We start from the raw sequence: 57,671 nt of genomic DNA on the forward strand, positions 1-57,671 counted from the left end.
CTCTACCCCGAGCGCCCCGACAGCGCCCCCGCACTACCCAACACCACCAACACGACGACCGATTGATCGGCTACACCATCACCCGGGACACGATCTACATCGGAGCCAGCCCGTGGGTGACGACGCCCCTCAGACGGCCGCCGGGCGGCGACCTCACACCAACCCAGCGAACCGTCAACCGCGCGCTCTCCGCTGCACGCGCACCGGTCGAGCGCGGCGTCGCACGACTGAAGTCCTGGCGGATCTTCCGCAAGGCCCGATGCAGCCCGAATCGAATGTCGTCAATCTCCGCCGCCGTCCTCACCCTGGAGCGGCACCGCTGAAAGAGCTCAGTCACTCGTCCGGCCTGTCTGCGATCGCCGGACGGTGGGCGACCGCCACCATCGACCGCTGACCTGGGATCCCGGCCAGCCCGGCGTACGGCTGCGCCTGTACGCCGACCTGGAGCAGGATCTCGTCGGTGGTGGCGCGACGGGGTGGCTGACCGAGGTGACGGCGGGACCCTGGCCTCGGGCGTGAGGCGGTCGGTTGCCCGGAGAGGCCTGCCGAGGCTCAGCAGTTGGGCGAGGGCAGGGATTGAGGCGCTTGCTGCCTGCCGTCCGGCCATCGGGTTGTGTCACTGGTTCTCGATAGGGTCGTGTACAGCTTGTTCGCTGTCGGCGGCGTACAGGCGTCGCATCTCCGCATCCTCTTCGAGGTACCGGTCGTACAGGGCCGAATCCGCTTCGCGCAGTGCTCTGAGGTACGCCGTCATGAGGCGGGTGTTTGCCTCCACCGACAGCTGTCGCTGTCGGCCTACCAGTTTTATGACGGCCTCCATGGTTCTGGGGCCCGGCATGTAGTCGCCCTCAGAAACGCGCCTCAGCGTTGCGTAGGAGATGTTCTGGTCCATTGCAGCGCTGATGCGTTCGTTGGTCCATCCTGCATCGAACAGTGGTTTGATCAGTTGCTCGGTTACTTCATCTACGAAAGCTTGTCTGGCGGGTGGCAGAGGCGTATCCCCGTGCCCGAGTTTGTCCTCACCTGCACTTCCCGCACGTCTCGCCGGGCTCCGACTACGGGCGCACCTTCCTCTTCCGCATCAGTGTCAAATGCCCTGTCACCGCGCAGGCCGGGGAGTGGCTCTTCAGACCTTGGCGCGTTAAGAAGGCCCTGTCGTCCATGATCGACACCTGCACCGGCTGACCGGACGGCTCCAGGCCGGACCGGGAGCCGACCGGCGGCCGGGCAGCGCTTCCGGCAGCGGCCCGTCCTGCCCGTCGAAGTTGGCTTGCAGCCGCTCGACGACCGCGGTGAGCTCCGGCCGGGAGCGCTCGACGGCCGCCGTATCCTTGGCCTCGTACTCGTCCAGCAGGTGATCCCAGCTCTTGGCGTTCGCCCCGTAGTGCTCGGGGAAGGGCGAGCCACCAGGCCGACGCCCGCCAGTCCGGCCGCAGGTAGCGCACCTGTCGCTCCTCGGCGTCCAGGCCGGTGTGTGGTCGCGATAGGCGCACACACGTTAGTCCAGCACAACGCTCCGCCCAGCTTCGGCCTGCAGGGTGCGCCCCTCACCGTAGCGGGCACGGCAGGGGTGCGTCAGCGAGAGCTCGCGGTTCAGATGGACATCGCACCAGGTCGATGCTGCTCGCAGCGCCACCCTCCCGGGTACAGGCGCGCGACCTGGCCGCACCTTGGTCTGCCGATCTCGCATACCCCGGGCGTCGGCAACGGAAAAGATGGGGCTGCCCTCCGCGCGGGCCTGGGAGGCTCGTCCGTCCGCTGAGGCGGGATGGACAGCCCCACCAAAGGCCGACCAGGGCCATCAACGGTGATCGTGAGCTCCACGCTGTCGATGCCCCGCTTCTTCAGCGGTGCGCTCGGCTTCCAAGTCGTCTCGCCAAACTGGCACGTCGTGTCTGCGTCCCGGCCCGAGAAGTGGACTTCGTCGTCCGGCTCGGCTGCCTCCTCGAACGTAGGCGGCTCCACACCCCGGTAGTCCGCCCACTTCTCCCGGTCCTTGGTCGGAACCCAGAGGTGACTGCCACACCGCCGGTCCTTGCGGGAGGGCACGAACAGCGGGGCCACACCGCCAGTGGCAGCACCGACCAGGGTCTGACCGACAGTGACCCGCTTCCCGTCACCCATGAAGCTGGTCCACCCGGTGCCTTCATCGCTTGAGCGCTGAGGCGTGTCCCACTGCAGGTGCACCTTGCCGCAGCCGGTCTTCTCCTTAAGCCCTCCTTCCGGGCACCGGCGCTCAGAGGTCGCAGTACACAGCCACTCGACGAGAACGCGGTAGCCACCGACCAGAGGCAGATCAGCCGCGTCCGCGATCTGCCGCCAGGTCACCTTGTTGATCAACATCCAGTTGGCGCGATCGATCAGGTGGAACCGGTCGTCGTGGGTCACCCAGTTGGCCGTCAGTGCGGCTTCGGCATGGGCTCTCGACCGGCGAAGCACGGTACCGGGACTGGCGTTGTAGAACTGCGCCTCACACCCGAGACTCACCCCGCCGGCGCCCACGATCGTCACATCCGGACGGGAGGCCCGGAATTTGGACGCCTTTTCGACGAGCACCTCAAGCCCAGCGGCCTGCGCGGTACGGGCCAGGAAGTCCTTCGTGGCCTTGTGCACGTCGCGTTCCTCGGCTGTCATCTCGTACGCGGTGGGCAGGTGCGCCGCGCGATATCGCAGCAGGCCGTCCGGACCACGGTGCTTCCGCACGTACATGAACGAGCTCCGAACTCCGCTCATCTCGGCCTTGCACACTCGGCCCAGCCTGCTCTCCACACACATGAGAAGGTGCCGGTCCCGCTCCATGACAGGACGGAGGATCTCGGCCTTGAGGCCTTCTACGTTCACTTTGGCGTCACGCCCGAGCCCGAGATCTTCCTTGTCCAACTCGAGGACTCTGTCCAAGCCGGCATGCCACACACCATTCGCCACAGACGTCCCCTATCCAGCAGCAATGCGAACAAGGCCCTGGGATGAAGGTACGACCTGGCACTGACAACCGGTATGGGGCCAAATACCCGTACCGGCGGAGGGCGATCGGTACACCGGATCTTTGGGCAGTCAGGCGCCGCAGGGTGTGTCGTTGTTGCGGAGGCTGTGAGTGGTGTCGTTGAGCTGGTACGAGCGCAGGTCGTTGATGGTGCCGCCCTCGCGGCCGACGCAGACGTGGCGGCCGAAGTAGTTGTCCTTCTGGTAGACACGGGCGGTGCGGCTGCTGTTGTTGATGATGGAACTGCCTCTGCCGCGGATGTAGTCCGGCAGGTGTCGCACCGACCCGTCGACGGCGCGTTTGACGTAGGGCTGGCCGTTGAAGTTGATGTCGGGGTAGATGCATACGAACCCGCGCGGGCACGCGATTTGGTCCCGAGCCGTGGCGGGGGCGCCTGCAGCGGTTGTGGCGTGGGCGGGGGCGAGGCAGTTCAGTGATGCGGCCAGGACCGTCGGGAGGGCGGCGGCGAGCAGCGCGGTCGTGCCCGTGCGGGGCCGCCGCGTACGCGAAAGTTTCATGACGTCCGCCTGTCCTGGCGGAACGGTTCGCCATTCCGCCTCCCGCCCACGTTCATTCAGATGAGCGAATCGACACCGGCTGGCAGACTCCCTGCGGCGCCGCGATGGTCACGAAGGACAGCTGCAGATCTCCCGTGGTGATTGTCGCGCCCGACGCATCGCAGTTTGGACCGGGGAAGCGAACGACTGGTTCTGGTGCCGGATCGGCGAGCATGGCTATATGCCCAACGTCCGGATCACGCTGACCGACGTCGAGGCTGGTCACGTGCTGAACACTGGTCCGTCGGCCGCCCCGACCGAGTTGCACGCCGAGTCCTGCCGGGATCGGCTTCCTCATCCCGTAGGGCCGGAAGCCGGTATGCCGGGTGTTCAGCAATTGCAGGTATGGAATCAGAGAGATAGCTGGCACTCTGATACACCGCAGGTCACGGGGTGTTTCGCCGGGGCACGGGGGCCATCCACCCTCCGGGTGGAAGGCTCGCTCGGGTGTGACCGACCGGGTTCAGGTCCCGATGCAGCTTCTCTGTTGGTGATCCGTACGGTGATGCATCCAGAGCACCACGTCGCAGACCCGCAACGCGCTAACTGTCGCGGGGAGGTCGGCGGATTGCCGTAGGGCCGTCAGGTTGTGGTGCAGCGCTTGGTTGTCGGCACGCAGCGCGCCGTGCAGGTCAAGCCAGAATGACTTTGGGCGACCGAGAACGCAGCGAACGACTTGATCGTAGACGGGCAGCAGCCGCGGCCGCTTCCGGGCAAGGAGCTTGCCTGCCGTCACCCACCCGATTCCGGGCTGGTCGCAGAGAACGCGCCAGGCAGTGTGGGCCGGCGACCCTTCGGCCAGGTCGGCAGCCTCGGCTTCGACCATGTCGATGTCGAAGCGAATGCTGCTCAGTAGCTCGGACAACCGGACTCCAAGGTCCCCTTCAAGGAGGTCGACGGCGACCTGCGCAGGAATGCTGACCGACAGGGTCTGCACAGCAATCAGGTCGTCGGCGGTCGTTACGTTCGCGACTGCCTGGCGGTCTCCTCCACCGGCCAGATGCTCGAAACGACTACCCGTGAACGGCACTGCCGCATCGTGCAGGACGGTGCCGAAGTAGCATCGGAGATCGGATACAGCCTGATCAGAGTTGATGAGGCTGTTCAGTCGGTGAGTGAGCGGCGGTCGACTCAATGCCGCAACCATGTGGCGAAGGCGTCGACGAGGCCGGCGTAGAACCGCTCGTCGGGCACCGACCCCGGGTTCTTGCTCGCGTCGTAGAAGGCGACGTTGGTGAAGGTGGCGGAGGCGGATGCGTTGAGGTTCTTGTAGAACGCGAGGTTGCCGAGCCCGAATCCGACGAACAGCCAGAAGACGCCAAGTGATGCGGTGTTCTGCAGCAAGGAGCGGACCTCGGCCTTGTCCCAGGGTTCGTCACCGACCTGGGTCACGATGAAGGCGGGATCAGCGGCTTCGGATTCCTGGTAGTGCCCTACTGCACGACGCATGGCGTCGCCGACATTGCCCCACCCCCAGTCGACGTGGGTATGCAGCTGCCCGATACGGCCACGGTAGTTGTCCAGCCGGATCTCCTCCAGGAAGGGTTCCCGTCCGCTGGAGAAGACCACGGGCACGGTGCCGTCGTCATCGAGGTTGGCCGACAGCGCCAAGACGCGCTCGGCGAAAGCTTGCACAGCGAATGACTCGTACAGCTCTTCCATGTGCCTGTCGTGATCCAGGATCAGGTACACCGCCGCCCGCTGGTCGATGTCCCGGTCCACAAGAGCCTGGCTGGCCTGGCGTGCCGGAGACAGCAGTCCAGGGGCCAGCCGTTCGACCTTCGACAGGTCCACCGCGGGCCCCGCAGAACTCGGATTCCGGCGTCCCTGGGCGGGGAGTGGCGCAGGGGTTGCGGCAGGCTCGGATTCGACATCGACGCCGTAGTCGGTCGCGAGACCAGCCAGACCGGAGGCGTACCCCTGTCCCACTGCACGGATCTTCCATCCGCCGTCCCGTCGGTAGAGCTCCGCCAGAACCACGACCGTCTCCCCGGACATGAAGTCCGGGGCTGTGAACGACCTGGCCGACAAGCCTGTCTGGGTGATCGACAGAAGCGGTGCACGGGTGAAGACCGCGCCCGGCTGCAGCGGATCGGCACTCACCACGATAACCAGTCGGTCCACGTCATCAGGCACTCGTACAAGATCGGCCGTGACCACCGGGCCGGCGATTGACACGCCGTCTTGGGCCGGGTGGTTGTAGAAGACCAAGTCGTCGTCGCTCCGAACCCTCCCGTCCGTTCCGAGCAACAACGCCGAGACGTCCGCAGCCAAGCCGTGAACCGACACCGCCAGCACCACCGGCGCCATCGACAGCCCGATGTTCTCCCCTTTTACGCAACGACGTCGTCTGCATCCTCGCCCCCTTGATTGCCGAGAGGGAAACGGTAGACCCCTGATGCCCGACCGTCCCGGCTTTGGACAGAATTCGCCACGCACCTCGCGCGCACGGGCGGTGGCCGAAGGCTACTGGGAACAGCTCACTGTCCCACGGGCCTGCGGCCTTGGGACTGCTGCTGGCTCGGAGCGGAGTAGTTCTTGCTGGCGGGTGGAATGCTCGAATGCCGGGGCCCTGGATTCAGTATCCGGGGCCCCGGCATTCGGGGATTCTAGGTGTTGGGGTAGGTCGTGGGTTTAGCTACAGACCGAGGCGATGCAGACATTGATCTTCTTGATCGTGACGCTGGGGTTGAAGGACTTGTAGGTGTCGACCGTTACGTTCTTCAGAGCTGTCACGTTGACGGTGGCGTTGTTGAGGTTGTTCTCCAGCACGCTGAGTTCGTTGCCGGTCAGCGTCCGGTTTCCCGTGATCTTCACGATGACCGGGCCGACGTCCGTGGCGTTGCAGGTGACCACGTTGGCGAGGCCGTTGCTGCAGCTGTAGTGGCCTGTAGCGGACGCGGTGGAGGCACCGCCCAGCAGAAGGGCCGGGATCAGGCCCATGACCGCGGCGGCGGGGACAAGCAGCTTCTTCATGATGGGTGTCTTTCTCTCGTATACCCCCTCCCCTGGAGGTCCCCATCCTTGCCTGCACTCCCTCTCAGGCGGGATGTAAGAGAACCTCAGGGGCTTCCAGTGCCTTGGCCTTGCCGACCGGCACGCCATTCACACCTCGGCCGGGAAGGCGGCACCCAGATAGGCGACTTTGATTCGCCCTGTTCGAAAAAGGATTGGCGGCGTTTCGTGATCCTGTTCGTAGAACCTGAGGTCTCTCCCGGTTGAGCCGGCTCCCGGGCTCCGCACGGCACTACCGGCCCGGGGCCCGACCGCCTGTCCACTGTGCGTGCTCGGGGTGAGCGGAGGTCTGTGATGCCCCGGAGCGTGTGGTCAGGAGCGATCAGTTTCGGTCTCGTGACGGTTCTTAAGTGCTGCGGCTCCCTGCCCGGTTCGGGTCACTCGATTGCCGCACTCACACGGAGCCGTGCCAGCGACCGGAATTCCATGAAATATTTCAGCGTCAACTTTTCTGCCGCAGCAGAGAACTCGCCTGCCTGCTGCAGTTTGCCGCCAAGGCGAGGAGGGGGGAACTGATGAATAGGAGCGAAATCCTCCCCGGTTGATTTCACTGACGCTCAAAAGTGGGAGGAGCCTTGGTCCATCTTGCTCGCATTGCTCTGGAGGACGGCGGCTCCATCCTGGTCGAAGCCCCCGCTGTGGGAGACGGACCGGTGAAGGCAGGACGGATCGGCGATGCCGTGCACGATCTGCCGGAGAGTCTGCAAGGTGCTCTGAGCTCGGTCAGCCGGGCATCGCGCGCCGCACTCGACGAGCTGCGCAAGGCAGCCCCTGACGAGATCAAGGTCGAATTCGGCGTCGATCTCGCAGTGGAGGTCGGGGCCGTGATCACCAAGAGCAGCGCCAACAGTCATCTGAAGGTCACCATGATCTGGAAGAGCGATCCCGGCCATTCCGTCGAGAGTGAGTGCGCGGAGTGATCCCATGGATGTCGACGACACGAGCGAGGGCCGGGCCCCCTTGTCGAGACTGCGGAACGCCGTGGCCCAGATCCTGGGGTCCGACGAGCAGATCACCGGGGCCGGGTTTCTGGTCGCCGAGGACCTCCTGGTCACCTGCGCACACGTGGTGGAGGCCGCCGGAGCCGGCCCCGGGCGGCAGGTGTCACTGAGCTTTCCCCATGTGGACGGCGGCCGCCGGGCCGAGGGCCTCGTTCTGGACGGCCCTTGGCGGCCTCCCGGGGACGAAGACGTGGCCATGATCCGGCTGAGCGGCAGCCCCGCCGGTGTGCAGCCGCTGCCACTGGGCTCCGCGGGCGGCTGCCGCGGCCACCGAGTGCGCTCGTTCGGTTTCCCCGCCCAGGCCCCGCCCGGCGGCCACTTTGGTTACGGCACCGCCGGCGATCTGCTGCCGACCACGCAGAGCAGGCACGGCCATCTGCAGCTGACGGCCGCGAACGACCTGACCACCGGATTCAGCGGCGGCCCCGTCGTGGACGAGCTCACCAGCCTGGTGGTCGGCATGCTGACCGAGATCACCGCCCCGGACGCCTACGAACGCGGCCAGGACATCGCGTACGTCACCCCGACGCAGACCCTGCGTGAGATCTGCCCGGAACTGACCCTGCACGACGTGTGCCCCTACCGAGGACTGGAGCCGTTCACCGCTGAACACGCCCAGTGGTACAAAGGCCGCACCGACGCGGTACGCCAGGGGTCTCCCTGCACAACCAAAGCGACACGGCGCGGAGCGACTGGCAGGACCTCTCCGTATACGACTGCCGCTTCGCGGTCCTCCCCGGAGACGGCATCAGCATTGTGCCTCAGCGCTTCCACCTCGCCCCACGCGACTACCGGCTGGAGGCGCTGGCGGAGGTGATCGGTCGCGGCACCGGCTGCGCAGCAGTTCCCCATGGCACCGGCCTGCGGACCGAGACCCTGCCCGTCCATGTCCAACGCACCGTCGTGCCCCGCCAAGCCGGGGTGCGACACCCGCGGTGGCGTGAGCTCGCCGACGACCCAGCCCCGATCCTGGACTCCGTCGAAGTCGCGATGGCCCGCTACTCCCGGGAGTTCGCCACCGCCTGCCGTGCCGCTCAGCAACTGCCGCACCACAAGGCCATCGAAGCCGACCGCGCCCAGTTCGACGACAAGGCCAGGCGGTTCGGCCTCGGCCGCGAGTGCCTGGACCTGGACCCAGACCTCAAACACGCCTTCCGGCTCGCCAACGAGGTCTTCGCCCGCGTCAACGACGGTCGCACGTACGACAGTTGGCGGCTCTTCCAACTGGTCTACATCGTCTCCCACCTGCCGGCCCTCGCCGTGCGCGAACACCCGCAGCGGGCGGACCTACGCGCTGAACTCGACCACACCGACGTACTGTGGTTCCCCGCAGGCGGCGGGAAAACAGAGGCATACCTGGGACTGATCCTCACGGCCCTGTTCTACGACCGGCTGCGAGGCAAGCACGCAGGGGTAACCGCCTGGCTGCGCTTCCCGCTGCGCATGCTCAGCGTGCAGCAACTCGACCGCACCCTGCGCATGCTGATCGCCGCCGAAGAACTTCGCGTCGAACGCCGGATCGGATCCCCCCACGACGACCCCTTCGCGCTCGGCTACCTGGCGGGCGGCGCGGGCAGCCCCAACGACCTCCACTGGGAGCGGGGCTGGTGGCGCGGCTGGGAGACCGAGGCCGCCGCCACCCGGTCGGGGACCTTCGCCGAAGACCACCTGCGCGACCGGCTCGTGATCACCTGCCCCTACTGCGAACGCGACAGCGTACGCCTGCGCCTGGACACCGACGCGGTCCGCCTGCATCACGAGTGCACCGCCTGCAAGCGGATCCTGCCCCTGTACGTGAGCGACGTGGAGGTCTACCGCACACTGCCGGCGATCGTCATCTCCACCGTCGACAAACTCACCGGGCACAGCTGGTTCCCCGAATTCACCTCATTCCAGCACGGACCGAAGCACCGCTGTGCCGAGCACGGCTACTTCTCCTTCCCGCGTTTTGGAGCCTGCCTGGCCGGACCGAGCCACTGCACCGCGCCGAGCCGGGGCTACCCGGCGGCCCGCCCGATCAAGGACCCGGTACCGGCACTGACGGTGCAGGACGAGATGCACCTCCTCAAGGAGGAGCTCGGCGCGTTCAACGCACACTACGAAGGCATGATCGCCGAACTCCAGTCAGGAGCAGGCAGCGGCCTGCCCAGCAAAGTACTGGGCGCCTCCGCCACCATCGAGCAGTACCAGGACCAGCTCCGCCAGCTCTACGGCCGCCGTCCCCGCGCCTTCCCCGCACCGGGATGGACACTCGGCGAGAGCTTCTACACCACGACTCAGCCCGACTTCCGGCGCGTTCACATCGGAGTGCTCCCGCACAAGCGCCGCAAAGCCGACGTCGCTGCGATCGTGCAGGGCGAACTCCTCACGGAGATCGCCCGGCTCCAGGAGGAGCCCAAGACCCTGCGCGAGCGCCTCACCCTGCACGGGCTACCCGACTCGGACCTCCAACGACTCCTCTTCCCGTACGAGGTCTCCTTGGCCTATGTGAACAGCAAGCAGCACGGCACCCAACTCGACGAGGAGCTCGGCCAGCTCTCCGACGACCTGCAGCACGCCGGACTCGACCGCGTCGAGCACGCGGTGCTCACCGGCGAAGTCCCGGTCCCCGACCTCGCGGCGGCTATCGCCCGGGTCCAACGCGAGCGCCTGGACACCCCGCGAGGAGAGCGGCTGCGTGCGCTGGTCGGTACCAGCGTGCTCAGCCACGGGGTGGACCTCGAGCGCCTCAACCTCCTGGTTGTGGCCGGCATGCCGCCGACCGCCGCTGACTACATCCAGGTCACCGCCCGGGCCGGACGAACTCACGCAGGCCTCGTCGTCACCGTCTACGACCCCGTCTCACGCCGCGAACGCTCCATGTTCTCCAACTTCCTGAGCTACCACCGCCTGCTCGACCGCATGGTCACCCCCGTGCCCGTCAACAAGTACGCCTACTTCGCAGCCCGACGCACCCTGCCCGGCATCGTGCTGGCCCTGCTCCACGACGCTGCCCGTGACCCAGCGCTGAAGCCACCACCGGAAGGAGCCGAGTACTCCAAAGACTTCAAGCGCTGGTGGAGCGCCCAACGACCACTCCTCGACCCCTGGCTGGAACGACGCATCCCAGCCTGCTACCGCGAGCGCGTGGAGGGCGTCAACGGGCGCGGACTGGAGAACGACCTCGTTGAGAGGATCATGGAAACCTGGCGGCAGGAGGAACGCCCCAACCTCAACAAGGGCGCAGAGGAGAAGCGCACCGCCTACCTCTTCCTCCAACAGCCGCTCACCAGCTTCCGCGACATCGACAAAAGCACATCGTTCCAGTCACTGACCAGCAGCCAGGACGCCTTCAAAGCACTCGCCACCAACACCGCCGACAGCAAGGGGGGCGAGGATGAACCGCAGCCGTAGCCAGGCCATGACCGCCTTCCTGCCCGGCGCCGTCTTCCGCCATGAACAGCGGCTACGAGGCAGAGTCCAGGCAGTCGACGGAGACGTGGTCAAGAAGCTCAACGAAGACGTCATCTACGACGAGATCTCCCGCTACCTGGAGCGCTGGAGTGAAGACGCCAGAGCCGCCCTGCCCTTGCCGCAGGGCCGACTGCGGCAGAACTTCGTCCTGGTCAGTCCTGACCTCGTCCGCTTCGAGGTGTTTCCGCTCGTCCTCGAGTGCGTCCGCCGCTCCTGCCGCCGCGTGCGCACCTACGTGAAGGCCCAGCAACTGGCGGCCGACCCCCGGTGCCGCACCTGCGGCGGACAGTTGCGGCAACTTCCGTACTTCAACGCGCACAACTGCGGACGCGTGCGTCCCATGTACGTACCCAAGTGCCGTGTTCCCGCGCACGGTTACGACCACATCGTGTTCGAGAACACGGGAAGCTTCGTCACCGCCCTCTGGCGCTGTGTCGGTCCAGGATGCGGCGGTGCGAAGCTCCAGGGCACCTCGCAGTCCCCCTGCGGCTGCGAATGGAAGGACGCCGCTGGCCGTGCCATGATGCGGGCAAGGACGTTCAACGACACCCGCGCCTACCAGGTCCACGCCCTCCAACTTGTCAACATCGACAACTCCGAGTTCCGGCAGTACCAGCGCCACCCCCACTGCGGCCGGATCGCGGCCGCCCACTACCTGAACCTCATCGACTCCCTGGCCCAGGGCATCGGCGACGCCTCCCAGGGCATCACGGTAACGCGCCTGTCCCCGCAGGAATGGCAGCAGAGAGAACAGCAACTGCGCCAGATCTACATGGGGGAGGAGGAGATTGAGCAGATCCGGAGACTGATAGGTCCCGAGGAGAGCGGCCTGGCTGCTCTGCCGAATACGGATGCCGATAATGTGCGGTGGGAACTGCTCGGTGCAGACCGCCCTTTCGTGGAACGCGCAGCAGTATTCGACCCCGCTCAGATACAGCGCATCACCCTCGACGACCAGTGTGCACGCTTCGCCGAGCTCCAGGACCGGCTGGCCCAGCAGACCGCGGAACGCGCCCGCGAGCAGGCTCGCACCCTGGGGATTGCAGAGATCGCGGTTACCTGGGAGTTCCCCGCAGCCAGAGTCGCCTTCGGCTACACCAGAGAGGAGCACGAGCCCGAGCGGGGCGTCCTGACCGGGTTCCACAACAAGTACCACCACGAGGGGAAATACCCGGTCTACGTCGCGGCGTCAGACACTGAAGCCCTCCTGGTCACCTTCTCTGCATGTTCCGTCCTGTCGTTCCTGAGAGCCAAAGGATTCATCGTCAGGGCGGCCGAAGACGAATCGGCGGCCCGCCAGCGGCTATTGGAACTGTTCACGGATCAGGATGATCCGGAAGCCGTCCGGGCGGCAGCAACCGTACACACGGTCATCCACACCCTCGGCCATCTCCTGCTTCGCTCCCTGGACGATGGCCAAGTAGGACTGGCCGAGAACACGCTCGCCGAATGGGTCGTCACGAAGGCGCTCACCGTCGCCATCTACGCCGACAACGTTCGTGAATTCACCCTCGGATCACTATGGACCCTGCTCAGTAATCGCGTGCTCAGCTGGCTGGAAAGCACCGCCGACTCGGTGCTCAGCTGCGAGAACGACCCGCTGTGCCATCAGTCCTCACCACGTTGCTGCGAACGCTGCGTCTACCTCACGTTCGGCTGCCGGTTGTTCAACGACGATCTTGATCGGAGCCTTGCCGCAGAGTTCCTCCGTCACACAGCCGCTTCGAGCCACACATGACTGACGAACTGCGACCGCTGGTCCTGCTTGCCCAGCTATTGGAGCGCCTCGCGGGCAGCTACGCGGCAGCCGCCGAATGGACACGGGAGATCGCTAGAGCCGAAACCCTTGACGCCCTACGTGTGCACGGGGTCGCAGACGATCACGCTACCGCAGTACGCCAGCTCGCCGCCGAGTGCGGCCTACTGGACTCAGGCCGGCACGCGGGGCTTGCCCCTGCCCGCCTTTCCCAACTTCAGGTGCTCCTGGACGTCCTGGACAGCCTTGATCCACCGTCCGCAGCACCACCATCCGAGCGCCCCCTGGTGTTCACCACCCCCCGAGCCGCCGCCCACCTGGTAGCGCCCCCTGTCCGACGCCTGGACCTGTTACTGAGCTCTTCGGATTGTTGTCGGCTGGTGGGTGAGCGTGAGTCCGGTGCCTGCAAGGCAGCCGTCGATCAGGTCGGGGCGGAGCTGGATGTGGCGCAGGCCCCGGCGGAGGGTGCGTTCGAGGTGCTCATCGTCGGTGAAGGCTGTGTTGGCCAGTGGGCCGCGCCGTAACAGTGACCAGACGCCCTCGACCGGGTTCAAGTCCGGTGCGTATGAGGGCAGTTGGATGATGGTGAGCCAGTCGTGTGCGGCCGCGTAGTCGCGCATTCCGGGGGCCCGGTGGGTGTTGAGATTGTCCCAGATCAGCACGATGGGTGCCTGGAGCTGGATGTGGGCGCGGACGACCAGGTCGCGGTAGTCGCTCCAGGCGAAGGTGTCGCGTCCTTTGCCCTTGTGCTTGCGGTGACGGCGCGGCCGGTAGATGAGCCGGGAGGTCTCGCCCGGCTTGTAGCAGCACATCGCGGCGATCGACCAGCGGCGCCAGGAGCGGCCGCGCACCCGCACCACCGGCGTGTGTCCACGCCGGCCCCAGGTGCGGGCGCGTGGCGGCGTCATCGAGAATCCGGCCTCGTCCTCGAAGACGATGTACGCCCCCAGCGCCGCCGCAGTCATTCCGCCTGCGGCCACACATCTTTCTTCCACAAGCCCACGGCGGCCTCGTCGCGTTCCAGGGCCCGGCGGGCGGGACACTGCCAGGACCAGCCGTGCCGGTGCAACAGCCGCCACACCGCCGCCGACGAGCAATCCAGGGAGAACTTCCAGGCGATCAACGCTCTGATCCGGGCCAGGGTCCAACGCTGGTCCTCCCAGCCATGCACGGCTGGTCCCAACGCCAGTTCCTTCTCCAACTCGGCGAACTGGTCGTCGGGCAGCTTGGGCAGTTTCGGCGGCCCCGCGGAGGCGAGCGCGGCTGTCCCGCCCTCCCGCCAGGCACGGCGCCAGCGTTCCACTGACCGCTCACTCACCCGCAGATCCTTCGCGATTACCGCGGTTCTCTCACCGCGGCCGAACCGCTCGCCTGCCTCGTACCGGATCCGCTCGCGAAACCGCCGCCGCTCAGCGGTCAGTCCACCACCCTGCGCGTACCGCATACCACCGACCTACCGCAGGGATCACCACACGTCACCACCCCCGACAACAACCCGAAGAGATCAGTAGTCCAGGACGTTGGTTCTGTCGACGATCTTGTGATCCGGACGGCTGAGTACGTTGCTCCGCCTGTTCGCGATCATGCATCGCGTGCTCTCGTGATGTGCTCCTGGAGCTGTTTCCGTACCTGACCGCATTGGTGATCGAGGAGGTGGAGAGACGACCGGACCAGGTAGTGCTGAGAGCGCGGGTGCGGGCGACGACTGGCTCCTGTCGGTGCGGACAGAGCTCGGCCCGGGTGCACGGTCGGTACGTACGCAGGCTGCGTGATGTCGCCGTGGGCGGGCTCGGTGTCGTGATCGAGTTATGTGTGCGCCGTTTCCGCTGCGAGAACCCTGCCTGCACGGTGGTGACGTTCGCCGAACAGATCTCAGGACTGACCACCCCGCACAGCCGGCATACCCCGCTGCTGCGCGAGGTGTTGACGCAGATCGGGCTGGCCCTGGCTGGCCGGGCAGGAGCCCGACTGGCGTCCGCAGTCGGCCTCACCATAGGTAGGGACACGCTGTTGCGGCTGGTCAGGGCCCTGCCTGAGCCGGAGATCGGCAAGGTGGAAATCCTCGGCGTCGACGACTTCGCCTTCCGCAAAGGCCGCCATTACGGCACGGTATTGATCGACATGGCCACCCACCGGCCGCTGCACCTCTACGACGGCCGCGAAGGCGAGGAGCTGGCCGCCTGGCTCCGCGATCACCCCGAGGTGACGGTCATTTGCCGGGACCGTTCCAGCGGATACGCAGAGGGCGCTCGGGTCGGGGCGCCGCAGGCCGAACAGGTCGCGGATCGCTACCACCTGTGGGCCAACCTCGGCCAGGCGGTCGAGAAGACGGTCAACGCCCATCGCTCCCGATTGGCCGAACCGTCTCCCGGCTCGAAATCCACCCCCGACCAGGTGGAGGTGGAGCCCGAGGTGGTCCAGCCGGTGAAAGACCTGAAGATCGTGATCCGGCTGCGTGAGCAGCACGCTGCGGCCCATGAGCTGTGGCAGCAGGGGATGTCGAAGGCGGCGATCGGCCGGAAGCTCGGGCTGCACCAGGCCACCGTCCGTAAACTGGTCAACGCCCGTTCCGCCGACGATGTCGTGGCCAAGAGCCTCCAACGAACGCATGTCGTCGACCCGTACGTCGGCTACTTGCACCGGCGTTGGAACGAGGGCGTCAGGAACGCCGCCCAGCTCTACCGCGAGATCAAGGAACTCGGCTATCCGGGTGGCGAGTTGGCCGTTCAGCGGCATCTGCGGCGCTACCGGACCGGGCGCGGACACGCACCCGATCCGGGACCGAAGCCTCCCTCGGTCCGCGAGGTCACCTCCTGGATGATGACCCACCCCGAGCACCTGCGGGACGAGGACGCCGACAAGCTGCACCGGCTGCGTGAGCGCGATCCCGAACTCGACCGGCTCACTCTTCACATCAGGAAGTTCGCCGCGATGATGACCGGCCGCCACGGCGACCGCCTCGAAGAGTGGATCACCAACGTCGAACGGGACAGTCTGACTCCGCTTGCGGGCTTCGCCCGCAACCTCCGCCGCGACTTCGATGCGGTCCGCAACGGGCTGTCTCTGCCGCACAGTTCCGGCGCCGTCGAGGGCAACATCAACCGGCTGAAGATGCTGAAACGCCAGATGTTCGGCAGGGCCAGCCTCGATCTCCTTCGCAAACGCGTCCTGCTCACACGGTGAGCCTCGACCGTCCGGATCACAAGATCGTCGACAGAACCAGGACGTTATCGCCGGGGCCAACAGTGAACTTCACATTGGTGGCCCCTTCTGGAACCGCCACGGCTGCGACCTGCTGCGCGAGGTTCTGCTGCCTGCCGTCGCTGAGCGCCAGGTCGCCGTCCACTTCTACGCCCACGATCCAAGCAGCCGTGCCCAACCGCTGAACGACCTCGTCAAAGACTGTGCTGAATACGGAAGAACCTCTTTGTACTGGTGGACCGGAGCCAACCCCGGCATCATGCACGCCAAGTTTGTGGTAGCCGACCGCGTCACCGGCTACTTCGGCAGCGCGAACCTGTCCTCTCTCGGTCTTCAAGAGCACTTCGAGATCGGCATGGAACCGGGAAGCACCCAGGCATCCTCACTGGTGGACTTGTGTACCCAGCTACGCGAGGAAGGCTTCTTCGCTCAGGTCACCGAAGGGCCGGGACGCGTACCGGACCCGCCCGTGCTCGTTGAGACTGCCGACGGGAAACGTCGCTTCGGCCAGTTGCGATCCTGGTACACCACCAGGGACGGCCGTCGTGAAGCGGAGGTGCTGTGCCACCTCTCGGACGACGCTCCGCGGCCAGCCAGAGTCCGCGTCGATGAGAGCCGCATCCGGCTCTTTCCTGGGGTCAACTACGTCAACGTGCCGGCCAACGACACCTGTGCAGGCGACGGCGAAACCGGATCCACCGGGTAGGCCCTGTGATACGAGGCGAACGGCCCGCTGCCCGCTGCGGCTCGTTTCAGGGGCCGAGCTGGGCTGTCGCGGCGTCGATCTCTTTCATGGTGATGTTCTCGCTGCCGCTGCGGATCGCGATGACGGCGGCGGCGGAGATGACATAGGTGAGGGCTTTGAAATAGCCGGCGGTGCGCCGGTGCAGTTCGGCGGCGTGCTGGCTCAGGGCGTGTTCTTCCAGCCGGTACAGGCTCAGGTCGGCCTCGAAGCCCGCCAGCACGCGCCGGAACACCTCCTGTTCCTTGGCCTCGGTGCCCAGGGGCAACGGGTGCAGCCAGGTCACAGAGTGCGTTGCAGAGGACGAGCGCTTCCGCAAGACACCGCCGCCCCTTGTTGACGACGGCCTCAACGACGCCGACTGGCAACGCCAGCAGCAGGAGGCCGCCATTGTCCACCGGCTCCTAGGCCTGATCGGCTACGACGCCAACCCAAGGAACATCGAGCTGACCGACCTGCCCGAGCTGGCCGACGCCGTATTCGACCTGTGCACCGACTCACAGCAGGCAGCGATGAGCCGGCCTTGAGCTGCACCTTCGGCGGGGCGCGGAATGCGACGGGTGCCCCGCACTCGAAGAGCCAGCAACGGCTTCACGGCGGTCGTGGCGACTTACGCGGCGCTGCTCATGTCTCAGGGGGCCGGGCGTCTTGTAGGGGTGTCCGGGGACCGGGGCGTGGTCGCCGTGCTGGACCAGCGGCTGGCGATCGCGCGGTACGGCGGCTATCTGAAGGCGACACTGCCCGACATCTGGTACACCACGGACGCAACGAGGTGCGGAAGTCGAGCGCGGCGGGCACGATGTCGCCGTTCTCGGCGACCGGCTGGCGGCGGACGGTGACCCAGTCGCCGTCGCAGATCTCGGCTTCGATCATGGAGCCGCCGACGACCTGAAACCGACGGGTTCGCCGAATCTTGGAGGGCTCACGCCGGGAACCGGTGGCACACTGCATCCGATCACGCGCGGTGTGGCGTGGGTTCGCGTGCTTTGGGCTATGCACCGGTTCAGCGGAACCCCCGGCTGTGCCAGTTGGTCGAGACGATCATCGCGGACGCCGACATCCGGGACCTGCTTTCCCCGGTTAGGCGTCCGGGTTCCACGTGTGATGCACGTGCGAGGTGTCGCACAGGGCATAGAGATACATGTCCAGGTAGGTCGGCGCCGGCCACGGATAGGTGCTGGGCAGGCCCTGCACGCTCTTGTCGAACGCCTCGCGGAAGGCCCGGGCGAGCTTGACGTCGAGTGCGAACTTCGTGGCGGCGCCCGGGCCCATCAGCTGTCCGTCGGAGAGCGGCTCGTCGGCGCCGGCGCTTCGCAGCACGTACAACCGCTCGCCTTTGGTATTGACGTTTTCGTTGATGGTGCCGCCGATCTTGTCGGCGAGGAACAGGCCGACGCACTCCTCGCGGCGGCTGTTCTCCAGCAGGCACTCGGTGAGGAAGCCGCCCTGGTATAGGTTCTGGGCGACCTCGTGGATGCAGAGTTGGGCGAGCGGGTTGCGTGACGCGCTGCTCCCCGCGCCCTCGGGCTGGAGGTCGGTGGCCAGACCGAGCTGGTGGTTGCTCGCGGCCGCGCTCGACACCGCCTCGTTGAACTCCGGTGGCCGCCAGCCCGACGTCGGGATCACGGTGAGCGGCTTCGGTGACAGCATGGCGCCGGTGGGCTGGGCGAAGCGTTCGATCACGTTGGCGGCGAGCAGCTGGGAGCGAATGAACCAGTCGAGTGTCCCGGCTTGCGGTGCGGCCCCGCGGAGCAGCCTGGCGATTCGCTGCACCAGCGGCCACAGGTACGCGGGCGCCGCACCCGCCGGCATCGGGTCGCCGTTCCTCGCCGCCTGCAGGAATGACGCGACTGTCAGGGCGAACGCTTGCGCGCCCTGCTGGACGGTGTCGATCCGCTCCTCTGCGGTGTCGATCAGCCGGGTGTAGCTGTAGGTGAGACCCTCGACCATGCGCTCTCGCGGGCGCAGGCCCGCGTCCGGGAACGGCCGCAGGTCGGCCCGGCGCGGGACGAGGATCGTTTCTCGCTTTCCGATCAGGCCCGGACGGATCGGTGCACCGGCGTCGTCGTACTGCACCTCGTCCCGGTGGCCGACGACGGTGGTGGGCAGAACCTTCGCGGGGTTGAAGCCGGGGAACTGCTGGTAGTAGTCGTCGGTGAACTTGAGGTGGAAGACGTATTCCTGTCGGAGGCAGTCGCGGTCGTCCTGGGTGATGCCGATCTCGGGTGCGTCTGGGTTGACCCCGAGACGGATCAAGTGCCGCAGCGGGTAGAGCCGGCGCAGCTGCAGGCTCCGCGCGGCGGTCCAGGCTGGGTGCGGCGGGCGGGAGTTGGGGTTGGCGTGCGGTACGAGTGTGCGCCGATCGCCGGCGCCGAAGATCGAGCCGCCGTTGCGGCCGCTGGGACCATATGTGACCGCGGTGGCGAGCGCGTCGTAGAACGCCCGGTTGCGCCGGAAATCCTTGACGCCGGCTGCGCCGACGACCTGGTCCGGGTAGTCGGTGGTGGGGAACTCGTCGTCCGCGCCCGGAGCGAAGCTCTCGTTGGACACCTTGTGGGCCGTCCACAGTTGCTGCACGACTCCGCGCGACAGCGTGGGCAGGGACGACATCACGGTCAGCGGCTGGTCGCCCGACGCGGGTTCGCTCAGCGCGGGCGCGAAGATCTCGATCGGGTCGCAGGTCGCGTACGAAAAGAGGGCGGCCGGGACCACGTCGTACGGCTGGAGCACCAGCGAGGCCCGGGACCCACCCCAGATGACCCGCAGTTCCGCCCAGTCGGGCACGGTGGCGCCGCCCGCGATGCCGCTGGCTACCCGGGCCTTGGTGTATCCCTCGGTGAGCAGGGCGTACTCGGCGTCGAGGCTCCCGCGGTCGGTTCGCAGCCGGTCGAGTGCGAAGCCCGCGTTGATTCGGTACCAGACCGGCGGCTCGTCGTTGCCGGCGCGGGCGGACACCTCGGCGTGGACGGCGATCGTCTCGCCGGGCTGTAGGCCGACGAGCGGGATGTCGGCTGGGTCGACGCCGTCACTGGGCTGCCAGAGTACCGACTGCTCACCGCCCCACCAGAGCTGCATCTGCTGTGCGGTGCCCAGGTCGGCTGGCACGTTGACGTTCCAGACCCGCTCGGCTCGTGGGCCGTCGAGGCCGTTGACCTGCACCGGCCGCAGCTGCCCATCGCCCCGGTAGCTCTGGAGCCGCTGGACGGTCCGGGTGGCGACGTCCGACCCCATCGTGTAGACGAGGCGGGCGTCGTCGATGTCGAGGAGCTCGCCGGTGACCGGGTCCCGGGCGCGCAATCGGGCGACGTCGTCCGGGACCAAGTAGGCCTGGATCTGCTGCTCGTACCCGTCGGCACCGGGAACGCCGATTGGCCGGCAGGCCATCGGCCCGGACCGCAGCATGACCAGCTCGGGCGTGTGTCCCGGCCGGACGGTGCAGCGCAGGCCCAGCCGGGTCGCCTGGAGCGCGGGCTGTGCTTCGGCCTCGCCGGCGGTCCAGCCGACCGCGGCCGGGTCGAACGGTACCGCTGAGAACATCTTGGCCTCGTTGACCACCTCGGCGGCGGGATCGGTGGCCGTGAATGGGACGAGCGGTAGACGGTCGGCAGCATCCCCGGCCGGCCGGACGGCCCTCGGGCGGCGGGCGAGCATGTTGTCGGCGAAGGCATACGAGCTGCCGGGCGCGCCCCACAGCCCGGCCAGGGTCGGGCCGCGCGCGTCCAGCGAGATTCCCTCGAGCAGCCCGGGCCGGGAGGCGGACTCGCCGACCAGGATGCCGCAGTGCCCGACCCAAGTGACCGCGCCGTCGACCACGGCGTAGCCGCCCTGGACGAGCACATCACCGGCACGTGCGGACGCCTGCCGCACGGTCTGGAACAGGTCGTCGCGGGCGGCGATGTCGTAGCTGGTCAGGCTGGCGCCCGCGGTGGGCTCGAACGCGGTGAGACCGGCGGCGGCCAGCGCGCGCTGCACGAAGCTGCTGCTGTCGCCGAAGCCGTCGTCGAAGCGCCGGCCGGCGTCGGTGGTGTACTGGGGCGCCTCCGCAGCCAGCTTCAGGGCCGCCGCCACAACTGCGTTGTCCACGTCCGGCGCTGGCCCGCTGACCGGCGTGTCCTTACTGACACCGGGCTCAGCGACCGGTCTGCCAGCGGCCGTGTGACGGATTGCCGAGCGCAGCACGTCATCGACCCGGTCGCCGCCGACGCTGGCTGCGTCTTCCGGCATGGGCCGGGTCGCGGGATGGCCGCCGAGGAAGTCGTCGGCGAGGTAGCCGGGCGGGTCGGTCCGGATCGCGTTGTAGGCGGCGACCACCTCGTCGATCGCCGGTCCGGGGTCCGGGTCGGCGGTCCCGGCCTGCTGAGCGGCCTTGAGCGTCGCCAGCGCGAGCAACGCGGTCAGCCAGCTGGACGCGGTCGCTGCCAGGTAGGTACGGGCCTGGGTCAGGTCCTCGGTCTGAAGTCGCCCTACCAGAGCAGCAGTGAGTAGGTCGGCGTAGGCGGCCGTGGCCGCGGCCACTCCGTCCGCGCCCGACTCCGGGCCTAGCGACCACAGGGCGGTCACTGCCGAGAGGGTGATGGTGACCGCGCCGCCAGCCTCCAGCCGGCTCGGCGGGGCGGCGGTGTCCTCGGCGATGTTCAGCTCCAGGTCGCCGATGGCGGCGCCATCGGCCGACCAGGCCTGCTGGAGGGGGTCGGCGGGCAGCCCGAGCACCTCTAGCTTGCCGAGCGCCTGGCTGTCCGCCCCGGCGCCAAGCAGGAATGTCCGCAGCCCGGCCGGGGTGAGCAGCCGGGCGGGCGGCGGCCCGTCCCCTTCGCCGGTGGGCCACAGGTAGGCCAGCCGGTTCTCCACCCGGCCAAGCACCGGGTGGACGAGCGCGGGAGGTTCCTGCGCGGCGGCCACCCCGAAGAGCGTGTCGAGCACTGCTTCGACCAGTCCGGTCAGCGTGAAGCCACTGTCCTGCGCCACAGCTCCACCTCCCCCGTACCGGACGCGCGGGGCGCCCCCGATGCACTCAGGTCCGCGACAGTCCAGCCGGTGCTGTCGCGGGTAGCGACGACGATCGCGCGTCCTGCGTCGATCACCGCGATGCTCTCGCCGGCCGGGTCGGCCCAGCCCACGATGGATTCCCGGGTGGCCGGCACGGGCGGCTCGGCCGGCGCCTGCGCTACCCAGCCGTCCGGTGTAGCGCGCAGCAGCTCCAGCGTGTCGTTACCGGCGGTCGTCGCGAGCAGGCGCGCATCCGGCCCCGACCAGGTGGCCGCGGCGTGCCGGGCCGCAGTGCGCCCGCCGAGGAGGGGCGGACCGAGCAGCCCTACGGTCCACTCGCCACTCACGGTGGTGCCCGCCGCGATGCCGGAGGCCGGGCCGACCGCCTCGTAGCGCTGCCCGTCCTCGCCCCAGTACGCCAGGTGCGGCTCGCCGCCGACGCCGGCCCACCCGACGAGGTCGGTATCGACACGCCACGCCGGTGCGCCCGACACGGCGGTGACATCCACGGCCTGCCAGGTGCCGACCGTCGCGGCAAAGGTCAGCTGGTGCAGACGCCCGTCAGCGCCGCCGTAGGCGAGACTCCATGCGCCCGCGACCGGTTCGGCGTCGACCTGGCGCACGGACGCGCCGGCCACGAAGAACTCGGCGCCGCCCTTGCTCGACGCGTACACGATGAACTCGTTGGCCGGACTGGTGCCATTGCGCGCCGCCAGTCGCACCCACCGTCCGCGCGCCGACGTGCGGGCATCGTAGCCGGTGGAGCCGCCGTTTCCGGTGCCGATCGCGACCTCGCCGCGCAGCAGGTAGACCCAGGCCGCGGCCTCGGCCGCGGCCGGTCCGGTGTGCTCGGGCAGGAACGTCTGGACCAGGCCGGCGTCAGGCATCGTGGTCCCGACATGGATCATGCGGGCGGACAGCGGCGACGGCAGCGTGGACCTGCGCAGGTCGGTGACCATGACGGTGCCCGGATGGTTCTGGGTCCACCGCGTCCAGTACGCGGCATCCTCCCACCGGTTGCGCGGGTCGTCGGCGAACGCGGGGTTGCGCAGCAGGTTGCCCTCGGCGACGAGGTCGGCATCGGCGCTGACCGCCGAAGTCCACGCGGCCAGACCGCCGGCACCGGCCGCCGGGGGCGCGATCGCGGCCGCGGTCAGGTCAGTCACCGCCCACTCCCCGCCCGGATCCCGGCGGGCCACGCGCAGGTGCCCGGCCTCGTCGAGGTACGCGACGTGCTCGGCGCCGCCCGGGGCCACGAACCGTTGCGGACGTCCGATCCGGGCCGGCACGGCGTCGACCTCGATCGAGGCCGCCGGCCCAATCGTCGCTTGGGCCTCCCAGACGCCCCCGGCGCCAGCGACGTAGACCAGGTGCGGTGTGCCGTGCGCGTCGCTCCAGCCGAGCAGGCCGGAGGCGGGCCGCGGCGTGACGGGCTCGATCATGGCCGGCGTCCACCTGTCGCCGTCGCGGGTCAGCAGGCACAGCCCGCCCGGTTCGGCAGCGTAGACGAGATGCGCCCGGCCCGAGGCGTTCCGCCAACCGGCGAGCGCGACCTGACCGCCGTCGCGGGCGGCGGCCGGTGCGAGGAACAGCGTGATCGAGCGCCCGGCCCCGGTGTCATCCGACCGCCCGTTCCAGGCGCCAGCCGCGGCGACCGCCGAGACCACGCAGAGCCCCGGGCGCACGCTCACGGCGCGCAGCGCGGGATCCTCCGGCCGAGTGCTGACCCGGAAGGCGAAAGCGAGATCGTGCGGGCCGGCGTCGGCCCAGGCGATCGCGTCGTACGGCACGGCGACGCCCTGGCAGGTGAAGCGCACCCGGGGCGGGATGACGACCGACCCGGAGGCGTCGGAGACCGTCGTCGGCGCGACGTAGCCGCGGTCGATCCCGGTGACGTGGCCCTGCACGACGAAGCTGGTCGCGGCGGTGGTGACTGACTGCGGCGGCCCTGCGGCGAACTCGATCGTGATCGGTTCCCCCAGGTACGCCGCGGCCGCCTGGCTGCGCAGCAGCTCGGCTCGCTGCCGGAGCGCGTCCGCCGAGCCGGCCGCCCGGATCGCGTCGAGCGCCGCGTTGGTGGCCTTTAGCGAGGCTGCGGCGTCGCTGATCGAGTCGAGGATCGGTTTGACGCCGAGGCCGGCGGTCAGCGCCGACCACAGGGCCTGCCCAAGCCACTGTGCGGGTACCTGGACCGTCGCGATCGTGACGGTCTCGAACCAGAACGGCGGGATGATCGGTACGAGGATCGTGATCGGGATGCTCACGCCCTGGTTCGCGGTGGCGGTCACGGCGGAGCGCAGGATGCCGGACACACCGCCGTCGGCGAGGGTGCCGGCCCGTGCCGCCGCGGTGATCGACTCGCCGGCCGCCCGCAGCACGACCGCCGTGTCGGCGAGCGCGCGGTTCAGGATCGGCCGCATCCCGCCGGTGAGCGCGTCGAACGCGAGCTGGGCCGCGAGCCGAGCGACCGGGTCGTTGCCGACGAGGTCGGTGATCACCTGGTTGATCAGGTCGTCGGCCAGGTCGGCGGCCCGGCCGGCGAGCGCGCCGCACTGCTCGGCGATCCGCCCGGCGGCCAGCGCCGCCTCGTCCTGGAGGCTCTTCACCCGCTCGTCGAGCTCGCCGGCCGCGTCCTCGAGCAGCACGATCAGTGCGGCGGTGGCCTCGAAGGAGAACTTGACGGTGGCTGCGAACAGCCGGGCGGCCTGCTCGAACGGCAGCACGGTCAGCCGCGCAGTCAGGTCGAAGCTGTCCTCGATGATGAAGACGGTCATCGAGCGGATCTGGTCGAGGTGGTGCTCGAGCAACGAGAGCAGGGCCTCGGCCACGACGGCGACCCGGGGCCGGTCGAGCCGGTCGAGCAGGTCGTCGCTGGTCTCGCCACTCATGCAGAGCGTGGACCGCATGAGGCCCAGCTCGACGGGCAGTCGGATGTCGCGCCACCGTTCGAGCTTGGTGGCTAGATGGCCGAGCAGCACCGAGGTGGGCAGTCCGACCGTCACATCGACGAACTCGCGGCCGAGGTCGCTCAGCGCGGTGGTGAAGCGCTCCAGCGGTCCGCCGGGCGGGAAGGAGGGGACGACGTCGCCAGCGTCGCGGGCGGCCGCCTCGAGCCGCTGGACCGCCGGCACGGCCTGATCGAAGGCCTCGTGGGCGAGGCGCTCGAGAAATGCCAGCAAAGGCGGTGCGACGGTCTGCAGCAGGCCGACACTGACCCGCTCGCGCAGCCGCGCGACGACCTCCCGCTGGTCGACGTCATCGAGCAGGCCGGGCAGCTCCTCGATGGCGACCCGCAGCAGCGACCGTACGCTCTGCACCGTCTCGGGCGGCAGTCCGAGCGTGTCCAGTGGCAGCTCGTCGAGCAGTTCCCGGCTGAACACGTCGCCGACCGCGCTCAGGAATCCGCGCAGCACCGTGGCGGAGTCGCCGTCAAACCCGCGGCGAGCGAGCAGCAGCAACTCGGCGAGCGAGAGGCCGGTGACGTCGCCGAGCCACTTCGCGGCGCCAGCACGTTGCAGCAGGCGCGAGGCGACTGCGGCGAGCGCGTGGGCGGGCAGGTCGGCGGGGTCGCCGACGGCCGGGTCGACGCCGGCGACGATGAGCAGCCGCCGGAACGCGCCGGTCGGGGTGGCGGGGCCGGCCGCCGCCGGCACGAGCAGGCCGACCCCGGCCCAGATGCCGATGGCCACGTCAGCGACCCGTTCGCGGTCGGCCTCGGCGGTCGCGAGCGAGACCAGGGTGAGCACCGCGCCGACGGCCTCGTCGATGAGCACCGGCAGCACCGACCGGAGCGGGCCGCCGACGACCACGGTCTGCAGCGCCTGGAGCAGGCGGCGGAGCTGGTTGCCGACCTCGACCTCGACCGGCAGGCCCAGGTCCTCGAGCAAATGGCCGAGCTCGGTGGTGGCCGCCTCGACCGCGCGCTCGACCAGGTAGCGGCCGAGGGTGAGACCGAGGTCGACCGCCGCCTTGCGCAGCCGGGCGTCGCGGCCGGTACCCGGCTCGTCGGTGAGTAATGTGCAGAGCATGCCGGCCAGCGCCGGGACGGCCAGGTCGACCAGGTCGGCGGCCGCGGCGAGCGCCGACTTCGCGGGCTCCGGCCGGGTCCTGCTCTCCGCATCGAGGGCATGGCGCAGCTGCCCCGAGGTGACCTGGAGCAGGCCCTTGACCAGCGCGGCCGGGTCGGGTAAAGCGAGCTCGGCGGTCAGGCTCCAGCTGTAGCCGTAAATGAACCCGTAGCCGTAGTTGATGACGAAGACCGTGCCGGCCCGGTCGTTGCCAGACGGAAACAGTCGTAGCCCGATCTTGGTCTCGGCGGTGGCCTTCACGCAGACCGCGGCGCTGGCCTGCACCCCGGCCCTGGCCGAGAACTGCCGGGCGACGACCTCGACGTAGGGCAGCCACAGGTTGTCTGCGTGTTCGGCCAGGACGGCGTCGAGGAGCGCGGCTGGCTGCAGGCTCACGTCGAGACCGACGCTCGCCTTGGCCTCGGCTTGCGCCTTGAGGGTCGCGATGACGCCAGCGAAGCTGAACAGGTCGACCGGGAAGTAGGCGGAGGCCTCGGCACTGATCGACGCCGACTCCGACGTGCGGAACGAGGCCTTCACGGCGTCGGTGAGCTTGGCGTCGACCGCGGATTGGAACTCCGCCTGGAGGTCGATCCCGACGCTCAGGCCTCGGGCAGTCTCGGCGGTGAGGCTCGCTGCGGCGCGCAGCAGGCTGGCTCCGGTCGCCGACGGCTCGTCGAGGGTGAAGATGTTGACCGAAGCAGCCGCATCCTCGGACATGCCTCACCTCCGGCGGTACGCGGTGGGCCGCAAGGCCTCGCCTCAAGTACGCGACATTGTCCTTCCGGGGCCGGGGTGTGTCCGAGAAAATGGACCAGAGTACGAGGAAAAGCGGACAACCCGCACCGCTGCCTCAACTCCGATCTACGCCACCCGCATCACGGCCGTCCAACAGTAGTCACCACCGGGCACGGTGATCTATGGCGCTCCGTGCCTGACGGGCTATAGCGAGAAGTGGGATGGGCCCCTCGTCTCACAGCCGATGCCGCACAGATTGAGACGTTGTGCCGATCCCTGACGATCGATCGATGATGCCGGGAGACCGATTCACGCATTCTCCGCCGGGACTTCTACTCCGGGACCATGTGTGCCGCGAGATGATCCCCTCTGGAACCAGACGACCAGTCAGGACCGGACAACGAGGGAGCGACCCGACCCCCGGGCGGGTCGCTCCCCTTCACTCAGGGGATGAACCTCACTTCTGGGAAGGACGGGCTGGGGCCGTCGAGCAGATGGCTCCGGCGGTGTCGTAGATGCAGGTCGAAGAAGGCGCGCGGGTACGCCTGCTGGATCCGGACCGCCTGGGCGGGAGCGAGGGTGCCGATCCAGCCCTGCAGATCCTCGTCGCTCATCCCGACCGCCTTCGCCAACTGCGGGATGAGCGCCGGGGCGTCGGTGTACGTCGAGTGGACCGCGCCGTGGGCCTGTATGTTGAGCCGCCATCCCCGCGCGAGCACTGACCTGGCGCATCCGCCGCCTCGGCGAGAGACAGGCGCCCGGGCAGCCAACGCCCGCTACGCCACGGTGCACCCCGCCGCTCCGCGCCCGCAGCAGCCCCAGGCACGGCAGCACTGATCACCTCTGTGCCCGACCGCCACCGTCCGGCCTGGGTGCCTGGGGTTTGCGGTGCTTGCCGGTGCCGGAGCCGAGTGGCTTCGGCACCGGCCCTGGAGGTGACGGCTCGTTGGCCTCCGGATACAAGATGGCTTTGGCCTCGGCCAGGCTGGCGGCGAACCCGTACGGCTCCCACATGTGCCCGTTCCACCGCTCGATGGCGCGTGGAGCATCCGGGTTCAGATGCGATGCCCTGGGCCCGCTGCCGGGCACGACAGGCACGGCGCGAAGTCGGCCGATCTTTGCGTCACGGCGTTCCGCCCAGTCCTTCAGCGGTTCGTCGTCCATCCTGGCGTTCCTCGTGTCGGTGGTTGCTGTCTCAGGAGGGTAGCGGCCATTGCGGGCCGTTCGGCTTCCCGAGCCAGACGACCTGCTGGTCGCGGGTGACGGTCACGCCGAACGCGGCGGTGTTCGGTAAGCCGTACTCCTCCCAGGTGCCCACCGCCGACTCGACCGCGTCCCACAGGCGGCGGGGGCCGCCCTGGCGGACCTGCCAGCCGCCGTCCGTGGGAGCGAGGACGGCGAAGGAATCGGTGACGCTGTCCAGCAGGAACGTGCTGACCGGGCCGCCGTCGACCGCCATGGAGAAGAAACGGGCGTCCGGCGCTGCGAGCTGCGCCATGAAAGCCCGGCCTGAAGTGCTGAGCACCTCTGGCCCGTACGTGGCTTTCCGCTTCGTTCCGTCGTCGGGGCCCGGCACCATGCCGAGGCTCTCCGGAGCATCCTGCTGACGGGCGATCATGAAGCTCGGGTCGTCCTCGCTGAACCGGCCGCTCGCGCTGCCACCGGTGACGATGAGCTTGACCAGGCCGAGGGAGCGCATCCAGCCGCGCAGGGTGGTGAGGATGACGCCGCCCGGCCGAACCTGTTCCAGCCAGGCGGGCGGGAGGCTGCGGAAGCCGCACGTGGCGATCAGCCGGTCGTAGGGGGCTCCGCCCGGGTGGCCGACTCGGCCGTCCCCCACCAGCAGGTGAGGGGTATGTCCGGATCCGGTGAGAGCCTCGCGGGCGCATCGGGCCACGCCGTCGTCCGTCTCGATCGAGGTCACTTTCTCGCTGCCGAGCCGGTGGCACATCAGCGCTGTCGAGTAGCCGGTTCCGGTGCCGATCTCCAGCACCCTCATGCCGTCCTTCACGTCGAGGTCTTCGAGCATCCGGACCACGAGGCCCGGCAACGTCGACGACGAGGTCGGGACCGCGTTGCTGATCGGCTTCGGGTCGGCCCAGTCGATGTCCCGGCCGTCAAACTGGGTCATCCACGTCTCGTCGGTGTAGACGAGCCGGAGCCACTCCTCGATACCGACCGTCCCCTGTGTGACCGGCTCCCAGGTGGTGATGCCAGCGACGTCGCTCTCCCGGTAGAAGCGCGGGATGAACCTGTGGCGGGGCACGGCCTCCACGGCGGTCCGCCACTCGGGCGACCGCAGCCAGCCGTCCTTCTCCAGCTGCCAGGCGAGCCGGCGCCGGAGATCGGCTGCGGTCGTCTCGATATCGGGCTCACTGGCCACGGATACCTCCTTGCAGGAGATCGGCGAGTGCGGCAGTCATCGGCAGACCGGTGGGCGGCTCCATCCATGCCCACTGCCCAGAAGGATTGCACTCGATGAAGATCCACTCGCCGCGGTCGGTCAGAGCGAAGTCGAACGCCCCGAAGACGAGCCCGAAGTGCTTCAGATAGGCACGCATCGACCGCTCCACTGCGGGAGGCGCGGCAAGCGGCGTGTACGTGTGCGTGCCATAGTCCGTGCGCCAGTCGAGGAGGCCGGAGTCGATCCGCACCGCGAAAATCTGCTCGCCGATCACGGTGACCCGGATGTCGGCGATCTTGTGCACGCGCTTCTGGAAGAGGTGCATGGTGCCGGTCACGGAGCCGTCGATCTCATCGGCGGTCACCTCGGTGACGGGGACTGTCTGGGCCTTGCCGTCGACAAGGTAGAGCGGGACCGCGACCGGCTTGAAGATGGCCGGGCCGTGCTCCTTGAGGAAGGCCCGGGCGTCGTCGGGAACGTTGGTGATGAGCGTGGGCGGCAACATGAAGCCGGCCGCTGCCGCTGCCGCGAGCCCAGCCGGCTTGTACTCGGCGTCGCCGATCCGGTTGGGGTGGTTGACGTAGAGGCAGCCGGGCAGGGAGGTCAGGATGCCGCCGAGCCCGTAGCGGGCCTGGGCCACGGCGAACCGTTCGTCCTGCTTGTCGAGGTGGGGGAAGGCGAACCCGGAGGGGCGCCGGTAGTACATGGAACGCACCGCGCCCAGGTTGGCACGTCGGCTCGGGGTCTGCACGCTTCCCCGCCACCTGTCGGTGCCACCGATAGCGGCGGAGCACGACAGGGTGGCTGGGAAGTCACCGGAGTCGAACCGCACGACCGGGACACCCCGGTCGTGCAGCTCGGCGATCACGAAGTCCGCGGTCGGGTCGTCGACGTTGGTGACGACCAGGACCGGACGATCGTCGTTCGTCACCGGAGTCATTGGTCGGTGTCGTTCCCCGTGTCGCTGTCCGGGGAGTCGCTGTTGCGGTCACCTTGGCCTGTGGTGCCGGTCTTGGGGTTCGTACCGGAGGACGTGCCGTGGCTGGGGGAGATGGTGGGTGCCCCGGAGGCGTCGAAGTACCGGGCGGTCTGCGTCGCCGGGTCCAGCCTCACCGAAGCGTAGGCGGGGTCCTCAACGGGCGGGTATGGGGCGATGCGGCGCAGGCCCCATGGGGCGGCAGTCAGGTGTCCTTGCGGCAGTGGGCTACCGGTGGGGAATCGATCCATGTGGTTGAACACGGTCTTCCTTTCGGTGTGGGAAGTGCCTGTGTGGTGATTGCCTTGCTTGCCCGCTCGGAGCCTCGGACCTTGATATGCCCAGCTGGAGTGTGAGTGCCGGTCATGCTTCAAGGGCCATCAGACCGGCGCGAAGGCTTGCCGACGAAGGCCCTCAAGCGCGCGCATGAGCAGGGCTGCGTCCGGCTGGCCTCGACTGTGGATCTGCCCTCCTCGTATCAGCGGCCGAGTTGCCGCAGTTGGATGCCTTCTCGCCAGTGAGTGATGGTGCGAGGAGTCTTGGCAACGGGGGAGCGCGGACCGCGTGCGGCCGGGGCAGGGGGCAGGGGAGTCCGGCCGCACGCGGAGTTCAGGCGATGGTGTTCAGCACGGATCCGAGGAGCGTTTCATGCGGGGCGGGGTGCGGTTGGAACTGGTCGAGCAGGGGTCGCAGTGCTGTAGGTGGTACGAGCCGGTCGCCGCGGCAGGGGCGCAGCCAGTACGGCCCCGGCGGCTCGACGGACGTCATCGCCGGCAGAGCGAGGCGGTGGGGCTGGCCCAGGCACGTCGCGTAGCGGTGAGGCGTCCACTGCTCGCCGGTGCCCGGGGGCACGAGCCAGATGAGCCACGACCGCTGCGGGTCCTCGATCACCGGCCCGCACGCATCCGCCCGGTCGTCACCGGTGTGCTGGATCTCGTCCATCACCTTGATGGCGGCATACGCCTGCGGACCGCTCGCCGTGATGATGATGTCGAAGAAATGGCCGCCCAAGGGCAGTTGGAGAACGTCCTGCTGCTGGAGCGCCATCAGGCTGCGCACGCGCGAGGCCAGGTCCCCCATGTCGTGGGCGACGAGTGGGGGGTCTACCCGGAGGCTGGTCGGGGTGAAGCCCGCGGGCCGTGCGGGCGGGATCACCCGGTCGCCCTCGACCGGCCGGCGCGGCATCTGCCCCGTGCGGTTCATGCCGGGCCCCAGGTGGTCGGGAGGAATGCTGCCACGGTCTTGCCGACGACGTCACCCGTGGCGGCGTCCGTTTTCGGGTCCCACGACAGGGTCCCCTGGTAGTGGCGGATCCACCAGAGCCCGGGCGGAGGGCCCGAGGGGGTGGCGCTCATTGCTCTGTTGAAGTCGGCGAACTCGGGAGTGGCATCGTCTGCCTCGATGAGCAGTTCGTCCGTACCGGAGAGCACCGTCAGCCTGAGCTCGATCCAGCCCTCGCCGGGCCCGAACGGCCTGGCGTGCCGGATGGCGTTGTCCACGAGCTTGTCGGCGACCCGGGCCGCCGCGTCGATGTTCCCGGACCAGCGGGCCGCGGTGAGCCGAGTGCGGACCCGCAGCCGGGCGTTGGGGCCGGCACCCGCGTTCGCCGTGAGCTTGGTCTGCCACTTGAATCGGGGCTCTTCCTCGTGCTGTAGGGGAAGGAGGAGCACGGTGGCGCTGACCGGGTGGTCGCTGGCTTCGTGGTCGTCGGGCGCGCTGGAGGGCGAAGTGGCTTGGTGCGTTGGGGGGTTCATGGGAAGGCTCCCTGGATTCTGCGCTTGATCGTGCGTGGCCGGGCGCTCGCCGCAGAGGTCGCCTTTCGTGGCGGCGCCGATGCTCTTTGGAGGTGCGCTGATCGACCTCTGCTCCCAAGGCCTAGACGGTTCGGTTTACTCGTAGAGGTAATCGCGCGGTCACTGTCTGCGGGTACGGTTGGTAGCAGGTGGGACCGTGAACACCGTGAACGCCATGGAGCTGTCGGGAGTGATGACATGGCCACGAGGAAACGCACGCCCAACCCTGCCCTGGACAGGCTGCTTGAGCAGGCGCGATGGACTCGCACGCAATTGGCGCAGCAAGTCAATCGGCTCGGCCCCCAGGCTGGATTGCAACTGACGTACGACAGGACGGCGGTCGCGCACTGGATCGCCGGTACGCCGCCGAAGCCCGAGGTCAGGCCCCTGATTCTTGAGGCTCTGTCGGCCCGGTTAGGTCGACCGGTCACTCATGCGGAAGCCGGGCTTCAGCCCGCGCGGTCCGGCGATGCCGCTCAACCAGTCGACACTGTGGAGGAGTTGATCGACTTAGGGAGGGCGGATATGGATCCATCCCGTCGCGGAGTCCTGGCTGCAACCCTGTTCTCTGCCGCGCTCACCGTGCCTGCGTTCCAACCCTCTGCTCGGGCCGCAGACGACCCGGTCAGCCCGGGCAAAGCCACGACCCGGATCGGCGCCTCGCAAGTCGCCTCGGTGCGCTCGATGACGGAACGGATCGCGGACATCCTCGATGAGTTCGGCGCCGGCCACGCGCGCCCCATGGCAGCGGCGTTCCTCGTTAACACCGTCGGGCCGTGGCTGCGGGCACAGGCCTCCGAAGCGGTCAAGCTCGACATGCTCGCAGCGGCCTCAGACCTGACCTATCTCACGGGCTGGATGGCCATGTACGAGAAGTCCCACGGGCTGGGGCAGACGTATTACACCAAGGCGCTCAAACTCGCCGACGAGGCGGACGACCACGTCACCTACTGCCGCACGCTGCGTGGCATGTCACTCCAGGCGTCGAACCTGAGGCACGGAAGGATGGCGCTGCAACTGGCCGACTCGGCAGCTGAGGCCGCGCCGTCGGCTGGCCCCCGCCTGGTGGCGTTCCTGCGTGGGCAGCAGGCGCATGCGGCGTCCATGGTCAAGGACCGGCGCCAGGCCCACACCCGGCTGCGCGAGGCCGAGGCAGCACTGTCGCAGGCGGACAACCGGCGGGACGCGATCGGCGGCTACGACCAGACCGCCTACCTGTTCCATGTCTCCCACGTGCTGATGGAGGAGGGTGACCTGAGGGGCAGCATCGACGCCATGAAGCACTCGATCCGCGTGCAGCCAGCGCAGGAGCGGCAGGGACGCGTCCACGCCTACGCGGTTCTCGCGCAGCGGCAACTGCGGCACGGGCACGTTGAGGCTGCGTGCGACTCCTGGCTGCGTTTCCTTGGCGAGTACGAGCACATTTCGTCCGTCCGCGGTGACGATCACTTCGCTACGATGCGCACGGAACTCGCGCCGTACGCCAAGACACGCGCAGTGCGGGAACTCGCAGGCCGGGCCCGCGAAGTCGCTGCAGCCAAGGCCTGAAAAACGGGCACCTCCGGGGGAGCTGTCGGCAAGCCCCGGAGGCGCATTCAAAGGTACGCGGTATCTCAGCCCACTGCGGGCGTCTCCTCCGGGTTTGTCGCTGCGCGAGCCTGCTGCCCGGACCAGGTCGTCGCCGACGTACGGGCGGCAGCGTTCGGGAAGTGGCGATGGCCGGTGCCGCGAAGCTGTGCGGCTTCGCGGCGGGGAAGGTGGCTGGCCTCTCCACCCCGGCCATCGTGCGGCGTCTGGCCTGCCGGGAGTTCGTCGGTCCCTTCAACCGGAGGCCGCAGTCTTACGGTATCCCGTGTGTGATGCGGTTCGGTGCGCTGTAGTCAGGGCGTTGAGGACCGGCGGGCGGCCAGCTCCTGGAGGCGGGAGCGTTTCCAGCGTTGCTGGCGTGGTCGGCCGGCACTGCCGCGGCGGTATTCGAAGGCGTCGGGCTGTTCGAGGTCGGGCAGGAGGCCGTGGCCGAGCGCGCTGATGAGGCTGTCGGCGTTGGTGTATCCGAGGACCTGGGCCGCTTCGGCGGCGCCGATCAGGTCCTCGTTCGCGTCCTGGTCGGCGGCGGGCAGCACACCGCGCTTGCGGGCGGCGGCGAGGATGGTGGCCCGGCGCCACTTCTTGCGGGGTCCGCCGCGGCTGCCTTCCTGCCTCTCCAGGGTCTCCGGTTCGGGCAGTTCGGGGATGCGACCCTGATAGAGGGCGCTGGAGAAGGAGGCGACGCTGCTGTAGCCGAACAGGCTCGCGACCTCGGATGTGCCGAACAGCTCGTCGGGGTCCCCGTCGACGGGGACTGCGGGCAGCGCGGCAGCGGGGGCGGAGCTGCGCCGGCCCTTGCCGGGGCGGCTGCTCGCCCAGGCGACGATGGTGCCGCGGCGCCACATTGGGCCGTCGACGTCCTCGTGGAGCGCATGCAGCTGGTCCCACACCCCTGTATCGTTCCACGCCGCAAGGCGCCGCCAGCAGGTCATGCCCGAACCGAAGCCGAGCTCCTGGGGCAGGTATTCCCGTTGGCCTCTTGACCAGCGAGCGGACAAGCCCAAAGTCACATGATCAACCACTTCTGTTAGGGGCTATCCCCTGTGAGAAACGGAAAACAGCGATGAGAGCCTCTCGGAGATCGCTACCTACCTCAAGCCGGGCAACGCCGCATTCGTCCTGTCCATGACCGAGGGCGGCTTATCGCCGACGACCGCCAACTGGGACCGGGAGTTCGTTGCGAAGGGCCTGCCCGTCCTGGGGAGGATTCCCGAGCGTCACCTACGGATCTGCGAGAGCCGCTGAGGGAGGTCCACTCCGCCGGCCCCGACTCCGATCCTGGCCGAACTTCTCGCCTGGAAAGCAGTGGCAAACAACTGCCACGCAAGTTCACTGAAGACCAGGATCGCCCCCCGGGAATCGCGAACCCCTATCGAGGTGACGGTGTGCGCTACCTCTACACAACTGGCACCGTCGCCGCATGCACTGCTTCTGCACCAAGATGCGCCGGTGAAGTCGACTTGCACCAGGGAACCCCCTTGACACTTGCCTTGAACTCCCGTTCGGATACGACGAGTTCGTGTCAGTATCAGTCTAGACCCGAACGGCGCAGGGAGCAGATGTGGCGAGGGCGAGTGGGCGGCGGCATGACCGTGACCGGTGGATCGATCGGCGCTATCTCTTGATCGGTGCGGCGCTGCTGGCGTTGCTGGCCTTTCTCCTCTGCACGCCGCTTGCACTTTTGGCTATCGGTCAACTCCACACTAGGGACTGGGCGAGATTAAGTGACGTAGCGGCGACGTACGGAGACATTGCCACGGTTTTCAGCATGTTGGCGCTTGCCGGAGTCGCTGCCTCGCTGATCCTGCAGGCGCGCGACACCACGGTCAATCGGGAATTGACGCACCGCTCCATGCACAGTGATCTGCTGTCCAAGGCTTTGGATGATCCAGAGCTCCGTGCCTGTTGGGGGACAATTACTGGGGATGACGAGCAGGACCGGCAGCACATCTACACTAACCTCATCTTCTCGTTCTGGCGCTCGATGTTTGAGATAGGAATGATCGGCGAGGGCGAACTGAAGGCTCTTTCTGCCCAGATCTTCTCCGCCCCACCGGGGCGCAGATACTGGACCCTGGTGGCAGAGCATCACCGACATCACCACGTGTCTGACCGCGACAGAAGGTTCACTGAGATCCTGGATCAGGAACATGAAAGAGCAATGGCCAATTTGGCCTCCCCTGATGCGTAGCACGGCTGCCTACCTTGGCCTCGAAGCAGTCGACGTGCTGAGGCGCGGGGCCGTCCTTTCCCGGCGGCCCGTGCCCGTCCCGCCCCCGCGCCAAGGACCTTGCGGCAGCCCGCCCGACCACCGTCGCCGCCTGAGACCATCGACCCCATAGGCAAGCACTCCCGACCCGGACCGCCGCACCAGCCCTCCCGCGCGATCCCATGCGTCGACACCAGTGATCCGCTCGCCGCCTACAACAAGCGCCGCCGGCCGCCACTCGATCAGTACCGCCGGTACGGCCCGCCGCACGCTGGCGGCAGGCACCTGCGCCCCGGCGAGCCGAGGGCGCTGGAGGAGTGGGACGGCTTCCGCTTCGTGCCAGCAGGCACTGCGCCCGACCTCGCGACGGCACAGCAGTGGGTGAACGCATGGACGTTCGGTGACTGTACCGACGATGTCGAGTCCGCTACCTGACGCTTGAGCAGCCACCGTCACCGGGCATGCGGCTGGTGACGACTGTAGAGCACCGCCGCTTCGGGCCGAGGAGACCTCGGTGCCGATGCGAGCCCGCTCCGGGCGAGGCCGTCACAGATGATGTGGCTCCGCGCGGTTGCAAGCGTCCATCGTCCCCGCGTGTGCGGGGAGCAGCGGGCGATACCGAGGGCGCGTCCGATCTGGTCGGGACCATCCCCGCGCGTGCGGGGAGCAGGTACGCGCCCGCGGGGAGGGTCCCTACTGAGGCGACCCCCGTGACGTGGACACTCTGACAATGGATCTTGCAGATCCAAGGGAAGGTGTCCTGGTGGGACGTAAGTCTCCGTATCCGGCGGAGTTCAGGAACGACGCTGTCGCGCTGTACCGCGCGGCGGGCGGGAAGCGCACGTACGCGGCGGTCGCGGCGGATGTCGGGGTGACCGGAGAGACGCTGCGGAGCTGGGTGCGCCAGGCCGACGAGCACGCGGGCCGCGCTCATAGCCACGGCGAGCAGAGCGCGGAGAGCCGGGATGAGGAGCTGGCCCGGCTGCGCGCGGAGAACGGCCGGCTGCGCAAGGCGGAGAAGGAGTGGGAGCTCGAGCGGGAGATCCTGCGCCGGGCAGCGGCGTATTTCGCCTCCAGGAGATGAAGTGAAGAACCGTCGCTGGGACTTCGTCTCCGCCCACGCCGAGACCTTCGGCGTCCAGCGGATATGCCGGGTCCTGCAGGTCTCGCGCTCGGGCTACTACCGGTGGATCGCCGGCGCGAAGACCCGTCAGGAGCGGCAGGCCGCCGACGACGCCCTGCTCGTGGAGATGCGTGAGATCCACACCGAGCACAAGGGCACCTATGGAGTCCGGCGCGTCCATGCCGAGTTGCGCAGCTTCGGGCGCACGGTCAACCGCAAGCGCGTCGAGCGCCTGATGCGCGTCAACCGGCTCGAAGGCCGCCACCTGCGACGCCGCAAGCGCACCACGGTCCCCGGCCGGCTCGCACCGCCCGCCCCGGACCTCATCCAACGCGACTTCACCGCCGCGCGGTTGGACGAGCAGTGGTGCGGCGACATCACATACGTGCAGGTCGGTGGCTCGTGGCTGTATCTCGCCTGCGTCATCGACATCTGCTCACGCCGAGTGCTCGGCTGGTCGATGGCCTCGCACATGCGCGCCGAGCTGGTCATCGACGCACTGAAGATGGCGGTGGCGACCCGCGGCGGCAACGTCGACGGAGTGATCTTCCACGCGGACAGAGGTTCGCCAGTACACGTCGGCCGCGTTCGCGCAGGTCTGTGGTGGTTTCGGGATCCGCAGGAGCATGGGGCGCGTCGGCTCGAGCTACGACAATGCTCTCGCTGAGAGCTTCTGGCAGGGGCTGAAGAGGGAGACGATGCACCAACGGCTGTTCTCGACGATGCGCCAGGCGCGGCTGGAGATCTTCCAGTGGCTCACCTACTACAACGCCCGCAGACGCCACAGCGCCCTCAACTACCTCTCACCAGCCGAATTCGAACAGCAACAGCAGAGAGCACGTACACTCACACTCGCAGCATGAACCCCCGTGTCCACACGCCGAGGGCCGCCTCAGTGCCCGGCGGAAAGTGGCAGACCGTGATCTCCAAGCCGCTCTCCAGGGCGAAGGCAGCCAGGTGTTTCTTCCAGGTCCAGCGGCGGGGATCGTTCGAGCCGCCGGCGTCGGCGGTGATCAGCAACCGGGTTGCGTCCGGGTGGTGCACCTGTCCGCGGCGCTGCCACCAGCGACGTATGGACTCCACCGCGAACTCGGCGGTGTCGTGGTCGGTCCCGACGTTGACCCAGCCGGTGTTGGTGGCGATGTCGTAGATTCCATACGGGATGGCGACGGGCTGGTCGCTGGTGGTGAAGGTGTGGCAGTCGACTTTGATCGGGTCCTTGCCCGGCCGCCAGGTGCGACCGGGCCGGTCTCGGTTGCCGAGTGCGGGTGGGCCAGCGCGGCCGCATAACACAGGCCGGTGGTGTCGGGGTGCAGGCCAGCCTGGCGGAGTTCGGCGAGTTTGGGGTCGGCGGCCAGGGTGGCGTTGGGGTGGTGGTCCCGGACGTGCCGACGGTGGCGACCGGTGACGGGCCCGGGCCCGAGGGGCGCAGACCCTCTCTGCCGGGTGTTCGTCACGGCCGGCAATCTGGCTCCGTCCCGGACGCGACGGACTGCTCGATCCAGCCGAACGGTCCGGTGGACCCTGAACCGCCTGAAGGGTGAGGGGCACTGCCTGTCTGCAAGGGCAGACGAGCGAGCCAGCAGTTGCCGGCCTCGCCGGACGGGACCCGGCTGGCCGGAACACCGGACCTGCCATGTCCGGCAAGCCGGTCTGGGCGCCGAGCGGCCGGGACACAACAGTGAAACCGCTGGGACGTGTCTGGTACAACCGGCGCCGCACGCGCGGCGTCATGAGTGTCACACGGCCAATGAGCCGCTCCGCGCAGCAGAAGGGCAACCGCGTTGTCAGCTCCACTCATACTCCGGCGAGTACTCCCCGCCACCGCACTCGCCTGCATCGCGGTGATCGCCACCGGCTGCAGCGCGGGCTCGGCCGGCTCCTCCTCCGGTGGCACCGCCGCAGCGACGGTTTCCGACGCACCGGCTACTTCGGGCGCACCGGCTACGACGGCGCCTGCCGCACCGGCTACTTCGGGCGCACCGGCTACGACGGCGCCTGCCGCACCGGCTACTTCGGGCGCACCGGCTACGACGGCGCCCGCCGCACCGGCTGCAGGTCGGGCCAGCGGTACGGGCACCGGCACCGAGGCGCCGACCGGCACCACGCATCGGGGTACCGCCGCCTGCCCAACCCGCTATCTGAGCGCCAGACCGGGCGTCAGCCAGGGCGCCGCCGGCAGCGTCTACCAGGTGATCGACTTCACCAATATCTCCAAGACCGCCTGCACCCTGTACGGCTACCCCGGGGTGTCGCTCGCCGGGGGCAGCCCCGTCCGTCAGATCGGCCCGGCCGCCACCCGCAACACCATCACACCCCCCACGCTGGTGACGCTGGCGCCGGGGGCCACCGGCAACGCGCTGCTACGGATCACAAACGCCGGCAACTACCCCGCGGAGCAGTGCCACCCGACTGCCGCGCAATACCTGCAGGTCTACCCGCCGGGTCAGACAACCCCGATCTACGTCGCCTACCGCTCGACTGCCTGCGCCGGGACGGTCGGCATCCTGAGCGTCAGCACGGTCCAGCCAGGCGCGGGGAGCGCGTCGTAGCACGCCGATCCGGACCGACACCCGGCGGTGCGCGACGACATCACCGTCCTACGGCCTGGACGTTTCGGCCAAGGAGGCTGCACAGCCGGGCGATCTCCTCGCGCAGCTCCGCGTTCTCCTCCAGCGCCACGTCGAGACGGATGCGCAACTCGTCGGGATCGAAGCAGTCGGACCAATCCGCCACGTTCCCCTGATCCAGACTGCGAGTGCGTCACGCAGCGAAAGCAGTCAGGTTTCCCTCTTCCGGCGGCCCTGTTCCAGGGGCTCACTGCGATTTCGGACGGGTCGTGTCGGCGATGCGGAGGAAGTCGTGTCCGCGTGGGGTAGGGGCGTGGGGGCGGCGGAGCAGTCGATGATGCGGAACCCGGCAGCCTTTTCGACCTTTGTGATGCGTTGTTTGAGGGCCCCGTTGCGTCCGGCGTACATGGGCCGGGCTGGGGCGGCGATGCTGGGGTGGAACACGTGGCCAGGGCTCATGCTTCACGTTCGGACCAGTCTCGAATCGCCGTAGTGGGTTTCGGCGTGATGCGGGTCAGTGTGGTCCAGCGCCGTTCGAAGTCGTGGGTATGTTTGGTGATGTGGGCTGGGGTGATCGGCTTGTTGTACTGGGCAATGGTCCCGCGGGCTGTGCATTCCTGCGCAATGGCATCGGCTGATGGCGCCGTGGTGCGCGCACGGTGCTCCGCCCAGATGTTGTAGATGCGGAATTGGAGTGGGTAGCGGCGCAGCGTGGACGGGCTGAGAGGTTTCCTTTCCCGGCCGAGCATGCCGTCGCTCGCAAGGAAGGCGGACAGCTCTTCAGGGGAAGGTTCACGGCCGTGCTGAGCCTGGTATGCCCTCCAGGCGAGGTAGTAGCGGTCGACGACGGTGAAGTCAGCTCCGTCGGCGTGGCCCTGCCGTGGGGGTTCGTCGTCGGCGTTGGTGTCGGCGTCGGGGCTTTGCTGCCCCGAGGTGGTCTGAATCCTGGCGGTTGCGGTGTCCTGCCGGGTCGTCCGGTCCGGCTGGGACTCGTCCTGCGGCTGCTCGGTGAGATCGGCGGCTGTCGCGTTCTCGTGCAGCGGTGTGGAGGCAGAGCCTGCGGTGCCGCAGTCGGGGTCGTGGGATGCGGCAGCGTGGTCCTGTGGTTCGGACGCGGTAACGGGGTGGCTGGTGTTGCCGGTGATGCCCGCCTGCTGTGGCGTGTACGTGGCTGGCGCGACGGCATCGGGATTGGGGCCGTGCGCGGCTTCGTCTGTGGGCCAGGGCCAGGTCTTGGAGCAGTTGCCGCCCGACGACGGTGCGTCGTCCGTGCCGTAGTCGTCGGGCGCTGTCTCAACTTCGGTTTCGCTTGGTGACGAGTGACGCTGCGTGAGGGGCTGTAGCCGGGGCTCCGGTTGCTTGTTGGATGGTGGCCGGCTGGCAGGGTTGGCGTTGCGGTGCTGGTCCTGGAGCGGGGCAGTGACCTGCGCGCTCGTGGGTCCGATTCCGGAAGCGCGGGGCCTGGCCTGGGGGGCGTTGGCGTGAGGTCGGGCGGCTCCGTCGTCTTCCGTGTCCGGGTCGGGTGACCGACTGGGGTCTGCGGGCGGTGGCTGATTCGTCGGCTGGGGCTCGGCGCCGCTTGGCCGCAATGGCTCCTCTTCCCGCTGGCGGGCGGCCTCATGTTCAAGGCGGTGCCGCTGTGCAGGCACCGGGGTTCGCTCGTTGGTGACCGGGATGAGAGGACCGCTGATGCCAGCAGCGGCCAGCCCGGCCGGGGTGGTCTCGGCGAGAGGGATGCCGTATCTGGCCAGTCGCAGGGGCATCAGGGACTCGACCGGGGCTTTGCGGCGCCAGGTGCGGCCGTAGCGGGCTTGGAGGCGGGCCTGGTAGACGAGTCGTTCCTGCTCCAGCTTGATGACCTGGTGGTAGGAGCGCAGCTCCCACAGCTTCATGCGGCGCCACAGCAGGAAGGTCGGCAGGGGGGAGAGCAGCCAGCGGGCGGGTCGGACGCTTTCCATGTGTGTGTCGGCGGTGATGTCGGCGATCCGGCCGGTGGCGTGGCGGGCGGCCTCGACGGCGACCACGAACAGGATGGGGATCACCGCGTGCATGGCCGTGCCCAGCGGGTTGGGCCAGGCGGCGGCGCCGTTGAAGGCGATGGTGGCGGCTGTCAGTACCCAGGCCGTCTGGCGCAGGAGTGGGAACGGGGTGCGGATCCAGGTGAGGAGCAGGTCCAGGGCGAGCAGGACGCAGATGCCGGCGTCGATGCCGATCGGGAAGAGGTAGGAGAAGTTCCCGAAGCCCTTGTTGATGGCGAGCTGGCGGACGGCGGTGTAGGAACCGGTGAAGCCGATACCGGCGACGGTGAGGGTGCCGGTGATGACCGCGGCTGCTACAGCGCGCTGGGCGTGGCTGAGGTATCTGGGAGTGCCGGTCGGGTCCGCCGAGCCGTCGCCTTCTGGAACGGTGTGGGTGGGGGTGCGGTGTGCGGGCCCGGTGCGGCGGTGGCCGGGTGGATGCCTGCGCGTTGGCTTCGGGAGTGGTGGCCGGGTGGGGGTCATGGGTGGTGGGCCTGTGGGGGTCCGGTTCGGTGGAGCAGGTCGTTGATGAGCTGTTCGGTTTCTGGTTCGAGGGGGCAGTCGAGGGCGGTGTTGATGTGCTGGAGGCGGGTGATTGCCATGTGGAGCCCTGCCCGGTTCCCGGCGGTGTGTTCGATCAGCATCCATGCCCGGTAGAGGGCTTCGGCTGCTTCGTCGACCTCGAGTCCGGTGGCGATGGCCTGGCGGGCCAGGGTGAGGTTGTGGTGGGGGCCGGGTGGGGTGCGCTGGGTCGCGATGCGGTGGGCGACCTCGATGATTGAGGTGGTCATTTCCTGTTGGTGGGGTTCGGCCCAGGGCGGGGGGTGGCCGTCGAAGGGGCGGCCGCGGACGAGGGCGAGTGCTGTTTCCAGCCGGGGTAGGTGCTCTGCTGCGGGTGGGGTGTGTTGGGTGAGGTGTTGGAAGGTGGTCCAGTCGCAGCGGATGTCGGGGTGGAGTTGGTAGGGGTCGTCGGCGTTGGTGCGGCGGGGGACGTAGGGCTGGCCGTTGGGGTCGTTGCCGAGGGCGCGGCGCAGGCCGTGGAGGCGGGCGTTGAGGGTGGTGGTGGTCCAGGGGGTGGTGGGGTCCATGTCGGTGCAGAGGGAGTCGGCGGTGCGGCCGGGCCGGAAATACAGCAGGGCGGCGAGTTCGGTGGTGCGTCGGCCGTGCCCGGTGTGTGGGACGCCGTCGACTTCGACGGGGCCCAGGACGCGGATTTCGGGCGGGTGCTCGTCACCGGTGCCGGCCGGTGCTGCCTGGTCCGTGCGTGTGCGGGCCGTCTGCGGGGCGGGCGGGTGGTGGGCGTGAGCCGCTGTGCTGCCTGGCCGTGTGCTGCTGGCCGCCTCGTCGTGGGGGCGGGCCGCACTGCGGTGTAGGGCGGCATCACGAGAGCGTGGGGCCCCTTCGGGTACGGCGGCGAGCAGGGCCGCAAATACCCGGTCGTCACCGCGCGCACCACCAGCTTGCACGGAAGGTCCGCCCGGCGCACCGGCGCCGGCGTCGGCGTCGGCGGGTTTCACGACCGAGGCTGTCTCGGCTTGTGTTGGATGGCCGCAGTGGTCCGCGGCGTCCGGCCCCGGCAGGTCGGCTCCCGTCCGCGGACCTGTTTCGTCGCTCGTCTGCTCCCGTTGAGGGGGCTGGCGGGTGTGGGTGAGGGCGGTGGTGATCCGTGCGTAGGCGGTGTCGTCGACCCGCTGGAGGGTGATGTCGGCGCCGATGAGGTCGAGGTGCTGGGGCTGGTCGTCGCCGGAGTCAAGGATGACGGCGTGGGGGAAGAATGCCCGGGCTGTGGAGGCGGGCGCGACGAGCGCGATGGGGACGGTGCGGGTCCCTTCGATGAGGTCGGCGAGCTGGTGGGAGATGTCCGCATCGAGAGCGGTAGCGGACAGGATGAGGCAGGGACGGTGGGGGAGTTCGGGGTGTTGGTGTGCTTCCAGCAGCCGTTCGGTCAGGTCCTTGAGCGCCTGGGCCGCGTGGCGTGCGTGGGTGAGGCGGCTCTTTGGCAGCAGGTGGGGCAGCGTCGGGCCGAAGCCGATGGTGACGAGGTCGGCGCTGTCGGCCCAGGGGCTCATGGCGTGTTCCAGGGCGAGCGAGGTGCACACCTGGGTGATGTGCACCGGGTCGCCCTCCAGTAGGAGCGCCGGGAGTTGAGCCAGGCTGACCAGGACGAGGGCGCCGTCGCGGGTGTGGCCGAGCGTGACGAGGCCCGGGTAGGGGGCGGGGACCTGGCGGGCCGACTCGGGGTCCAGGAGCGTGGCGTCGGCGGGCAGTTCCCACCATCCTGCTGCATCCCCGGCAGTGAACGGGGGGCAGGGTTGTTCGGCAGGGTTGTGTGGCAGGACCTGCAGCGTCCGGGTGCCGGTGCGGACAGCCCGCACGGCGGGCAGCTCGCCGTTGTTCTGTTGCGCAGTATGGTGGGCGAGGGTGCGCAGGGCAAGGTCCAGCCGCGCCGCGCCGATGGGTTCGCCGGCAGCACGCAACAGGGCGTGAGGGGTGACTCCGTGAGGTGTGCGGGCGGGCGCCGCACCGTTGTTCCGGTGGTGCCGGCGCAGGACTTTCCGCATCGTGAGGGCGCCGGTGAGGGCGGCGGCGAGGAGTGCCGCAAGGCCCAGGGCTTGATACAGCGCAAATGACCTGCCCGGCGACGACGGTGGTGGGTGCGAGGCAGAGGCGCTGGTGGCGGGGGAGGCCGTGGCGGGACTTGACGGCTGAGCGGGGGCGGGTGGGAAGGCGCTCGTGCTGGGCTGTGGGGTCTGTGTGCTGTCGTTGTTTGCGGGTGTGTGGGTGGCCGGTATGTGGGCGCTGGGGCCGCCGGGGTGAGTGTTGCTGGGGTGTTGGCTGTGGCCGGGTGCTGTGCCGGTGAGGTCCTGGACGCTTTGACGCAGCGCGGGGGCGGGGAAGGTCAGGGCCAGGATCTTCGGACCGGCGAGGCGGGCGCCGGGGTGCAGGGCCAGGGAGGGCGTGGGCGAGTGGGTGGCGGCCCGCGCGGTCGCGGCGGCCTCCCGTGCGCAGGCACAGACCCCGGTGGGAGCGGGGTGCCAGGTGTCGGCTGCGATGAGGAGACCGGCGAGGGCGGCCAGGAATGTGAGCCAGGCTGTCAGACGAGTACGCAGAGGGGACATGGCGGGGTTCACCGGGTGAGGGTGAGCGTCGTGGACTCGAACAGGGGCATTTCGAAGTCGACGGTGGTGGTGCGTGCGGGTGGTGCGGGGAACTGCATGAACACGGCCGCGCTTTCGCCGGCAGCGAGTTTGGACAGGCCGGTGGTGGTCAGGGGGCGTGCGTCGGTGTCGCGCAGGACGTAGTACCGCCTGCCGCCGGTGAAGTCGACGAGGGTGGCTCCGGCGAGGGAGGGGCCGTTCTTGAGGACGGCGGTTTCGCTGCCGCGGAGTTCGGCGGGGACGACGACCAGGCTGCTGCTCGTGTTCTTGAGTGTGCCGCGGACGGTGACGGCTCCGGCGGGAGCCCGACGGGCGGAGGTCAGGGTCAACTGCAGGTGGCGCTGGCCCTTGAGCACGGCCAGGGGCGTTTTTCGCCGTCCTTGCCTGGTGTGTGGCACCGGGCTGGTTGCAGTGGAGGTGGCGGATGCCGCGACGGTGTGCTCGTGCGGCGTACGGCCGGGTGTGCAGCCGCTCGTGCCCAGTGCCAGTGCGGCTGCGGTCATCAGCATGGTTGTGGTTGCCAGGGCCCCCCGTTGTCTGCGCGGGGCGGTGGCGGGACGGGTCGTCATGACGCGGCATCCGTTCCGTGTCTGGGCCGGGCGGCGGGCGGTTGAGCCGGGAGACTGCTCGGGGTGCGGGCGGGGCGTGTCGGTGTCACGCGGGTGGGCGCGGCTGCGCTCGATATCGGTCCACGGAGGCGATGCGGGCCGTTGGCGGGTCATCGGGCGTGGGGTGGGCCGGCCGTGGCGGGTCATCGGGGGTGGGTGGGGCGTGGCCAGACGGTGATGACGTCGCCGTCGAGGGTGACGTGCCGGTGGGGGAACTGACGGCGTACCAGGTTGAGGTCGGCCAGGTCGAAGTCGCCGCCGGCGGTGACCACCCAGGCGTCCCCAACACGCGACACCTCCTGCGCGTAAGCGGGCCACACAGGGGCTGGTAACTCTTCGATTGTGCGAATCCTTGTAACGGGCTGATTCATTACATGTCCTCATCGAAACTTGTGGCTCTTGGTGTCTGGCTGGCCCTCGCGCGCCAACGAGGCAACTGTAAACGTTCGCGTGAGCAAATTCCAAGTGGTTTGGGGAACTTGGGGGCAGTCGTGTCCCCCAGGGGTGTTGGTGCTCGTGCGGGGGCTTGGTCGCGCTGTCGGCTATGCAGGCCGTTGCCGTTGCCGTTGCCGTTGCCGTTGCCGTGGCTGGTGCCGTTGCCGGTGGTGTGTGGGGCTGCGGGATGCCCGCGGGTCGTGGGTTGTGTGCTCCAGGGCGGTTGGCGGATGCCCAGGCCGGGGCGCCCGGGCGGGGCTGCCGGGCATGGCCTGCCTGGCTGTGCGGTCTTGCACGGCGAGACATCGCCGGCTGCGCCAGGGGACCCGCAGGTCGCTGCCTGGTTGTGTTCCGGGGGGTGTGCGGGTTGGTCTCGTGTTGTGGTGGGGGTGTTACAGGTCAGTCCAGGAGCGGGGTTCGCCTCCCGTCAGGGGTGTCCACACTGCCTCGGTGGGCCTGTGGTGTTCGAGGTCGTGGAGGTGGGCTGCTGCCAGGGGCACGTGGCGGGCGAGGGCGTTGACGTGGGGGTGCTGGGCGGTCATGGCTTTCAGGTCGCTGATGCGGTGGTCGAGGGTGGGGCGTGGGGCTCCGGTGAGGACGAACAGGATGCGGGGGAAGAGGGGGTACCAGCGCAGCCACAGCGGGCTCGATCCGGCGCGTTTGCGGGCGTGGTGGCCGGCGGGCTGGGGTTCGTAGGCCCACAGGCGTGCGTAGTCGATCAGTTTCGTGGCGAGGCGTTCGCTGGACATGGTGGTGCGGTCGACTTCGATGAATGCCCTCAGTTTGATGCGCTGCTCGGTGCTGGTGAGGGTGTAGTGGAGGACGGCGTCGGCGGTGAGGCGGGCGTTTTCGCCGATGGGGTGGGAGATTTCGGGGGTCCAGTCGAGCGGGCCGTGTTCGTCGCCGCGTTCGCGTGCGTCGGTGGCGAAGGCGAGGTGGGTGCGCACCACGGTGAGGGTGTGGGGGGTTTTCAGTGAGGCGGCGGTGGCGGAGGTGATCGGATATGGGGGCCGGCCGCGCAGTGCGGGGTGGTCGCGGGCGATGCGGGCGCCGTCGGCGGTGAGGTACCAGGCGCGGGTGCGCTGGGAGCGTGGCAGTACGACGGAGTCGACGAGGTCCTTGTCGCGCAGCCGGTTCAACGGCGTGCTGATCGTCTGCCGGGTGACTTCGGGCCGGAGCATCGCGTGGAGTTGGGCGGTGGTGGCCATGCGGTGCTGGGCGAGCGCGGTCAGCAGCTGGTGCGGGAGCCATTCCAGGGGGCTGGGCTGCCAGGCCGGTGCGGTGCTGTGGGAGCCGGAGGAGTCCTTGATGGTGTCTGCGGGCCCGATGGCGGCGCCGTCGGCAGCGCCGCTCGCGCCGATCTCGGCGTCGGCGTCGGCGTGGGCGTGGGCGATGGTGTCGGTGTCGGTGTCGGCGGTGGGTGGGGTGGTGGTCATTGGTATCCCGATTCTTTGTTCAGCGTTACGGACGGCCGTGTGGTGGGGGTGTGCTGGGTGAGGAAGCCGGTGACGCGGGTGAGCTGGTTTTCGGCCCGGGTGGTGAGCGTCTCCAGCGGGGCGGCGCCTGCCGTGGCCCGGGCGGCGCGCTGCAGTGCCCCGGCCTGGCCCGGGCGGGCGTAGTCGGCGAACACGTCGTCCAGGTGAGGGCCGGTGATCTGGACCGGGCCGATGCGGCGTCCGTGGACGGTCAGTGACATGTAGTGCTCGTACCGGTCCAGGGCGGCGACGATGTCGGGGCCGGGATGGTCTCCCCATTCCGCGGTGATCGGTGCGATGGCGGACTGCGAGCCGGCGGTCGAGGCCAGGGTGGAGGCGTTCTGCACCAAGGAGAGCCGCACTGGGTGGGGGAGGCGGGCCAGGAGCTGGGTCATGCCGTGGACGTGGACCTTGTATTTGCGGAAGTCCTCGAACATCGCGGCGATTGTCTCGGGGGCTGCGCCGGTGAGGGTGATCAGCTCGTCGAAGTACGGGCGGAACGGCACCCGCTGGTTCTCGGGGGTGTCCCTTCTTGAGCGCACGGCACGCAGCAGGTCCCGGGCGAGCAGCGCGGTGATCAGCCGGTCGGTGGGCCCGTTGCCACCGGGGCACACCCACACGATCATCCGGTGGTCCATCGCGGCGCGGATGTTGTAGATGCCGGCGGGCTGGCCGAGGAAGGCGCGGGTGATGGGGTGGGCGGCGAGACGGGTGATCGGGTTGAGGACCACACCGAAGGCGTCGACGGGCAGGGTGGGGAACACGGTCTGCCACCAGGAGCGGGTCTCTTCATCGAGGCGGTCGTGTACTGCGGTGAGCGCCGTGGTGCGGAAGACCGGGTCGGTCAGCAGGGCCCGCACGTGAAAGACCGTGGCCTGGTCCTCGACCCGTCCGGCGTGGCAGGCGGCCTCGTTGACGGCCACCAGCACCGCCACCGCGGCGGTGAGGATGGTCAGCGCGCGGGGAGCGGTGGCGTCGTCCCAGCCGAGCGCAGCCGCGAAGGCGTCGGTGACGGCTTCGACGACCTCGTGTGCGGCCTGGCCCTGGTGCATGCCGATCGGGTTCCAGCAACTGATCTGCGGAGCAGGCCCGCTGGCGTTGAGGTCGATCAGTGCGATCCGTTGCATGAGGGGGTTGTGGGCGAGGAAGGGCAGGGCACGCGGCCACGAGTCGCGGTGGGGGTCGACGAACATGAGCCCGCCGCCGGCATGCGCCCAGCCGATCGCCTGTGCGAGGGCGCGCTCCGTCTTGCCGCCGCCGGCCTTGCCCACCCCGACCTCGAACAGCGTTTCCTTGGCGTAGGTGGCGACCAGGCGCCGGCGGCCGTCCGGGCTGCGGTAGATCCCCTGCAGGAGCAGCTCGGGGTCCCCATGCTTGAACGTCGGCAGGTCGCCGGCCAGCAGCGGCAGGCGGCAGTGCGCCGTGGGCGGCTTGAGCAGGCCGGTCAGCTCGTCCAGCCGGACCCAGTTCGCACGGGGCGGCTGGCACTGCCCCAACGTCCAGCGGCGTTCGAAGCCGCGCCGGCTGGGCCAGCGGTCCGCACCGAACCGCCAGGGGCCCACCCTCCAGCCCCGCATCGCCCAGCGCGAGCCTGCGCCGAACACATCCAGGGCGGCCTGGACCTGGGCGAGCCGGGCCTGGGCGCGGCCCTCGGTGTTGGAGGCGCACATCACCAGCAGCTGCACCCGCACCAGGTGGTCGTCCTCGGCAAGCTTGCCCAGCGCCTCGGCCGGGTCCACCCGGCGCGGGACGGGCGGCATGACCAGCCGGCGCCCGCCTGCGCCCGCAGCGGGCTTGTCGCTGAGCAGTTGCTGAAGCTGCCAGGTGAGCGAGTCCTCGATGCCGCTGGCGTCCTGCCGCAGCCAGCGCGCGGCCCGCTGGGCCTCGCGGCGTTCGGAGCGTCGCGCGGCGCCCATCAGCTGCAGACGGCGCGCCCTCAATGCCCACTTGGGGGCGCGCTGGATGTCGAGCCGGATCTCGGCGAGGTCTCCCAGCTCGGCCCGCAGGTCCGAGACAGCGTCGATCAGCGGCTGCAACGGGTCCGGGCTCAGCGGAACCTCACGCAGGGGTGCAATCGGCTTGCCGCGCAGGATGAACTCCGCCCGCACCACATGCTCACGCGGCTTGTCGACGATGCGAGGGGCCCGGTTGACGGTGACGGCCGGACCGAACGGCGTGATCGACAGCAGGCGTTCGCCGCCGGCCGGGCCTTCGATGCGATAGCGCAGCGGGTTGGAGCCGTCGGCGCGCAGCCGGATCTGCACCGACTTCGACCTTCGCGGCGCCCACCACGGCATGCTCGTCGAGGCCCGGGCGAGCTGAACACCCCGGCGGAAGATCTCCTCCAGACCAGGGTCAAAGTGCCGCGACGGTACGAGCTCCAGCGCCATCCGTTCGGCCGAGGCCTTCCGCGCCAGATGGCGCACCACCGCCTCGCCCGCGGCCCAGACCGCGCCAGAGGCTAAGGCCATCACCCACCAGCAAGTGATCAACCAGCCGACGGTGTGTCCGATGACGGAGACGAGGCCTAGTACCTGGCTGGATGCCGATGCGGTGGCCTGGCCGGTCAGGGGCGGGGCTGCGGAGTCCACGCCAGTGCTCCCTTCTTTGAGGTGGGCCGGGTGAAGTGCCAGTCGGTGATGCGGCCGTCGGTGAAGGTGCCGCCGCGGTCCATGCCCGCCCACACCAGGTGCACCACCGCCTTGTCCGGGCTGCCGTCGCGGCGGGCGATCGCGGCCTGGATCCGGAAACGGGCGGTGGCGAACGCCGGCGCGAGGCCCTGCCGGGAGGCAGGGAAGACCGCAGGCCAATGCACGCGGCCGATCCCGGTGGCGTCGGCGCGCAGCAGGTCGCGTCCCGCTGCCAGCAGTTCGCGTGCGTCACCGGAGGGAAGATCTGGGGGCCACGCGGCCTCCAACGCCTTTTGGATGGCCGCATCGCCGGCCGTGCCTTCGCCGTGCGGCGGCAGAGCGGACTCACCGGCCGCCGGTGTCGACGCGGCGGGCGTCGAGGCAGGAGCGCCGACGGCCGGCGCGTCAGCGGTCGGTGTAGGGGCCGCAAAGGACGGATCCGTGGCTGCGTGAGCAGTCAGAGATGCCGCCGGGGCCGGTGGCTGCTGACCGTGCGGCATGCCGAGGAGGGCGACGCCGGCGACGGCGAGCAGGGCGGTGCTCAGCAACAGCAGACGCGGTGAGCGCGGGGTGGTGGTCACAGCAGTCGCGCTCCCCCCGCGAAGCCGGACATGGCGTTGACCGAGTCCAGCCGGACGACCGTGCCCGGGCGGGCGGCGTTGATCATTTGACCGCTGCCGACGTAGATCCCGACGTGGTAGATCGTGGAATCGCGGCCGGGGGCGTAGGCGTAGAAGACGAGGTCGCCCGGCTTGAGGACACCGGTGCCGAGGCTGGCGGGGATGCGCTGGCCGGTGCCGGCCTGCGCGGCCGCGGTGCGCGGCAGGCGGATGCCGGCCTTGGCGTACGCGTAGGTGGTCAGCCCCGAGCAGTCGAAGCCCTTGACCGTCGTGCCGCTCTTGCCGCTGGGTGAGCAGCAGATCCCGTACGACGGGCCCTGGGCGTTGCCGCCGCCCCACGAGTAGGGCACACCCCGCTGGGAGAGCGCCGCGTCGATCACGGTACGGACCTTCCCCGAGACGTTCTTCAGGTCCGGATCCTTGGCGGCCGCCGTGTACTGGGCGATCCAGCCCAGCACGTTGGCGACGTACTCGCCTGAGTGGTTGTACTGCAGGATCGCGGCCTTGAGCTGGGCGCGCTTGGTCAGATCGCGGCCGCCTCCGCACAGGTACACAGCGGCGCCGAGCGCGGCGTCGTCGGCGTTGTGCGGGTCGGCGATCTTGTCGCCGCCTGCGGCCTTGCCGATCGACTCCCAGGTGGAGGGCAGGAACTGGAAGGGGCCGACGGCGCGCTCACCGGTGGCGGTGCCGTCCCACTTGCCGTGGTCGGTGTCGGGGAAGGCGGTGGTGTTGGCGCCGGCCCCGGAGCCGTTGAGGAGGACGCCGTAGATCTTCGGGCGGATGTCGCCGTTGTCTGCGATGTTGCGGCCCACTGCGTGATTGGACTCGACTTTCGCGATCCCGGCCAGGATCGGCCAGCGCATGCCCTGGCACTTGGGCCTGTACGTGCCGACCTGCTGGACGGCCCTCTTGTAGGCGGTCAGCATCCGCGGCGGGATGTCCGTGGCACTGCCGCCCTCGGCGATCCCGCCGTCGTCCTGGGCACCCGTCTTCAGCGCGACGTACGCGCTGATCGCGTTGCCTACTGGTGCGGCGCAGCACACGGCGGCGAACAGCAGCAGCATCCCCGCACATCCCCACCGCGCCAGGCGGCGCCGGGACGGCCTCACTCGTTATCACCGTCCCCGTCCTCGGTGCGCCACCGTGCCCGCATCTGGCGCAGGGCTTCGGCCTGACGCATCTGCTCCTGCATCCGGGCCCGTGCCTCCGGGGTGCTGTCGTCCGGGAGCAGGGCGGCGGGTCCGTCGCTGAACCGGGGCCGACGGGAGGGGCCCGTGCCTCCTGGCTGAACGGGGGGCGCATTCCCGGCTGGCCGGGCGGGGGGTGTGTGTGGTGAGGGCGGCTGGGGGCGGCCCGGTGAGGTGGTCGTGCGGGGGGTTGGCGGGCGCGGGCCGGCGGGAGGCCAGGTGGCTGGATTGCTCGCCGGCGGGGTGGTCCTGGCGGGGCGCGGCGCTGCAGGGGGCCAGCTGCCGGCCGCGCCCGCAGCGGTGGTCGGCAGACGGCGGCCGGGAACCGCAGTGATACCGCCGCCTGCAGTTGCCCCGGCAGGGGCAACGTCGCTTTGGCGGCCCTGGCTGGTGTGTGGCGTGGGGCGCTGGGGCCGCTGGGCCTGAGCCGGGAGGCGCTTGGGCTGTTTCCAGGCGTCGGTGTCCTCGTGGATGGTGTTGCCCCAGACCTTTACTTGCTGGCGGGCGTCGTGGGTGTAGCGGGAGCCGCCGGAGCGGGCGCGGCGGATCGTGGCGGGCAATCCCACCGTCGCCCCGTACACGGCCCGGCCGCCGCGGTGCAGGATCCGGTAGCCGCGGAAGCGGACCAGCCGGTTGTGTGCGCGCGTCGACAGCAGGGTGCGGTCACTGTTCTGGTCGTGGAGGACTTCGCCGGTGCGGCGGTCGATGATCTGTCCGTCCTCGTTGCGGTAGCGGTCGGGCGGACCGCCCGGTCGGCGGGGCCCGCCCAGCGAACCGCCGCCCGACGTGCCGCCTGGGCCGCCGTCTGCGTCGTGCGCCAGGGGGCCTGCGTGCTGGTCGCCGTCGGCGGTGGGCTTGCGCCACTTGGCCAGCTGTTCCCTGTCCGGGCGGCGGCCGATGAGCAGCCAGTGCGCGCCCCTGATGCCGAGCCGTGCGCCCATACCGCCCACAGCGCCCGCCGCGGTGAGCGGGGCGAGCCCGCGGCCGGCTTCGGCCGTGGCATCGGCGAGGATCCCGCCGGTGTCCACCGGCATGCCCGCCCCGTCGAACAGGGAGGTGAGCGCGCCCATCAGCGTGTGGCGGGTGCCGAGCAGCCCGAACCGGCCACCGCCACCGGTGAAGGCGCGCAGCCCTGCGCCGTATCCGCCCAGCGCGGCGGGGGAGTTCATGGCGAGCGCGGCGCCGAGTTCGCTGGTGTCGCCGGGCATGTGGGTGCCGCCGACCTTGGCGTAGCGCATCCGCATGGCCATCCGCCGGCCGAAGGACGTGATGGCGGTCAGCAGGCGGCGGTGCCCGGCCGCGCCCGCAATCGCGAGGACGTCGATCAGCAGGATCCGCTCGACCATCAGGTCGGGGCCGTTGGTGATGGTGGCGTCGACGGCGATCCCGAAGAACGGCACGAACGCGCAGATGCCCACCACAGCAAGGACGGCAACGCCCCACAGCGACAGCCACTTCCACACCGACTGCCGGGCCGGGCCGGGCAGCATGCCCGCAACAAAAGTGACCCCGCCGGCGACCGCCGCGGCCGCGCAGATGCCCTGGGTACCGAGCAGAACGATCGCGCTCGATAGGAGCATGCCACAGATGAACAGGGCGGCGATCAGCAGCAGGACGGCGCCGCCGAGCCGCCACCAGGTGGGCTTTTCCGCATAGGCGGCACAGGACTTGCCGACCGGGCCCGCCCGCTTCATGTCCTGCAGGAAGGCATAAAACTCGCGGTCTTCGTCGGTGACCATGGCGTCAGAGGCATTCAGCAGCTCGCCGCCGGGGGTGAATTCGGGCAGCTTCCCAGCCGGCTTGTCGCCGGTGTCGCGCTCGCAGTACTTCTTCGCGTCGCCGTGGATCAGGTCGCATGGACTCTTCTTCTGGTGGTCCTCGCAGTACGACCTGGCCGGTGGCGCGAGCTTCTTGCAGCCGTCGCCACTGCCGGAACCGGCCTTGTATCCGCCGGTGATCCACTTCAGGTGGACCGCGTAGGCCTTGCGGTCGGCCGGCTTGGCCGGGTCGAGGATCCGCCCGTACTGCAGCAGCATGTACGGCTTGACGATCAGCGCGTTGGTGACTGAGTCCTGCAGGGGGCGGGCCACCTCCGCGGCAGAGACCGGCCCCTCGCCCTCCCGCTGAAGGCACTTGAGTTCCGCGTTGCCCGCCAGGCCCTTGCACGGGTCGAGGCTGGCGAGCTTGCCGCCCCAGTCGTAGGAGTTGACGCTCTGCTGGGCGACCTCGGCAGCCACCTGCTGGGACTGCCCCAGCGGCCCGTTCTGGGAGAGCAGGGTGTCGGGGCGGATGAGGGCCGAGGCGGCGATCGCCCCGATGAGCAGGGTGAGGAAGATTTCGCCCAGGCCGCGGCCGACCCGGCCGCGCACGATCATGAATCCGGCGAAGACGAACGCCCAGGCCAGCAGCAGACCTTTCAATCCCAAGGTGTCGACCACCACGGTGTCGTAGGTGTCGGCGATCTTCTGCGCAGGGCGGGCGAGGATCTTCAGCAACGGGAACCTGAAGGCGACCTCGATCGCCCACCCCGCCAGGCCGACCAGCAGCCGGATCAGGGTGAACAGGCCGGACAGGGCGAAGGCCAGGGCCTGCGTCTTGAAGGCGACGATGGATCCGCCCTCGGCGTTCAGCTCGTACCCGTTGATCGGCACCCCTTCGGAGGAGGTGATGTTCAAAGGGGCGAGCAGGTCCCCGGTCTCGCTGTTGCTGCTGGCCGCGTACACCACCTGGGTGTTCACCAGGAGGAACACGGCGGTGAGCAGCACGACGAAGCCGGCCGTACGCAGGGTCGCGCGGTCTGGACGGAACACGTCAGCGCCGCCTTTGCCCAGCGGCGGACCGCAGCCGCCACACCACCAGGGCAGCCACACCCGTACCGGCGGTGCCCAGCCTCCACGCTGTACCCGACATGTCCTGCGGGCCGGCAGCCGCGGTCGTCGCACCGCGTGCGCAGTAGGCCTTGGCCGGACCGACGATCAGGGCGCAGGGATCGTGGTGCGCGGTGCGGGTGTCGGCGGCGAAGGCCTGCCCGGTGCGCGGCCACCACGCCTCTGGCACGCCCACACCCAAGGCAAGAAGGACCGCACCGGCAACGACGGCGATCACGGTGAGGACGCTCGCGACCGCGGCGACGTGCCGGTAGCGGTCCCAGGACAAAGTGGTCATCAGACGTTTTCCTTCGGACGGGTCTGAACGGCCTCACCAGCGGGCTGCTCCGTTGCGGAGGGCGAGGCAGATTTCGGGCGGCGTCCTGGCGTGGTGGTGATGGAGGTGGTGATGCGCTCGATGCGGGGGATGGAGACCTTGATGCGGCCGGTGTTCTGTCGCGGGCAGGTCAGCAGGAACTCGCCCTCCCGGCCCTTCTGGCCGACGGGGGACAGGCCCGTGGTCACCAGCCGCAGCAGCTCGCCGTCGTTCGGGTCGAGGCCGACGAACTCCAGGCCGCGACGGGCGCGTTCACGATCCGCGGTGCGGGCGAGAGCCCGGTAGGCCATCAGCCCGCGGTCGGGGCCGAGTTCCTCGGCGTCGTGCGAGCCCGCCAGGAGACCTGCGCCGTGCTTGCGGCCGTCGTGGAGGATCTCGTGGACCAAGGCCGTGCCCTCGGCGGACGAGGTGAGCCAGTACAGCTCGTCCAGGACGACGGCGGTGAACCGCTCAGGGTCCTCGAAGGCGGTCTGCCGCGCGATCGCGGCGATCAGGTAGAGCACCGCACGCCCGATCAGGGCCTCCAGCGGCTGCTGGTGCAGCACTTCGGGCTTGTCGAAGGCGGCCTTCGGCGGCAGCTTGAGGCCGGTCGTGGTGATTACGATCATGTCGGAGGTGCTGGAGGCGTCCAGCCGCACCGGCGGCAGCGTGGGGTCGAAGACCATGCGGGCGAGGGAGTTGGTGGCGACGACGCGGATGAGGCCGGCGAGGGTGGAGGCCGCGTCCTTGCGCTTGCCCACCTCGCGCGAGGCCATCTCCTCGAGGACCTCAAGGACGCGGTGCATAGACGGCTCCGGGCTGGCGGCGGCCTGCTCGACGGCGTGGTGGAGGACCTCGCCGTTGGTGCTCATCGGGCCGATGCCGAGCTGCAGGGTGAGGTAGGACAGGGCGTAGTGCCGTCCCTCCGGGCCGTCGAACATGCGCAGCGGGTCGATGGACGCTTCGGCCTGGGCGGCGTCGATGATCTGGACGCGGCCCTTGGCCGCGGTGCGGGCGAAGGTGGCCCACTCGCGTACGGGGGTGCGGTCGATGCAGATCGCGCAGCCGCCGCGCGCCCACACCGCCTCCGCGATCAGCTTCTGCAGCACGCTCTTGCCCGCGCCGAGATCTCCGACGATGCCCATCGAGGCCGAGGCGTCGACCTTGGGCGCATCCGCCACGTTGATCATGACCGGACGGGTGGTGCCGCTGTCCAGGTCGATCCCGAGGAACATGCCGTTCGGGTCGCCGACCTCTGCGGTGGTGAAGGCACCGCCCAGCGCCCAGTCCTCGCTGATCTGGTGCTGGGTGAACTCCCGCACCATGCCGGGCCGTACCGTGCCGGGCAGGCCCAGGGTGAACAGAGCCTCCTGCAGTCCGGCCGGGCGCACTGCCCGGTAGTCGGCGCCGCCGAGCAACGCCGCCAGCGCGCGGGCCCGGGCGTCGCAGACGGCCGCCGTCGGCCCCCACACCGTCAGCGCGGTGACGGTCTGCACCTCGACCTCGACCGACGTGCGGGACAGACGGGCATCCAGCTCGCCCAGGTCGCGGGCGGCCTCGGTCAGGGAGGCGGGCATGCCGGTGGGGCGGGCGTCGTACTGGTCGGCTTGGTCGATGAGTTCGTTCTTCTTGCGCCGCACCTGGTCGCGCGCCTTCTCCGCGGGCACCAGCGTCAAGTCGACGGTGTAGTCGACGGGGAAATCGAGCATCTCCAGCTGGGCGAACAGGTCGGCGGCGTCCTGGCTGACCGCGGGCGGGCACTCGGCCAGCGCCAACTGCGCCTGGTAGCCAACCCCGTTGTCGGACTCGACCTGCAGCCAGCGCCGCCCGAGCGGCGAGCCCGTGTTCAGGCGCCACCAGGCCTTGCGGCCCGACCGCGTGATGCGGCCCGCGCTCTTGAGCTCGTCGACGTCGTCGAGGTCGGGGTCGATGCCGCCTTCCTGCAGGCGGACCTGGCCGAGGTCGGCGTAGCTGGGGGAGCGCAGCACCCCGTCCCGGAGCTGCCCCTCGTACAGTCCGCTGGTCTCGGCCTCGGCCAGCAGGGGCTCGGCGAGGCCGCGGTGCAGGGCGTGCTGGATCATCCACACGATCTCCGCCGGGCGGGCCGGGCGGAAAGCGATGCCGCCGGCGAGCGCGGCCTGAACCCGGCAGGCCTGCTCGCGATACGCGCTCACCTCGCGCCGTGCCACTGGCGCCGGCCGCATGCCCAGCAGTGGCGCGACCTCGGCCCAGGCCGCGCCGAGGGAAGCCGACACCTGAAGGCCGCCTGTCTCGGTCTGCAGTGGGACGGCCAGCCAGAGCGTGCGATGGTGCATTTCCTGGTCGTCCAGCAGATCCAGGGTGGCCTCGACGTTCTCCACCCACGGGTGCCGGCCCGCACCGGGTGCCTGCTCGGCCGGCTCGATGCCCTCGATCATGCGCAGGGCGATCTCCCCCGGGTCGACCTGCGCACACAGACCGAACAGCCGTGGCGCCCCGGACAGAGAACGGACCAAGTGCGTGATTTTGGCGAGCTGTTCGTCGCGGACCGCGGCGGGCACATAGGTGCCCTGGACGGTCTCCTCACGCTGTCCGTGCGCGTCCGGGCCGGGGTGGAGGCGGTAGACGGCCCACACGCTGCCCTGGGTTGACCACAGCAGGTGCCCGGCGATGTGACGGATCGGAACTCTCACCGGGCACCCCCTTGCTGGGCGAGCGCGAGGAGCTGCTGCACACCCGAAACCGGCCCTACCGGCATCGCGGAAGCAGCTGGTTCCTTGCGGTGGCGCGCGGGCGAGCGAGCGGCGGCCGGGCTCGGGAGCGGCGCCTGAAGGTCACGTCGCCGAGCCGCGGGGGATGGTGTGGCCTCCACGGCGAGGTCCGGCGCGGGGCCGCCCTCGATGGTGAAACCGCCGAGCAGCGCTCGGGGCGCGCGGTCGCGGGCGGCCCGCCCGCCGATCCGCCCTCCTCTCGGCTGCCAGCCGAGCAGCACCCAGCCCAACGCCGCCTGCAGCGGGGCCCGGCCCCGGATCTTCGGCCGGCGCACGGCCCAGATCGCCAGCGCCCACGCGATGATGGGGATCGGCCCCATCCAGGACCACCAGCTGATGGTCTTGATCAAGAGGAAGCCGCCGCCGACGGCGACCGCGATCTGCGCGGGGGTGTAGGGGCCGAGGGGGATCCTCCAGTCGGCGACCTTGCCCAGCACCCAGGGGTG

47 protein-coding genes and 5 pseudogenes (1 of these 52 running past the window's edge) are annotated in these 57,671 nt (G+C 69.3%); 15 read left to right on the forward strand and 37 right to left on the reverse strand.

The annotated features are described in order from the left end of the window. On the forward strand, positions 1-323 hold a 323-nt coding region (locus ACWGKT_RS38375; RefSeq protein ID WP_453277293.1), incomplete at its 5' end, for a transposase family protein. Positions 324-366: 43 nt separating this feature from the next. Beyond that, positions 367-519 (forward strand): DUF6207 family protein, encoded by a 153-nt coding sequence (locus ACWGKT_RS38380; protein ID WP_453277294.1) that lies wholly within the window; start codon positions 367-369, stop codon positions 517-519. 97 nt (positions 520-616) lie between these two features. Here ACWGKT_RS38380 and ACWGKT_RS38385 read toward each other — a convergent pair whose 3' ends face one another. The 7 genes from ACWGKT_RS38385 to ACWGKT_RS38415 form a co-directional block, all read right to left on the reverse strand. Further along, positions 617-892 carry a hypothetical protein gene (locus ACWGKT_RS38385; RefSeq protein ID WP_453277295.1) on the reverse strand — a complete coding sequence of 92 codons (276 nt, stop codon included), beginning with the start codon at positions 890-892 and terminating at the stop codon, positions 617-619. A 701-nt stretch (positions 893-1,593) separates the two neighbouring features. Then, entirely contained in the window at positions 1,594-2,880 is a 1,287-nt protein-coding gene (locus tag ACWGKT_RS38390) for a hypothetical protein (protein WP_453277296.1), read from the reverse strand. A gap of 174 nt (positions 2,881-3,054) precedes the next feature. Beyond that, complete coding sequence (locus ACWGKT_RS38395) at positions 3,055-3,501, reverse strand: peptidase inhibitor family I36 protein (RefSeq protein WP_453277297.1); 447 nt, start codon at positions 3,499-3,501, stop codon at positions 3,055-3,057. Between the two features lie 52 nt (positions 3,502-3,553). Continuing rightward, on the reverse strand, positions 3,554-3,766 hold the full coding sequence (locus tag ACWGKT_RS38400) for a hypothetical protein (protein WP_453277298.1): 213 nt from the start codon (positions 3,764-3,766) through the stop codon (positions 3,554-3,556). Positions 3,767-4,003: 237 nt separating this feature from the next. Further along, positions 4,004-4,687: a DUF6308 family protein gene (locus tag ACWGKT_RS38405; RefSeq protein ID WP_453277299.1), complete on the reverse strand. Its 684-nt coding sequence runs from the start codon at positions 4,685-4,687 to the stop codon at positions 4,004-4,006. Beyond that, entirely contained in the window at positions 4,672-5,850 is a 1,179-nt protein-coding gene (locus ACWGKT_RS38410; protein ID WP_453277300.1) for a VWA domain-containing protein, read from the reverse strand. The genes ACWGKT_RS38405 and ACWGKT_RS38410 overlap by 16 nt, the downstream gene beginning before the upstream one ends. Positions 5,851-6,174: 324 nt before the next feature. Beyond that, the gene (locus ACWGKT_RS38415) at positions 6,175-6,516 is read right to left on the reverse strand and encodes a hypothetical protein (protein WP_453277301.1); all 342 of its coding nucleotides are present in this window, start codon (positions 6,514-6,516) and stop codon (positions 6,175-6,177) included. A 614-nt stretch (positions 6,517-7,130) separates the two neighbouring features. Between ACWGKT_RS38415 and ACWGKT_RS38420 the strand changes: the two genes are divergently transcribed. From ACWGKT_RS38420 to ACWGKT_RS38435, 4 genes are read left to right on the forward strand one after another with little or no spacing between them, the layout of a single operon-like run. Continuing rightward, on the forward strand, positions 7,131-7,475 hold the full coding sequence (locus ACWGKT_RS38420) for a CU044_2847 family protein (protein ID WP_453277302.1): 345 nt from the start codon (positions 7,131-7,133) through the stop codon (positions 7,473-7,475). Between the two features lie 4 nt (positions 7,476-7,479). Beyond that, positions 7,480-8,373 carry a S1 family peptidase gene (locus ACWGKT_RS38425; RefSeq protein ID WP_453277303.1) on the forward strand — a complete coding sequence of 298 codons (894 nt, stop codon included), beginning with the start codon at positions 7,480-7,482 and terminating at the stop codon, positions 8,371-8,373. Continuing rightward, positions 8,313-10,949 carry a helicase-related protein gene (locus ACWGKT_RS38430; protein WP_453277304.1) on the forward strand — a complete coding sequence of 879 codons (2,637 nt, stop codon included), beginning with the start codon at positions 8,313-8,315 and terminating at the stop codon, positions 10,947-10,949. The genes ACWGKT_RS38425 and ACWGKT_RS38430 overlap by 61 nt, the downstream gene beginning before the upstream one ends. Further along, complete coding sequence (locus ACWGKT_RS38435; protein ID WP_453277305.1) at positions 10,933-12,747, forward strand: hypothetical protein; 1,815 nt, start codon at positions 10,933-10,935, stop codon at positions 12,745-12,747. The genes ACWGKT_RS38430 and ACWGKT_RS38435 overlap by 17 nt, the downstream gene beginning before the upstream one ends. Before the next feature lie 368 nt (positions 12,748-13,115). Here ACWGKT_RS38435 and ACWGKT_RS38440 read toward each other — a convergent pair. Continuing rightward, positions 13,116-14,209 (reverse strand): IS630 family transposase gene (locus ACWGKT_RS38440; protein WP_453277306.1). Its coding sequence is split into 2 segments (ribosomal slippage): positions 13,116-13,763 and positions 13,766-14,209, totalling 1,092 coding nucleotides; the frame shifts between segments, so codons are not numbered across the junction. A 248-nt stretch (positions 14,210-14,457) separates the two neighbouring features. On the opposite strand from ACWGKT_RS38440, the gene ACWGKT_RS38445 reads away from it, so the two are divergent. Then, positions 14,458-15,948 (forward strand): ISL3 family transposase, encoded by a 1,491-nt coding sequence (locus ACWGKT_RS38445; protein ID WP_453277307.1) that lies wholly within the window; start codon positions 14,458-14,460, stop codon positions 15,946-15,948. Between the two features lie 16 nt (positions 15,949-15,964). On the opposite strand, the gene ACWGKT_RS38450 is transcribed toward ACWGKT_RS38445, so the two are convergent. After that, the gene (locus ACWGKT_RS38450) at positions 15,965-16,123 is read right to left on the reverse strand and encodes a hypothetical protein (RefSeq protein ID WP_453277308.1); all 159 of its coding nucleotides are present in this window, start codon (positions 16,121-16,123) and stop codon (positions 15,965-15,967) included. A gap of 69 nt (positions 16,124-16,192) precedes the next feature. Here ACWGKT_RS38450 and ACWGKT_RS38455 point away from each other — a divergent pair, with 69 nt between their 5' ends. After that, positions 16,193-16,672 carry a phospholipase D-like domain-containing protein gene (locus ACWGKT_RS38455; protein WP_453277309.1) on the forward strand — a complete coding sequence of 160 codons (480 nt, stop codon included), beginning with the start codon at positions 16,193-16,195 and terminating at the stop codon, positions 16,670-16,672. A 46-nt stretch (positions 16,673-16,718) separates the two neighbouring features. Here the strand turns inward: ACWGKT_RS38455 and ACWGKT_RS38460 are convergent, their stop codons facing one another. Continuing rightward, positions 16,719-16,976: a hypothetical protein gene (locus tag ACWGKT_RS38460; protein WP_453277310.1), complete on the reverse strand. Its 258-nt coding sequence runs from the start codon at positions 16,974-16,976 to the stop codon at positions 16,719-16,721. On the opposite strand from ACWGKT_RS38460, the gene ACWGKT_RS38465 reads away from it, so the two are divergent. Next, on the forward strand, positions 16,963-17,235 hold the full coding sequence (locus ACWGKT_RS38465) for a hypothetical protein (RefSeq protein ID WP_453277311.1): 273 nt from the start codon (positions 16,963-16,965) through the stop codon (positions 17,233-17,235). The two genes, ACWGKT_RS38460 and ACWGKT_RS38465, sit on opposite strands and share 14 nt — an antisense overlap. Positions 17,236-17,334: 99 nt before the next feature. Next, positions 17,335-17,391: pseudogene (locus ACWGKT_RS38470) on the forward strand (hypothetical protein); the annotation flags it as partial. A gap of 79 nt (positions 17,392-17,470) precedes the next feature. Here ACWGKT_RS38470 and ACWGKT_RS38475 read toward each other — a convergent pair. The 10 genes and pseudogenes from ACWGKT_RS38475 to ACWGKT_RS38520 all read right to left on the reverse strand — a co-directional run. Further along, positions 17,471-17,599 (reverse strand): annotated as a pseudogene (locus ACWGKT_RS38475) (LexA family protein); the annotation flags it as partial. A 189-nt stretch (positions 17,600-17,788) separates the two neighbouring features. Further along, positions 17,789-21,673 carry a hypothetical protein gene (locus ACWGKT_RS38480; RefSeq protein WP_453277312.1) on the reverse strand — a complete coding sequence of 1,295 codons (3,885 nt, stop codon included), beginning with the start codon at positions 21,671-21,673 and terminating at the stop codon, positions 17,789-17,791. Further along, entirely contained in the window at positions 21,646-26,481 is a 4,836-nt protein-coding gene (locus ACWGKT_RS38485; protein WP_453277313.1) for a hypothetical protein, read from the reverse strand. Before ACWGKT_RS38485 ends, ACWGKT_RS38480 begins: the two co-directional genes overlap by 28 nt. 461 nt (positions 26,482-26,942) lie before the next feature. Further along, entirely contained in the window at positions 26,943-27,218 is a 276-nt protein-coding gene (locus ACWGKT_RS38490; RefSeq protein WP_453277314.1) for a hypothetical protein, read from the reverse strand. 118 nt (positions 27,219-27,336) lie between these two features. After that, the gene (locus ACWGKT_RS38495) at positions 27,337-27,663 is read right to left on the reverse strand and encodes a DUF6087 family protein (RefSeq protein WP_453277315.1); all 327 of its coding nucleotides are present in this window, start codon (positions 27,661-27,663) and stop codon (positions 27,337-27,339) included. A 31-nt stretch (positions 27,664-27,694) separates the two neighbouring features. Beyond that, positions 27,695-28,882 (reverse strand): ATP-grasp peptide maturase system methyltransferase, encoded by a 1,188-nt coding sequence (gene tgmC, locus ACWGKT_RS38500; RefSeq protein WP_453277316.1) that lies wholly within the window; start codon positions 28,880-28,882, stop codon positions 27,695-27,697. After that, entirely contained in the window at positions 28,872-29,843 is a 972-nt protein-coding gene (tgmB, locus tag ACWGKT_RS38505) for an ATP-grasp ribosomal peptide maturase (RefSeq protein WP_453277317.1), read from the reverse strand. Before tgmB ends, tgmC begins: the two co-directional genes overlap by 11 nt. Beyond that, on the reverse strand, positions 29,840-30,142 hold the full coding sequence (gene tgmA / locus ACWGKT_RS38510; protein ID WP_453277318.1) for a putative ATP-grasp-modified RiPP: 303 nt from the start codon (positions 30,140-30,142) through the stop codon (positions 29,840-29,842). The genes tgmB and tgmA overlap by 4 nt, the downstream gene beginning before the upstream one ends. A 346-nt stretch (positions 30,143-30,488) precedes the next feature. Continuing rightward, positions 30,489-31,082, reverse strand: a complete 594-nt coding sequence (locus ACWGKT_RS38515; RefSeq protein ID WP_453277319.1) for a hypothetical protein — start codon at positions 31,080-31,082, stop codon at positions 30,489-30,491. Continuing rightward, positions 31,079-31,633: a hypothetical protein gene (locus ACWGKT_RS38520; RefSeq protein WP_453277320.1), complete on the reverse strand. Its 555-nt coding sequence runs from the start codon at positions 31,631-31,633 to the stop codon at positions 31,079-31,081. The genes ACWGKT_RS38515 and ACWGKT_RS38520 overlap by 4 nt, the downstream gene beginning before the upstream one ends. Before the next feature lie 237 nt (positions 31,634-31,870). Here ACWGKT_RS38520 and ACWGKT_RS38525 point away from each other — a divergent pair, with 237 nt between their 5' ends. Next, positions 31,871-33,220, forward strand: a complete 1,350-nt coding sequence (locus ACWGKT_RS38525; RefSeq protein ID WP_453277321.1) for a hypothetical protein — start codon at positions 31,871-31,873, stop codon at positions 33,218-33,220. A 332-nt stretch (positions 33,221-33,552) separates the two neighbouring features. Here ACWGKT_RS38525 and ACWGKT_RS38530 read toward each other — a convergent pair whose 3' ends face one another. From ACWGKT_RS38530 to ACWGKT_RS38540, 3 genes and pseudogenes are all read right to left on the reverse strand, one after another. Beyond that, positions 33,553-34,149 carry a hypothetical protein gene (locus ACWGKT_RS38530; RefSeq protein WP_453277351.1) on the reverse strand — a complete coding sequence of 199 codons (597 nt, stop codon included), beginning with the start codon at positions 34,147-34,149 and terminating at the stop codon, positions 33,553-33,555. Continuing rightward, a pseudogene (locus tag ACWGKT_RS38535) lies at positions 34,126-34,221 on the reverse strand (IS5/IS1182 family transposase); the annotation flags it as partial. The gene ACWGKT_RS38530 and the pseudogene ACWGKT_RS38535, both read right to left, overlap by 24 nt. A 255-nt stretch (positions 34,222-34,476) precedes the next feature. Continuing rightward, entirely contained in the window at positions 34,477-34,938 is a 462-nt protein-coding gene (locus ACWGKT_RS38540) for a DUF397 domain-containing protein (protein WP_453277322.1), read from the reverse strand. Between ACWGKT_RS38540 and ACWGKT_RS38545 the strand changes: the two genes are divergently transcribed. From ACWGKT_RS38545 to ACWGKT_RS38555, 3 genes and pseudogenes are all read left to right on the forward strand, one after another. Beyond that, positions 34,821-35,450: a DUF6082 family protein gene (locus ACWGKT_RS38545; RefSeq protein WP_453277323.1), complete on the forward strand. Its 630-nt coding sequence runs from the start codon at positions 34,821-34,823 to the stop codon at positions 35,448-35,450. The two genes, ACWGKT_RS38540 and ACWGKT_RS38545, sit on opposite strands and share 118 nt — an antisense overlap. 99 nt (positions 35,451-35,549) lie before the next feature. Beyond that, positions 35,550-35,903, forward strand: coding sequence for a DUF6087 family protein (locus tag ACWGKT_RS38550; protein ID WP_453277324.1), 354 nt, complete (start codon positions 35,550-35,552; stop codon positions 35,901-35,903). A gap of 328 nt (positions 35,904-36,231) precedes the next feature. Next, positions 36,232-37,454: pseudogene (locus ACWGKT_RS38555) on the forward strand (IS3 family transposase). Between the two features lie 31 nt (positions 37,455-37,485). Here ACWGKT_RS38555 and ACWGKT_RS38560 read toward each other — a convergent pair. Further along, positions 37,486-37,854, reverse strand: a pseudogene (locus ACWGKT_RS38560) (ISAzo13-like element transposase-related protein); the annotation flags it as partial. A gap of 581 nt (positions 37,855-38,435) precedes the next feature. Here ACWGKT_RS38560 and ACWGKT_RS38565 point away from each other — a divergent pair. Next, complete coding sequence (locus ACWGKT_RS38565; protein ID WP_453277350.1) at positions 38,436-39,143, forward strand: DUF4232 domain-containing protein; 708 nt, start codon at positions 38,436-38,438, stop codon at positions 39,141-39,143. Positions 39,144-39,183: 40 nt separating this feature from the next. On the opposite strand, the gene ACWGKT_RS38570 is transcribed toward ACWGKT_RS38565, so the two are convergent. The 13 genes from ACWGKT_RS38570 to ACWGKT_RS38630 form a co-directional block, all read right to left on the reverse strand. Further along, positions 39,184-39,327 carry a hypothetical protein gene (locus tag ACWGKT_RS38570; protein ID WP_453277325.1) on the reverse strand — a complete coding sequence of 48 codons (144 nt, stop codon included), beginning with the start codon at positions 39,325-39,327 and terminating at the stop codon, positions 39,184-39,186. Positions 39,328-39,616: 289 nt separating this feature from the next. Continuing rightward, the gene (locus tag ACWGKT_RS38575) at positions 39,617-41,662 is read right to left on the reverse strand and encodes a DUF2637 domain-containing protein (RefSeq protein ID WP_453277326.1); all 2,046 of its coding nucleotides are present in this window, start codon (positions 41,660-41,662) and stop codon (positions 39,617-39,619) included. Beyond that, the gene (locus ACWGKT_RS38580; RefSeq protein WP_453277327.1) at positions 41,659-44,310 is read right to left on the reverse strand and encodes an AfsR/SARP family transcriptional regulator; all 2,652 of its coding nucleotides are present in this window, start codon (positions 44,308-44,310) and stop codon (positions 41,659-41,661) included. The genes ACWGKT_RS38575 and ACWGKT_RS38580 overlap by 4 nt, the downstream gene beginning before the upstream one ends. Beyond that, entirely contained in the window at positions 44,307-44,840 is a 534-nt protein-coding gene (locus tag ACWGKT_RS38585; RefSeq protein WP_453277328.1) for a hypothetical protein, read from the reverse strand. The genes ACWGKT_RS38580 and ACWGKT_RS38585 overlap by 4 nt, the downstream gene beginning before the upstream one ends. Before the next feature lie 248 nt (positions 44,841-45,088). Next, a complete protein-coding gene (locus ACWGKT_RS38590) occupies positions 45,089-45,241 on the reverse strand; it encodes a hypothetical protein (RefSeq protein ID WP_453277329.1) in 153 nt (50 codons plus the stop codon). Between the two features lie 531 nt (positions 45,242-45,772). Next, positions 45,773-46,816: a replication-relaxation family protein gene (locus ACWGKT_RS38595; RefSeq protein WP_453277330.1), complete on the reverse strand. Its 1,044-nt coding sequence runs from the start codon at positions 46,814-46,816 to the stop codon at positions 45,773-45,775. Continuing rightward, entirely contained in the window at positions 46,813-49,446 is a 2,634-nt protein-coding gene (locus ACWGKT_RS38600; RefSeq protein WP_453277331.1) for an ATP/GTP-binding protein, read from the reverse strand. Before ACWGKT_RS38600 ends, ACWGKT_RS38595 begins: the two co-directional genes overlap by 4 nt. Continuing rightward, complete coding sequence (locus tag ACWGKT_RS38605) at positions 49,422-50,066, reverse strand: hypothetical protein (protein WP_453277332.1); 645 nt, start codon at positions 50,064-50,066, stop codon at positions 49,422-49,424. The genes ACWGKT_RS38600 and ACWGKT_RS38605 overlap by 25 nt, the downstream gene beginning before the upstream one ends. Further along, positions 50,063-51,169, reverse strand: a complete 1,107-nt coding sequence (locus tag ACWGKT_RS38610; protein WP_453277333.1) for a C40 family peptidase — start codon at positions 51,167-51,169, stop codon at positions 50,063-50,065. Before ACWGKT_RS38610 ends, ACWGKT_RS38605 begins: the two co-directional genes overlap by 4 nt. A 41-nt stretch (positions 51,170-51,210) precedes the next feature. Next, a complete protein-coding gene (locus tag ACWGKT_RS38615; protein ID WP_453277334.1) occupies positions 51,211-54,102 on the reverse strand; it encodes a hypothetical protein in 2,892 nt (963 codons plus the stop codon). A gap of 1 nt (position 54,103) precedes the next feature. Next, the gene (locus tag ACWGKT_RS38620) at positions 54,104-54,457 is read right to left on the reverse strand and encodes a hypothetical protein (protein WP_453277335.1); all 354 of its coding nucleotides are present in this window, start codon (positions 54,455-54,457) and stop codon (positions 54,104-54,106) included. After that, positions 54,457-57,147 carry an ATP-binding protein gene (locus ACWGKT_RS38625; RefSeq protein ID WP_453277336.1) on the reverse strand — a complete coding sequence of 897 codons (2,691 nt, stop codon included), beginning with the start codon at positions 57,145-57,147 and terminating at the stop codon, positions 54,457-54,459. The genes ACWGKT_RS38620 and ACWGKT_RS38625 overlap by 1 nt, the downstream gene beginning before the upstream one ends. Further along, on the reverse strand, positions 57,144-57,671 hold the 3' portion of the coding sequence (locus tag ACWGKT_RS38630) for a hypothetical protein (RefSeq protein ID WP_453277337.1). 51 nt of this gene lie beyond the right edge of the window; the window shows 528 of its 579 coding nt (coding positions 52-579); its start codon lies beyond the right edge, outside the window — the gene reads right to left on this strand; it ends in the stop codon at positions 57,144-57,146. Before ACWGKT_RS38630 ends, ACWGKT_RS38625 begins: the two co-directional genes overlap by 4 nt.

It is taken from the genome of Streptomyces sp. NPDC054794, assembly GCF_053611585.1.

Excerpts from the sequence above, each read along its gene's own strand:
- ACWGKT_RS38385 (WP_453277295.1), bottom strand. The coding sequence starts at position 892 with ATGGACCAGAACATCTCCTACGCAACGCTGAGGCGCGTTTCTGAGGGC.
- ACWGKT_RS38395 (WP_453277297.1), bottom strand. The coding sequence starts at position 3,501 with ATGAAACTTTCGCGTACGCGGCGGCCCCGCACGGGCACGACCGCGCTG.
- ACWGKT_RS38405 (WP_453277299.1), bottom strand. The coding sequence starts at position 4,687 with ATGGTTGCGGCATTGAGTCGACCGCCGCTCACTCACCGACTGAACAGC.
- ACWGKT_RS38410 (WP_453277300.1), bottom strand. The coding sequence starts at position 5,850 with ATGGCGCCGGTGGTGCTGGCGGTGTCGGTTCACGGCTTGGCTGCGGAC.
- ACWGKT_RS38415 (WP_453277301.1), bottom strand. The coding sequence starts at position 6,516 with ATGAAGAAGCTGCTTGTCCCCGCCGCCGCGGTCATGGGCCTGATCCCG.
- ACWGKT_RS38425 (WP_453277303.1), top strand. The coding sequence starts at position 7,480 with ATGGATGTCGACGACACGAGCGAGGGCCGGGCCCCCTTGTCGAGACTG.
- ACWGKT_RS38435 (WP_453277305.1), top strand. The coding sequence starts at position 10,933 with ATGAACCGCAGCCGTAGCCAGGCCATGACCGCCTTCCTGCCCGGCGCC.
- ACWGKT_RS38485 (WP_453277313.1), bottom strand. The coding sequence starts at position 26,481 with ATGTCCGAGGATGCGGCTGCTTCGGTCAACATCTTCACCCTCGACGAG.
- ACWGKT_RS38495 (WP_453277315.1), bottom strand. The coding sequence starts at position 27,663 with ATGGACGACGAACCGCTGAAGGACTGGGCGGAACGCCGTGACGCAAAG.
- tgmB (WP_453277317.1), bottom strand. The coding sequence starts at position 29,843 with ATGACTCCGGTGACGAACGACGATCGTCCGGTCCTGGTCGTCACCAAC.
- ACWGKT_RS38515 (WP_453277319.1), bottom strand. The coding sequence starts at position 31,082 with ATGAACCGCACGGGGCAGATGCCGCGCCGGCCGGTCGAGGGCGACCGG.
- ACWGKT_RS38520 (WP_453277320.1), bottom strand. The coding sequence starts at position 31,633 with ATGAACCCCCCAACGCACCAAGCCACTTCGCCCTCCAGCGCGCCCGAC.
- ACWGKT_RS38525 (WP_453277321.1), top strand. The coding sequence starts at position 31,871 with ATGGCCACGAGGAAACGCACGCCCAACCCTGCCCTGGACAGGCTGCTT.
- ACWGKT_RS38575 (WP_453277326.1), bottom strand. The coding sequence starts at position 41,662 with ATGACCCCCACCCGGCCACCACTCCCGAAGCCAACGCGCAGGCATCCA.
- ACWGKT_RS38585 (WP_453277328.1), bottom strand. The coding sequence starts at position 44,840 with ATGACCGCAGCCGCACTGGCACTGGGCACGAGCGGCTGCACACCCGGC.
- ACWGKT_RS38595 (WP_453277330.1), bottom strand. The coding sequence starts at position 46,816 with ATGACCACCACCCCACCCACCGCCGACACCGACACCGACACCATCGCC.
- ACWGKT_RS38610 (WP_453277333.1), bottom strand. The coding sequence starts at position 51,169 with ATGCTGCTGCTGTTCGCCGCCGTGTGCTGCGCCGCACCAGTAGGCAAC.
- ACWGKT_RS38620 (WP_453277335.1), bottom strand. The coding sequence starts at position 54,457 with ATGACCACTTTGTCCTGGGACCGCTACCGGCACGTCGCCGCGGTCGCG.